We start from the raw sequence: 57,671 nt of genomic DNA, 5'->3' as shown, positions 1-57,671 counted from the left end.
TTAGCGGCCGAACGGGGTGTGCTGGTGCATGTAGATGCTGTACAAGCTCTGGGAACATTGCCCCTGGTGCTCCGCGACCTGCCGGTCGACTATATGAGCTTCTCGGCCCACAAGATCGGAGGTCCGCAGGGAATTGGAGGCTTGTACGTCCGGCGGGGGGCGCCGCTTACGCCAATGCAGCATGGCGGACTTCAGGAGCGCGGCCGGCGGGCGGGCACGGAGAGTCTGGCTCATACCGCCGGGTTCGCCAAGGCCGTTGAGCTGGTTGTGCAAGGGCTGCCGGGTCATCATGAGCAGGCTTTGGAGCTCCGCAGCACGCTGCTGGAGGAGCTGGACAAGCAGGTCGGAGCAGAGAGCTATGTCGTCAACGGAAATGAACAACACAGAGTGCCTGGAATCCTGAATATCAGTTTTCCCGGAGCCGGGACAGATGTGCTACTGATGAACCTGGACATGGAACGGATTGCGGCGGCCAGCGGCTCAGCGTGCACCTCGGGTTCTCTGGAAATCTCGCATGTTCTCCGGGCGATGAAGCTTCCGGAAGAACTTTTGAACTCTGCGATTCGCTTTAGTACAGGTTTGGGTAATACTAATGAAGAAATGCAGGTTGTTGCCCAAAAAGTTGGAACCGTTTTGAGCCGGCTGCGTACTAGAGACTAGGCGTCCGTGCATTCTGGCAGCCGTGTAAGAGGTACTCCGGCCCATGGGAACCCGTAAGCAATACTAAGGTGAGGGGACTTGGAATACCATGAAGCTTCAAGATATGATTGGCCTCACTGTGTATGAAGTTGAAGAGGGTACTGAAGTCGGTGAAATAATCGATATCGGACTGGATTCAAACTGGAATATTACGGGTATTGAACTGGAGAGCAAATCTTTTTTCTCTAGTCATGTGAAAGTTGTGGCATGGGATAATATTGCCGCTTATGGCGAAGATGCTGTCATGATCCGCAATAAAGAGTCGATTATTAAGGTCGACGCTGACCATATATCCTACACTTTCCTCTTGGGAAAGAACAAATTGAAGGACAGGCAGGTGCTTACAACATCGGGAACGGTGCTTGGGCGGATATCGGATGTTTATTTTGACCAAAAGTTGGGAAACACAATAGTAGCGCTGGAAATCAGTGACGGGCTTGTAACTGATTTGATCGAAGGCCGCAAATGGCTGCCTTGTTCTGGAGAGATGACTATCGGAGAGGATTCTGTACTGGTTCCCGCGATGAGTGAAGAACGGCTCCAAAACGCCATTAATATTGTTAACGGATAGGTGGAATGTATTATATGAAGTGTCCAAACTGCAACTCCAAGGATATCGGCAAGATCGGCTCCCACCAGTTCTATTGCTGGGGCTGTTTCATCGAACTAACGGTCAACGGCGAGAAAATGTCGGTGTATCAGGTTGAAGAGGATGGCACGCTCAGCTCGCTTGACGATCTGTTCTCGGGTGAAGAGGTTGCACAGGATTTCCCGCAAATCCACGCCTCCTCTTGAGCATTGCCTGATTCATAACCGGCCAACAGTTACATAGATTCGCCGTGCCCAAATACCGGGCGGCTCTTGAAGCCGCCCGGTATTTGGGCTTTTTTTGAATTGAGGCTTCCCGCTGGTGTGGATAAGGAGGGGAAGTTGAATGTATGTGAAAAAAAGAACATATTGAGTAGGCGAATGGATGTGTGGGCCGGATGTAATCGAAAAACCGATTACATTGGACTCGCGCGAGCGGCGTTTACAGGGAGCTCCGGACAAAGTTGTATCTTTGTTATACGGGCTAAGGAATTGGTATGTTGTCTCCGGGATACGGACCCTATACTGAAATCGACTGGCACGAGTCCAGAATTCAACAAGGTTCTACACGAGGGGGAATGTTCAGATGTACCGCAAAGGAATATCCAAGCTTCTGATTGCCGGATTGCTGCTGTCAGGAATTCAGCTTCCGGGAACTACAGGAATAGCGCAGGCAGATAGCGGGGAGGACGCAGCAGGGCTGTCTGCAAGTACAGGACAGGTAGATGCAGCCCGGGCGGCAGGGTTCACCGATATGAAGCAGCACTGGGCTGCGGCCGCAGTGAACAGGCTGTCAGCCGCAGGAATTCTGCAGGGGGACGAGGCAGGACAATTCAGACCGGGACAAGCGGTCTCACGGGCAGAGATGGCCGCCATGATCAACCGGGTGTTCCGTTACGCGGATTCAGGCAGCACTGTATTCAGTGATGTAAGCGCTTCTTCCTGGTATGGCAAGGATGTAAGCCGGGTGAATGCCGCAGGTGTTATTCAAGGCTACGCGGACGGCCGGTTCCAGCCGGGAGCGGCTGTCACCCGCCAGGAAGCTGTAACCATGCTGAGCCGGGCGTTCATGCTGGAGGCCGGCTCCCCGGGTGCGCTGGCTGCGCAGTCTGATGCGGCAGCGGTCAGCGGCTATGCCCGGGAAGCCGTGAGTGCGATGCTGGACGCCGGTTACCTGCGCGGCGATGCGGGCGGCAAGCTGAATCCGCAGGCACAGATGACCCGGGCCGAGCTGGCCGAGCTGCTGAGCCGGATGGTCGGGTGGATCAGCTCCGGCGAGGGAAGCCAGAAGCTTGGAACGGTGTCCGGCAATGTCATTGTCAACCGGGCGAATGTGCAGCTTGATGGCGGAACCGTCAGCGGCAATCTCTACGTCACAGCCGGGGCAGGAGAAGGGGAAGTTGCCTTCTCAGACATCAAGGTGCAGGGAACGGCACATATCTCAGGAGGAGGCGACCATTCCGTGGTATTCCGCCAATCCATTCTGGGACAGATCAAGCTGAACAAGCTTACCACTCTGGTACGAATGGTACTGGAGGAGGGCAGCACCGCAGCCCGGATCGATTTGCTTAAGCCGGCGAAGGTGGAGATCGGAGCGGGCTCCCGCGCAGAGGCTGTGGTCATCGGCGCAGGCGCTGCCGGATCAGAGATCGTGAGCCGGGGGCAGATCGGCCGGCTTGAGAACCAGGCGGACCGTGTGCTGCTGAACGGTCAGGCACTCAAGACCGGCGAGACGCTTAGGGACTTGTCCGGCACGGGAGCTACAGCGCAGGCAAGTGCTAAGGCTACCTCTGCCCCGGCCCAAGTGGGCGGCGGAAATGCAGGCGGTGACACACCAGCGCCAATCTCAACACCTTCACCTGTGGCGCCGGTGCCGACAGCAATGCCTGCTGCCACACCAATCCCCACGCCGGCCCCGACTCCTCCAACCCAGAACAATCCATGGGAGCTGGTCTGGAATGACGAATTCGACGGCCAGACCATTGATGAGGGCAAATGGAATGTACAGGATACCGGCACGGTGTACAATAACGAGCTGGAATATTACCACCCGGATAATGCTTCGCTGACGACAGAGAGCGGGCAGAGCGTACTGGAGCTGGAGGCCCGGAACCAGGCTTACGGCGGGAAGAATTATACTTCAGCCAAGCTGACCTCCAAGATGAAGGGCGACTGGACCTACGGCAAATTCACCGTGCGGGCCAAGCTGCCGGTTCAGCAGGGCATGTGGCCAGCCATCTGGATGATGCCAACCGATGATGAGACGCAGTATGGACCTTGGCCGGGAAGCGGCGAGATGGACATTATGGAATTGACAGGACCGGTTGCCGGCAAGGCAGAGGCGGATCTCTATCCAAGAACGGTCCATGGCTCGATTCACTACGACATTCCGCATGCGTCCCAGACCAAAACCTATGTACTGCCGGAAGGCCAGACCTTTGCAGATGATTATCACGACTTCACGCTGGAATGGCTTCCGGGCCTGATCCGGTATTATGTGGACGATAAAATGTATTTTGAGACGAGTGACTGGGGAACGATGGCCAAAGGCCAGCCGGATTACTATACGTACCCTGCTCCGTTTGACCGGCCGTTCTATATGATTCTGAATCTGGCTGTGGGCGGCGACTGGCCGGGCAATCCGAAGGCCGACTTCAAGTCGGATAAAATGTATGTAGACTACGTACGGGTCTACAAATACAAGAACCTGGATCAATGGCCGGATGTAACAGGAAAGCGGCCGGTAGATCCAGGACTGTCGACCCCGCAGCGTCCTGCCCTGGCAGACGGGAATCAGATCTACAACGGGGACTTCAAGGGTACTGTAGCAGCCCAGGGTCAGCCGGAATATTGGGAATTGATTGAGAATGAGGGCGGAAGCGGAACCGTCTCCGTCATTGCGGATCAGGATAAGGGCAAGGCGGTGAAGGTTGCTGTCCATGAGGCCGGAACCCAGAACTACTCCATTCAGCTTGCGCAGAAGCCGCTGCTGCTGGAGCGGGGCAAAGCCTACAAGGTAACCTTCGATGCCAAAGCGGACGCAGCCCGGCCGCTGATGAGCAAGCTGACCGAATTCGGCGGCGGATGGACGGCGTATTCCGGGGAGCGCAATTTCCAGCTTACACCGGACTGGCAGCCGTATGAGTACAGCTTTACGATGACGAAGGCTTCAGACAATAATGCCCGCTTTGAGTTCAACCTGGGTCTGAACAACATCTCCGCCTACTTCGCGAATGTAAGAGTGGTAGAGACCGAAGCGCCGCCGGTAGTACGCACTCCGCTTGCTGACGGCAACCTGATCTATAACGGAGGCTTCGATCTGGGAGAAGCACGGCTTGGATATTGGAGCTTTGCCGTTAAGCAGGGCTCGGAGGCAGCGGCGAAGGCCAGTGTAACCAATACACTTGCTCTGCCGATGATGAAGCGGGAGTTCCGGGCGGACGTGCAGAAGGCCGGAGGATCGCCGGAGGATGTGACGCTGACCCAGGCAGGAATTCCAGTGTCCGCAGCAGCCGTCTACCAGCTTGCCTTCGATGCGAGATCGGCCGAGGCGCAGCCGCTTGGCATTAAGCTGGCGGGCAGCGGTGGTCAGACGGTCTATCCTGACGGAACCACCTTCACTCTGACACCGGAGTGGAAGAGCTATACAGCAGAAATTGAGCTGTCCGGCGGGTCCGGCACGGAAGCTGCGTTATCGTTCCTTCTGGGCGCGGCTGCGGGACAGACCGAGATTGACAATGTGCGTCTGGTACGGATGACCGATCCGCCAGTGCTCATGAACTACCTGCATCTGCGGGGGGACCAGTTCTGGAGAGCCTCGGGAACCGGCCTGATTCCAAGCGGTGAAGGCGGCAAGGATATCACGGATATGGATAAGGGCGACTATGTGGAATACAAGGTGGTACTGCCTCAGGCAGGCAGTATTGTTCCGGTTACCCGCGTATCCAGTGTGCTCGCGGATTCCGAGCTTACGCTGTCAGTACTGGATGCCGGCAAGCAGAATGTGGTGACGGAATCTGTCTACAGCGCGGCAGTTGGCGATACCGGAGGCCTTCAGTCTTACCGGGCGATCGTTGGAGCACCGCTAGCACTGCCTGCGGGAAGCTATTACATCCGTCTTGGCGGCAGCGGCTACAATCTGGCCTGGCTGGATCTGTCCCGCGAGCTGGTGGTGAACGGCAGCTTCAAGGACGCTTCCACTGACAACTGGACGCTGTTCAAGAAGGACTGGGAACCGGATGATCCCGGGAAGAGCACTGTAATGAAGGCTGTGTATGGAGAACTGCAGGTTAGCCTCGGTGGAACTGGAACGGAGGCTTGGCATGCACAGGTGAAGCAAGCGGGCATCCCGGTAGAGCAGGGCAAGAAATATCTGCTGCGCTTCGATGCGGATGCTTCGTTGGCCCGGGATATTAAAGCGCTGGTTCAGCGTGACGGGACTGAGGATGGCAACTGGACTCCTTATCTGGAACAGGAGCTTAGACTCAGCCAAGACGGCGGACACTATGAATATCTGTTCACTGCCCCGGCAACCGATCACGCTGCGGTGCTTCAGTTCAGTCTCGGCAAGATCACCGAAGAGCTCGGAGCGCACACGGTCAATCTGAGCAATATCTCCTTGCTTCAGGTAAGCCCGGTGCTGGACGGTGAGGCTTACGGGGAGAATCTGATTCCAAACGGCGATTTCTCAGAGCCGCTTAAGGGCTGGAGTACCTACTCCTCCGACAACGGGGAGTTAGCCATTGACAATGTGGATGGCGCACTGCAGATCAAGGTGGGTTCCACGGGAACGAACACCTGGGACCGGCAGGTCTTTTATGAGGGAGTCGCTTACAACGAAGGCAATCATTACACACTTACCTTCAAGGCCAAGGCATCGGCTGAACGCAAAATGAATATCAGCATCGGCTGGCTGGATGTTGCGGACAATTACAAATGGCACGGATATACGAGCGAAATTGTTGATCTGGGCAGTGAATATCAGGAATATACCGTAGAATTCGATGTTGTCGGAGGCAGCACCTCCATCGGCCGCATTTCTTTCGAGCTGGGGGATATCAAGGATGGCGGCACCGGGCATCTGACGGTGGACGTGGATGATATTGTGCTAACGAATAACGGAACAGCAGCACCTTGAACATGCTTTGGATTTTGTTATTCAGGCTTACGATTTGGTATTTAGACTGGACTCAGACACTTCTATAATTATTACATGGAGGACGGGCAACCGTTCTCCATGCTTGCTTCAGAACTTCCCCCAATTCTTCAGCCCAATGCGTATACATAACAGGGAATGAGTATCGTCCAACAGAAAACAGGAAAAGAGGAGAACCATTCATGATGCTGAAATTCAATACCGCAAGAGCAGCGGCTGCTTCGCCTGAGGATATTCTAAGACAGGCATTCGCAGACCGGATAGACGAGGGCGGCCGGCTAAGCGCCGTCTTCACGGATTCCCAGTGCATCGGGGCTGCTGGCGTAGCGGGCCTTCCGCTCCGGCTGCCTGCCATTCAGGAGCTGCTGAAGCTCCCGGAAGTGGCAGCGCTGCTGCCGAAGGAGGCTGGCACTTCCGCGCTGTTCACCGTGAATGATACAGGTACGGCACTATCCCTGCATATCCGCCATGCGGGAAGACAGGAACAGACAATAGCTATACCGGAGGCGGCTGCAAGCGCGGCGCTGGTGCAGCTTCAGGCTGCGCCGGGTTGGGCGGGTGCCCTTAACGCTGAAGGCGAGCATGTCATTGACCTGCGCTCCCCTGTTCCGGGTCCGCACTTCGCGGTCAATCTGCTGCTGGGCAACCGTCTGGAGTTCCCTCATCCGCTTCAGACTACACCGAAGAGCGTGGTAGACCGTCTTGGCGGCGGCAGCTTCCGTTCCCATGCGGCTACCCAGGTGCTGGCGACCCGCTGGGATATGCGCCAGGAGGAGAATGGCTTCCCGGCCAACCGTCAATTCTATCTGTTCGAGGACGGGAAGCAGATCTTCTATTCCGCTGATCCGGGCGGAGAAGGCATTGAATCGGCGGTCTGCCGCCATTCACAGAATGTAACCATCATCACGTACCGCCTGTCCGGCGGACTTGAGATTACACGTACTATCTTCATTCTGCCGCATGCTGAAGGTCTGCCGCTGGCGACCGAGATGCAGCGGGTTACGATTACGAACCATGGAGAGAGCAGCCGCCAGCTTCGTCTGGTGTACACGGGCATGTTCGGCTCGGCAGCACCGGGCGCTCTGTTCGAGGATGTGCTGTACAGCAATGTTATTATGCAAGGCGGCGTATTGCAGGACGCTGATGGAGCCGTAGCTGCAATCAGCCCTGACTATTACCCGGAAGGCGGGCGTCATGATCTGCGCTTCCACACGATGATTATCCACGGGGAAGACGGACCAGTGCTGCCGCGCGAATATTGCGTCAGCTACAATGAGTTCGTCGGCACCGGCTCGCTCCACCGGCCATCCGGCGCACTGAAGCTGAGCAGCATTCTGCACCGCAAGGGGCCGGGCTTCTTCGCGGTAGCGGGGGAGATTCAGGTTGCTGCCGGAGCCTCGGCAGCAGTTGACCAGCTGACGGGCCTTGTCTCCGACAAGAGCGGTGCTTCCTGGAGCGATACAGTGCTGGAGGAAGAGGTGGGTGCGCTGATCGCCCGCTTCTCAAGCCGCAGCTCGGCCGAAGAAGCCTTGGCACAATCCCTGAAGTTCGTGCGGAATTACTCCAGGTTCCTGCAGGTATCCTCCGGGGACGCGGATTTCGACCAGTTTGTGAACCGTAACCTGCCTTTTCAGGTGCTCTACCAGAGCTTTGTCTCCCGCTCCTTCTGTCAGACCCAGAAAGGCTACCGGGAGATCGGCTTCCGTGAAATTCAGGATATGTATGCCTCGATGTATTATTTCGTCGGGATGGGCCGCAGCGGCCTCGTCAAGAGCCTGCTGAAAGAATGGACCAGCATGGTATTTGAGCTGGGGTATGCGTACCACAATTTCTTCTGGGCCGGCAAAGAGCCGGGCAAATGGTCCGATGATGCGCTATGGCTGATCCAGGCTGTCTACCGTTATGTCATGCTGACCGGGGATGCGGAGTTCCTGGATGAGTCTTGTCCGGTAGCAGGCACGGAGACCGAACGGCCTGTATTCGAGACCCTGAAGGCGATTATTGTCTATTCCGGACAGATCTCGATCGGACGCCACGGCCTGCCGCTGCTCGACTTCGCAGACTGGAACGACTGTCTGAAGCTCGATGACACCTACCTGAACGGCCCGGCCAAGGAAGCACTCTACCGGAAGCAGCTGGAGGCCGGCGGTGTCTTCGGGGATTCGCTGGAGAGTGATTATTCCGAGAGCGTCATGAACGCCTTCCTGCTGAAGGTGGCGGTTGATGAATTGTCCGCCCTGGCCGCCCGCAAAGGCGAGCAGGCGTATGCAGATGAGCTGACCGGCTTCGGAGCCAAGCTGCGCGAACGCATCCAGGAGCATGCCTGGAAGGGAGATTTCTTCGCCCGTGTGCTGTTCAACCGCTATCCTAACGGAGAATATACGTATCTCGGCGCTGCCGGGGACGGGATGTCTTCCGATCCGGCGAAGGACGGCTCGTACTTCCTGAATTCGTTCAGCTGGAGCATTCTGGCGGGTTGTGCGGATGAGGATCAGATTGCAGTGATGCTGGATACCATGAAGGCGCATCTGATGACGCCTTACGGCATGAAGCTGGTCTCGCCGGTAGCGCTGGGCCGGGTATCCACGCACACGGCATCGGATGAATACTTTCCGGGTGACCGCGAGAACGGCGGCGTATTCAAGCATGCCTGCATGATGGCTGCTGCGGCTATGTTCAAGGGGGCCAAGGAAGTATCCAGCCCGGATCTGGCGGCAGAGCTCTGCCGCTTGGGCTACTGGCTGCTGGACCGTATTATGCCGTTCAAGACGATGGCTGATCCGTTTGCCGTCTGCGGGAATCCGCGGTTCTGCACCCAATACAACAACAGCGAGACTGGTGAGAACATCGGTCCGATGCTTAGCGGCACCTCGACCTGGCTCACCCTCTCGCTGATGGAAGCGCTGGGTATTGAATATACGGAGCAGGGCATAGCACTGAGTCCGGTGCTGCGGGAAGAGCAGACGGAGCTTACCTATACCTTGAAGCTGGGCAGTTCCTCCTACAGGATTCAGGTCCGCAAGCCGGAGGGCTTCCACCGCATGCAGGACGGGGCAGCCCGCCTGACGCTGGACGGCCGGGTACTGGAGGACGGATTGGTACCGGCCATAGATGACGGCTTCGCCCATGAGGTAGAGCTTATCTTCGCGTAACTGACGGAATTACAGCGCCCGGTCACGGTATTCATGCGGGGTCATCCCCGCATATTCCTTAAAGAGCTTAATGAAATAATGGGCGTTGGAGTACCCGAGCTCCGAGGAAACTTCATAAATTTTGAGCGGCGTATGGATAAGCAGATACGCCGCTTTTTCCATCTTTACCTGACTGATATAGTCGCTGATCCGCTTGCCGGTCTCCAGCTTGTACATTTTGGAGAGATAGACCGGATGCATCTGGACATGGTCGGCGATGGCCTGTAGGGAGACATAGTGCAGATTACGGTTGATATACTCATGAACCTTGCGGATCAGCACGGTCCGGCTGTTCCGCCGTTCGGAATCCGTATGCGCTCTCAGCAGAAGGATAACCTCCATGGCCCATTCCCGCAGCTTGTCCGGCGTCTGAAAGGGAGCTTGCTCCAGCAGCGGATTGCCGGCAATCTCGCTCAGCAGCTTGTTATTCTTGTGGGCGAAGTAATAGAAGGCCGTCTCCAAGTGCAGACGGGCTTCCTGGATATGCTCCAGTGAACGCTCCGGACTGTGAACCAGCTCCGAGACGATAGCGTTCAGCTTGTCTTCAATGCCCTGCCAGTTGTTCGCTTCGAACATGTGGAACAGCAGCGGGGGCTCATACAGCGGCTGGAGAATCTCCACGGGCTGGGAGCTGCTGTTATCCGTGGTATCGAGATAGATGCCGGTCTCGCTGCCGATATGCTGGCGGATGGCTGAGATGGCGGATTGATAGAGAGTATAGACCTGATCCGGGAAGTCTCCCCAGCCGGTGGTCACCACGGACAGGCCGCCTCCCATCAGGGTACTGACATGATTCTGCAGCTGATAGGCAGCCTGGGCCACCTCATTTCCAGGATTGCCGCCGTGTTCCGAATCCTCCCTGGGCTGCAGCAGGAATACGAGATAATCATGCACATCCTTGCAGGACCAGATTAGAAACCGGTCTTGGAACAGCTCCTGGGCGATATTAATGATCGCATATTCAAACAGCAGCATGCTGTGCATATCCTGGCGCCGGAAGAATTCCTCGGGACGGACCACGGCCAGACAGACCGGCAGACCGGCCCTGAACGGCAGGTCGAACTGGTCCAGCCGCTCCTGGAGCTGCGGCCCGGGCAGCTTCCGTCCCTGCAGCAGCTCCCCGAGCAGGCGATCCCGCAGGATCGGCAGATGCTCGCGGAAGGTCTGCATCGTCCGCTGGTGAGAGGACCAGGCCTCCCAGTCACTGCGCAGCTTCTCCTGCAGCTTACCAATAACCGCGATCAGCTGGTCGTTCGCTATTGGCTTAAGCAGGTAGGCGCTGGCCTGCTCTTCAATAGCCTTGCGGGCATATTCAAACTCCGCATAGCCGGTCAGCATCACCACCCGGATATGCTTCCAGCGCTTACGGATGGCGGCAATCAGCTCGGTGCCGGACAACTCCGGCATATTGATATCTGTGACTACAATATCGATGGGATAACGCTGGAGCAGCTCCAGCGCCTCATACCCGGAATAAGCTTTGTGGACTTGTCCGAAGCCCATCTCCGCCCAGGGAATCGAAATGGACAGATCATCGACCACATAGGGTTCATCGTCAACCAATAGAATTTGGTGCATCAGGTTCCTCTTTCTTCTCCATACGGAGAGTTGTTATTAGACCGCCTTCCGGTGAAGGCGCAATCATCAGGCCGGAAGCCTCGCCGTAATGTAATTTGAGGCGTTGCTGGACATTCCATAGCCCGCAGCCTCCATCCTCACGCGTGGTTTCGTTGATACGTACCTGAAGTGCTGCAATAGCTTCCTCCGTCATACCGGCACCATTGTCCTCTACGGTAATGAGAATGGCTTCCCGGGTATGGCGGCCGGTGATCCGGATGGAGCCTGGGCCGATTTTTCGCTCAATGCCATGAATGATACTATTCTCTACTAGAGGCTGAATCAGCAGCCGCGGAATGTGCAGGTCCAGCAGTTCGCTCTCCATATCCACCTCGTAGCATATACGCTGCTTCCGCAGGTTCTGGATCTTCAGGTAAGTCTCCAGCAGCTTCAGCTCATCCTGAAGGGTGGTGAGGGAATGATCGACTCTGGTAATATAGCGGTAATATTCACCCAGACTGAGTGCCATGGCCTCGACAGACTCTGTATCTCCTATGGCGGCCTTGCTCTTGATGAAGAACAGGCAGTTGTACAGGAAATGCGGATTGATCTGTGATTGAAGCTGCTTCAGGTGGGCATCCTTGGCCCGGAGCTGCTCCAGATAGACCTGCTCGATCAGCGACTGAATCTTCTCGGCCATGTCATTGAATTCCTCATTAAGCAGCGTGAACTCGGGATTGGTCCGGGTATGGATACGGGTAGACCAGCGCCCTTCCTTCATCCGGTTCAGCGAACGCAGCAGCAGGCTCACCGGACGCTGCACTTGGCGGTAGAGCTGCAAGGAGAATAGCAGGCTCATCACCAGCAGGATGGCCGATCCTGTCAGGAAGGAAGAGCGGCTGCTGCGGATCGGCTGAAGAATCTCCTTCAGCGGTGAATAATGCACGACTTGCCAGTCGATGGCCGAGGAGGGCACCGAGCTGACCAGGAAGCTGCCCTGCTTAAGGTCGAAGATGTCGGAGGTACTCTTCCCGGCTGAGATAATTAGTGCCGTGGTGACCTGCTCCGCCATCTGCCGGTCCGAACTCCGCGAGAGGATGAAGCCGAATGACGGATGGTACAAGAAGGTGTCCCCCGTGTTCTGCGACTGGTAGGCATCGAACATTCGTTCAATATTGGAGACCGGCAAATACATGGACATCAGCAGCTGTGCCTCGCGCGGCCGGCTTGTTGCCTGAGCAGGGTCTGACAAGAGCAGCCGGAAGCCTGCCTCCGCGCCGGCCCTGTCCGACGAGATATACTCCCAGCCTGCCGGAAGCGGCTTGTGCAGGACAGAGACATCGAAGGACAGCGAAGAATCCGAGCCCAAGGTCTCCCCGCTGAAGGGCTTATACAAGACAATCCGGTTCTCCCACGTACTGGAGCTGGTCTGGAGGGACAGCTTCTCGAGCACCGTCATAATCGTCTGGGCGGGATCAATAAGATGGCCCAGCTGCGTAATCTGCTCATAATCGCGGATGGTGGGATCTCTCTGCAGGGCATACATGCTGCCCGCCAGCTGGTTGATGTTGTTATCCATCTGCTGGGTCAGGAATTCCAGATGATTGAGGTCGGTGGTTTTGATCTGACTGGTAATGACTCCGACATCCTTACGGTAGGACATTCCGTAGAACAAGAGTGTGGCAGCAATCAGCGAGAGCAGGATTGCCACCATTTTAACGAACAGGTTGGGACGCCATGCCACCATAAAGATCATCCTTTTCAAGACATTTGCTGTAATATGGAGAAGTGTATCATAAGATTATGAACTCTACGAAAAGAAGGTGGTTTCATGAAAGTCCGTTCCCCGCTATTGCTGCTGCTCCTGATCCTGTCAGGCTGCTCCTGGCACAGCACCGAATATAGTCAGCCGCCGGCTTCACCGCAGAGTACAGCCCCTCACTTCGATATTAAGGAAGGCAAATATGATCCTCCGGTAGACCTGTATACGGTCGGTTCCGTGAATCCCAATCTGAATTTCATCAAAGGGGAGAGCCTGGAGCACAACGTACATACGGCCTGGGCAGAGAAGCGGCTTGGCATCCGCATCCGTTATCTCTGGACGATCTCCGGCACCTCAGAGACCTACGCCAACAAGCTGAGGCTGGAGCTGGCCAAAGGCAATATGCCCGACATCGTAACGACCAGAGATGCCGATATTATCCAGGAGCTGATTGATTCAGGGCAATTCATGGAAGTCGGCGACCTGTTCGAGCAGCATGCGTCCGAGGTGTGGAAGAAGGCTGTTGCCGAGGATGCTTCGGCATGGAACCCCTTCGTGCGCGGCGCACACAGGTATGCCATTCCCATTATGGATTATGAATATAACTCCGATCCGCTGCTCTGGATCCGCCAGGATTGGCTGGACAAGCTGCATCTGAAAGTCCCGCAGACCCTGGATGAGCTGGAGCAGGTCATGGATGCCTTCGTCAACCGGGACCCGGACGGCAACGGGATCAAGGATACCTACGGCCTGTCGGCCGGATTCCGCAACGGCCCCAGCACCTGGATGGGAGACAGCAGCTGGGTGTTTGGCTCCTATGGTACGGTTCCTGAGCAGTGGAACCGCCGGAGTGACGGGACCCTGGAATACGGCTCCATCCAGCCCGGGGCAAGGAAGGCTGTCCAGCTCATGAAGCAATGGGTACAGCGCGGTTATCTGAGCGCTGACAGTGCCTGGCTGGATGAAGAGGGCGCAGCGAACCAGTTCATCTCTGGTAAGGCGGGTATCATTGCCGGACCCTATTGGATGCGCGGCTGGCCCCTGTCCTCTTTGACCAAGAGTGACACTCAGGCGCGTGTCCGGGCAATTGCTATCCCTTCGGGGCCGGGCGGCCTCACCATGAGAAGAGGAACCCTGCCTGTCAACGGTGCCATTCTGATCAATAAGAAGATGAAGCACCCTGAAATCTTTTTTACGTATCAGAATTATTTGTTCGATTCATACGCTACCTCGACCGGCGAGTTCGCCCATGGTCTTGCAGAGGGCTATGACTTTACCATGGCGGGCGGCCAGCCGAGCGCCCAATCTTCGGCGCTGCCGCTGGGCGGCATCCGCGTAGCCTCGTACACGCTAACCTTCGACGGGGCCAGGATTCCCTCCGGGGTCATCCGGGAGATCCCGAAGGACATTGCCCCTCTGCTGCTGGGCCAGAAGGAGGCTTCCCGCAAGGAGCAGTTCACGGGTCCTCCGACAGCGACGATGCAGCGCGACGGCGAGCTGCTGAAGAAGCTGGAGCAGAAAAGCTTCATCAAAATCATCTTCGCGGACAGCCCGCTTGAAGAATTCGACGAATTCGTGCACAAGTGGAACACCTACGGCGGACTTACCGAAACCATGGAGGTCAATGCCTGGGACCGCAGCAGCCGCTAGATGCCGCAGGGACAAGAAACCGCCTCTATAATAAGGCGGTTTCTTGTCGTAGATAAGCCTCATGGCCTCTGCCTGTTTGCCTGGCGGCGGCTCCATCAAATCTGTTCCTCTTGAGCGGTATTCTTTCTATATATCGTACAGAAGGACGGCAGTAGCCGCCATACCAATGTGGCGATTGGAATAACAAATATTGAAGATGAGCCGCCATGATCCGCATAGACAAAAGGACCCCGGCGGATGCCGCTTGCGCATCGCCGGGGTCCATCACCTGCCTGCAAGTTAATTGCTTGTGTATTTCAGCCAATCGTAATAGGCGTATAGCGGGTTCGCCCCGTTATAGGAACCGAGCCAGGAATCCACACCCGTTCCGTTCCAGAGGTTCATCATGATTTTACCGGCCCGGGAGGGGATGTTGCTGGTTGCCGTATGCTTCAAGACCCCGTCTACATACCATTTAATATAACCCGGCTGCCAGTCGAAGGCGTACGTATGATAGCTCTGGGAAGCATCAAAGCCAAGATTGACAATCTGCTCATGGCCGCCAACGCCATTGGTGTAATAGTTGAACTGGACCTTGGTGGTGTCCTTGCCGAGGAACTCAATATCGATCTCATCCCAAGGTGTGCCGTCTGAAGGCCCGGTGTAGGTGAAGAAGGAGGAGACGATCCCGCTGTTCTTGGCCGGCTTCATACTGACCTCGTATTTGCCGTAGCTGTACTTGTTCACAGAGCGGTACTCCGCGCCGTCAAATTTATTATTGCTGGGACTGGTCAGGGCCAGACGAAGCTGTCCGTCACTGGTGAAAGAGACGTTATTTGCACGCCAGGTACAGTTGAACATGGAGCCATTCGAGTAGCCGTCTGCTTTTTGCCAGGTTGCGGGGTTGAAGTAAGTCAGAGGCTCATTAAAGACGGTGGCCGCCGAAACGGACGGAGCTCCTGTCAGCAGACCGGCAAGCAGCAGGGTCATTCCTGCACCGAATAACTTGTGTAGCTTTCTCCTCATATACAATACCCTCCTCATAATGTAAGCGCTTTACAATATGATTGTAGCGAACCTTGAACCCGGCCACTATACCAACCTGCGAATTAAAATAACAAAAAACCAATTTTTTGCAGAGCGGAGTATTTCATTCGCCTCCCACACATACTAATATGGCATGATGGTTAAGGGTTGTACACGTTCAGGAGGGAGATTATGGAGGAGTGGTTCCGCAGTAAATGGCTCCGCTGGATGATCGGCGTGCTGCTCTCACTGATTATTCTATATTTCGTCTGGCTGCTCCGTCCGATGCTGAATGGGGTATTCCTGTTTCTAAAAGCGATTCTGGCCCCGTTCCTGGCCGCCATGATTATCTCCTATGTGCTGAATCCGGTGGTCACCATGCTCTCCCGGAGAAAAATGCCGCGCAGCGTAGCCGTCCTGCTGATCTATGCGGTGTTCCTGACCTCGCTTGCGGTGATTCTGATCAATCTGATCCCTATGTTCATGGAACAGCTGGAGGAGCTGAACGAGCATCTGCCGGAAATGACGCTGCATGCGCAGGGGCTGATGAAGGGCATGAATTCCAGACTGATTCCGCCCGGGGTGGAGACGGGAATGAATAACTGGTTCTATCAGCTGGAGAACCGCCTGGCCGAAGGCATCTCCCACTTCCTTAATAATATCGCTTCGACCATTGGCCTGCTGTTCAACGCATTCATTGTGCCTTTTCTCGTGTTCTATATTCTGAAGGATTTCGAGGTGTTCGAACGGATGGTGGTATCCTGTCTGCCCCGTTCGCGCCGCAAGTCGATTGTGATGCTGTTAAAAGACATTGATGAAGCGCTCGGCAACTATATCCGCGGGCAGTTTCTCGTCTGCATCATCATCGGCGTGCTCGCTTATATCGGCTACGCGATTATCGGCATGCCTTATGCGCTGCTGTTCGCCTGTGTTGTCGCGGTATTCAACATTATTCCGTATATGGGTCCGTTTCTGGGGGCGGCCCCGGCCATTGTGATGGCCTCAACCTTGTCGTGGCGCCTTGTCCTGCTGGTGGCGGTGGTGAATACCCTGTGCCAAATGCTGGAGAGCAACGTGATCTCTCCGCAGGTTGTAGGACGGAAGCTGCATTTGCATCCGCTGCTGATCATCTTCGCGCTGCTGGTCGGCGGCGAGATCGCCGGAATGATTGGATTGATTCTGGCCGTCCCTTTCTTCGCTGCCGCCAAGGTGGTTATTCAGCATATCATCGGCTATTATATCCGCAGAAGGCCGGCGTAAAGCAGCCGTAACTCATCCCGTCACTTGCAGGAACCGGGGGAATGCGGCTACTTCGTGTGAAAGGATTGACGGTACATGTATCTTTTGGTTATAATGTGGTGAATATTACGATAAGAAGAGTTATCATAGCAGTGCGATGAAGAGGAGTATTAATTCGTGAGACCGTTATTGCAGAGAGCCGGCACCCCAGGTGCGAGCCGGTTAACGGGCCGCAGTGAACTCACCTCCGAGTAATGGCGCGAGCCGCAGGTTCCTTAGGGAGACATGCGAGTGAACCGCCGTCGCCTCACCCCCGATACAGGGTGTCAAAGTGAGTGCCGGACAAAGAATGTCCGCCGCTAACTAGGGTGGTACCACGGGAATTCAAACCTCTCGTCCCTAGCGATTATACGCTAGGGATGGGAGGTTTTTTGCTGTAATAGGAAACTATAGTTTCCTGTTGCTGTGAAAAAGGTGTGTGAATTTGTGAATAAGAGTTCTTGGAAGGTTTCGTAGAATGGCTATTTTGCTGAATGTGACTGAAGTTCTGGTTAAAACCGAATACAATCGGCTGGTATAGCGGCACACGGCCTGAATGTATGTGAAAAACAGCATACATTGTGCTCGAAAGCAGGAACACCGCCTGAATGCATGTGAAAAACAGCATACATTGTCTTCGCACAAAGGTATACTTATTCATCTGTTAGGATGATTTTGTCCCGGTTAGCCCAGCGAATCATGGGCGGCTCTTGAGCTTTGCTGTTCCGCCGGGGGAACAGATGGTGTTTACCTAAGTTACAGAGTAATGGAACGGAAAGAAATTTTGGAGCCGGAGCAACGTTAGTGGCCGCCTTTAGATTCGGATTTCGACCGCGGAGAGCGGCTCTAATCATGAAATCTGAATCTAACAGCGGGTGGAGGCCCAAAACTTTTTTGTAGTGGGGACTAATCTCTTAACTTTTTAAGACAGCAGCAGTACTACCTAATACAGCAACACTCCAAGGAGGAGCACAAGATGAGCGATAATATTGGATACCGCGCCCAGACCATCGAGCCGAAATGGCAGGAATTCTGGGATGAGAACAAGACCTTTAAGACAAGTGAAGAATCTGGCAAGCCGAAGTTCTACGCCCTGGATATGTTCCCGTATCCTTCCGGCGCAGGACTGCACGTAGGCCACCCGGAAGGCTATACCGCCACCGACATCGTGTCCCGCTTCAAACGGATGCGCGGCTACAACGTGCTGCACCCGATGGGCTGGGATGCCTTCGGACTTCCGGCCGAGCAGTATGCAATGGATACCGGCCAGCATCCGCGTGATATCACCTTCAAGAACATTGACAATTTCCGCCGCCAGATCAAGTCGCTGGGCTTCTCCTACGACTGGGACCGCGAGATCAGCACGACAGATCCGGGGTACTACAAGTGGACGCAGTGGATTTTCATCCAGCTGTACAACCGCGGACTGGCTTATGTGGCCGAAGTATCGGTGAACTGGTGCGAGGCGCTGGGAACTGTTCTGGCGAACGAAGAAGTCATCGACGGCAAAAGCGAGCGCGGCGGCCATCCCGTCGTCCGCAGACCGATGCGCCAGTGGATTCTGAAGATTACCGAATACGCCGACCGCCTGCTGGAGGATCTGGAGGAGCTGGACTGGGAAGAGAGCATCAAGGATATGCAGCGCAACTGGATCGGCAAATCGACCGGTGCTGAGGTGACCTTTGCGATTGAGGGGCATGAGGCGGTGCTTGAAGTGTTCACTACCCGTCCCGATACCCTGTTCGGAGCAAGCTATTGCGTACTCGCACCCGAGCATAAGCTGGTGGATGCCATTACCACAGACGAGCAGAAGGCCGCCGTTGCTGAATACCGCGACAAGGCTTCCCGCAAGAGCGATCTGGAACGCACCGATCTGGCTAAGGAGAAAAGTGGTGTGTTCACCGGCGCGTATGCGATTAATCCGGTGAACGGCGCGCAGGTGCCGATCTGGATTGCCGACTACGTGCTGGCCGGCTACGGTACCGGAGCGATTATGGCCGTTCCGGGCCATGACGCCCGCGACTGGGAATTCGCCAAGCAGTTCGGCCTGAACATCATCGAAGTGGTGCAGGGCGGCAATATCGAAGAAGAAGCCTACTCCGGTGACGGTCCGCATGTCAATTCAGGATTCCTCGACGGTCTGTCCAATACTGAAGCGATGGCTCAGATGATCGCCTGGCTGGAAGAGAAGGGCAGCGGCAAGGGCAAAGTGACCTACCGCCTGCGCGACTGGCTGTTCAGCCGCCAGCGTTACTGGGGCGAGCCGATTCCGATTCTACACCTGGAAGACGGCACGATGAAGACTGTGCCTGTGGATCAGCTTCCGCTGCTCCTGCCTGATGTGGATGCTATCAAGCCATCGGGCACCGGTGAGTCCCCGCTGGCGAATGTGACGGAGTGGGTGGAGACGGTTGATCCTGAGACCGGCATGAAGGCCCGCCGCGAGACTAATACTATGCCTCAATGGGCCGGTAGCTGCTGGTACTACTTGCGCTATATCGATCCGCACAATGATCAGGAGCTGTGTTCACCGGAGAAGCAGAAGGAATGGCTGCCGGTTGACCTGTACATCGGCGGAGCCGAGCATGCGGTGCTTCACCTGCTGTATGCCCGCTTCTGGCATAAGGTACTCTATGATATCGGCGTAGTCGATACCAAGGAGCCGTTCCACAAGCTGGTCAATCAGGGAATGATCCTGGGGAACAACAACGAGAAGATGAGTAAATCGCGCGGCAATGTCATTAATCCGGATGAGATCGTGGAAGCCTACGGGGCAGATACCCTGCGCGTCTATGAGATGTTCATGGGGCCGCTGGAGGCCACCAAGCCTTGGAACGAAAAGGGCGTCGAAGGCATTCACCGCTTCCTCTCCCGCGTATGGCGCCTGTTCGTGAATGAAGACGGCAGCCTCAGCGCGAAGATTTCAGAGGGCGGGGGCACAGATGAATTCAAACGCACCTGGCACAAGACGCTGAAGAAGGTCACTGAGGATTTCGAGCTGCTGCGCTTCAATACGGCGATCAGCCAGCTGATGATTTTCATCAATGACGCTTACAAGCAGGAGAGCCTGTCCAAGGAAGCGGCGGAGCAGTTCGTGCAGATGCTGTCCCCGCTGGCACCGCATATTGCCGAAGAGCTGTGGCAGCTGTTGGGTCACGAAGGAAGCATCAGCTATGTTGCCTGGCCGGCCTATGATGAAGCCTTAACCGTAGATGCTGAGGTTGAGATCGTGGTACAGGTGAACGGTAAAATCGTCCAGCGCGCGCTGATTTCGGCGGAGATGGGCCAACAGGAGATGCAGGACCACGCTCTGGCCCTGCCGAATGTGAAGGCAGGCGTCGAAGGCAAAACCGTACGCAAAATCATTGCCGTTCCCGGCAAGCTGGTAAATATCGTAGTGGGTTAAGCGAAGAACGCAATTCTGCCCGCAGCAACGGAGGTATCCGTGCTGCGGGCTTTCTTGGTTTCGGGGCGGCGGACCCGGACGGAGGTGCGGGTACCGCTGGCTGCTGCGCAGGAAGTGGCGAGACAATGAATGGGCATTTCTAGCGGTCGGTGCGGCTCTGTGCAATGCTGCCAAGTCCGAACAGCTCGTCGAGCTTTTCCACATCCTCATCGTACTTGTCATGTGTTGTGGTAATCAGACGTTCAAATACCCCCTCCAGACTGGTCTGTAAATGATTCAGGGCTTGCGCGGTAATGCCCCCGCGGACGGCAACCCGTTCCTGCAACTCCTGCGGGGTGAACGAGCCTTCGGTCAGCAGCTTACCCGTACCCAGTAGCATCTCACCCGCCAACCGGGTAACCAGGGCTTCGTCGATGCCGGTTGCTTCTACAGCCGCTTCAATCCACCGCTCCAGGAAATAGCTCAGAAAGGCCGGACCGCAGCTGGAGAAATCCGAGGCGATCCGCGTATGACCCTCCGGAATTTCCTCAGGAACTCCAATGCAGGAGAATAACTGGAGCAGCAGCAGCCTGTCTTTTTTATTTAACCGGCTTCCAAAAATGCACAGCGAACTCCCGCCTCTGACGGAATGGGTGATGCTGGGAATGATTTTGGCGACCTTGGAGGGCAGGACCGATTCCAGATGGTAGAGCTGCACAGGGCTTGTAATAGATACAACAATCTGATCGCTGCGCAGATAAGGGGAGATCTCATCGGTTACCCTCTTGAACTGCAAAGGCTTGACGCACAGGAGCACAAGGTCGCTCTCTGAGGCGGCTTCGATGTTGCCGGAGCATATCGTAATTCCGGGATGAAGCTTCTTCAGCTCCATCAGCCTGCCCGGGCTGCGGTTGCTGGCCATCACATCACATGGATCAAGGGCTCCCGACCGAAGGAAGGTGTCGATCAGCAGACTTCCCATGCTGCCTGTTCCGATAAATCCCACTTTCATCCTGTGGTACCTCCTTTCTTATGCTGCTGGCTTGCTTACAGGAATACTCTTCGTTAAGTGTATGCAGGCCAGACTTGGACCAATGACAGGTTTTAATCGGATTTTTGAATAAAATTCCAGTTTGATGAGGGAGGACAACCTGATGGATAAAAGAATGATCATTTGCGCCATCACCGCTGCGCTGCTGGGCGGCAGTCTGGTGTGGGCCGCAGACCACAGAGCACAGGACGCCGGCATTGCCGGATGGTCAACGCTGAATGCCGGAATGGCGCAGGCGCTGGGAGTGGCGGACGAAGGTGAGGCAGGCAGTGCAGCCGCCGGGGGTGATGGCGGGAGTGTGGTAGCGGGTGGAAGTATGGCAAGTGGAGCGGCAGGCGGTGAGGAAGTTGGTCGCGGTACGGCGGGGAGTGTCGAGGTAACTGGTGGCGGTACGGCGGCGGGGGATGGGGCGGTTGGCGGGAATGTTGCAGGTGAGGCGGGTAGTGGAGTTGTTGGCGGTGTGGCCACCGGTGGTGGAACAGCAGGCGCTGGAGCGGCAAGTGCCGGGATAGCGGGTGCGGCGGACTCAGGAGCGGCGGGAAGCGGCGGTGCAAATGGAACGTCGGCTGCAACAGCTGGAGCCGCTCACATTGCAGCTCCGGCAGCGGCTGACGGCCGGATTAATGTGAACACTGCCGACATCAAGCTCCTCATGGATCTGCCGGGCATCGGAGAGAAGAAGGCGCAGGCGATTGTCGATTATCGCACCAGTAAGGGAGCGTTCCGCAGCGCGAACGAGCTAGGGAAGGTTAAGGGCATCGGCCCCAAGCTGCTGGAGAAGCTGAAACCGCTGGTAGCCTTTTAAGACCGCCGTCCTGATTGTCTACGAACAGCCTGTCTGCCGGGGCATAATAAGTTTCAACTGCACTCTGTACATTAGATTAGCCCTCAATCCGCCTGAAAACTAAATCTGCTGCACTTCGAACATTAGAATTTTGAAAATGTGGGTCTTTGGAGACTAAATGAGAGAATCCATTGTATGAAGTGCAGCAGAACGTTACTTAGGCGCTGAGAATGCATCTTCTACTGTATGAAGTGCAATCACCCCCCGCTCTACGGATGAGCAAATGCAGTGTAGAAGTGGCAGGACGGGAGATCTAAGCGAGAGATAGGCGAAATGTAGGCTGTTGCGGGCTATCAATATCCTAGTGAAAACGCAGCCAGGTATGCTACAATAATGAACAACTATTTAGAGAAAGTGGAGATTGCTGATGACTGTGGCTTACCGCAAGAACTGGGATACATACTTCATGGATATTGCCTGCATGGTCTCCACCCGTTCGCGCTGTCCCCGCCGCCATGTCGGCGCGGTGCTGGTGCAGGGGAAGAAGCTGCTGGGTACGGCCTATAACGGTGCGCCGATGGGGGTGCCGGATTGCTCGGAAGCAGGCTGTATGGTATCTGAGCAATACGAGCGTGAGATGATAGACGGTGTAGAGACAATGGTCAAAAAGCAGCGCTGTATCCGTACAATCCATGCCGAGCAGAATCTGCTGCTGTTCACAGACCGGAGCGACCGGGAAGGCAGTACGGTCTACGTTACGGATGAGCCGTGCTGGACCTGTGCCAATATGCTGGCTAACAGCGGAATCGTGGAGATTGTCTACCTTCGTCCTTACAAGAAAGACATGGAGAAGGTACAGGCGATGCTCACCTCCAAAGGAATCGTGTTCCGTCAATTGGAGAACTACGAGCCGCCTAAGGAAACGATGATTTCGATATCTGAATAACGGCGTACACCGGCGGAATTTCAATTATAGCTCCAGAGGAAGAACCTCTGTACACGCATTCGTATGCGTATGCAGGGGTTCTTTGGCGTCTAGAGCTAATTAGGAAGGAGAGATGATCATGAACAGGAGGCCTCTCTTAAGCTTCACGGTTTGCTGGGTGGCGGGAAGTGCCGCAGGTTGTATGTTCTCTGGCCGCAGTCTGCTATTCTGCCTCGCAGGGCTATTGTTGCTGCCTGTAGTCTGGGCGGTGAGCGGCGGAATACGCTGGAGGAAGGCTGCGGTGTTGGTGACAGCACTGATCCTGGCAGCCCTATACTGGGAGTATAGTGAGGTACGCAATGTGAGTCTGCTGCCTGAGGTGCTGGGGCACCCGGTGAGCGAACTGAATGAAGCATATATAACAGCCGCAGGCGTTATCGCTTCTCCGGTGGAGCGGGACGGGGACCGGGTTGATTTTGTCGTGAAGCTGTCCGGGATCAGTCTGCATCAGCAAGGGGAACAGTCTGCCGCAGCGGGAGCAGTGGGGAGTGACCCTGAAGGTGAACGTGTAACTGTACAGATCAAGCTCCAGGAGGAAAGTGAGATAGCAGAGGCAGCCTTGTGGCAGCGGGGAGACCGGGTGGTCATTGAGGGGGAATTGATCCAGCCCCAGATAGCGCGCAACTTCGGCGGATTCGACTACCGTGCCTATCTGCTCACCCAAAAGATACACTGGCTGCTCAAAGGAACAGGTACCGCCAGTGTAAAGGTTAACCCTCAAGTCTCGTGGGAGCCATCCACTATTCTGCGCTGGAATGATAAGGCAAGATCAGTGCTCGGTGCAGAAATGAGCCGCTTATTTCAGGAGCCTCATGCGGGTTATATGAAGGGCCTTGTCATCGGCATCCAAAAGGAACTGGACCCGGAGACCTTCAGACAGTTCTCGCAGCTCGGGCTCACTCACATCCTGGCCATTTCGGGGATGCATGTAGCGGTGTACGTCGGAGTAATCCTGGTTCTGCTGCGCCGCTGCCGCTTAACCAGAGAAACCGCACTGACGGTGACTCTGCTGCTGGTTCCGGTCTATGTGCTGCTGTCCGGGGCCGGGCCGTCCGTGATCCGCGCCGGGATCATGAGCATGATTGCCCTGCTGGCGGCAAGACTGGGCATGCTCAAGGATGGGCTGAATATTCTGGCTGCATCCGCTCTGATGATGCTGGTCTGGAATCCTTATTTGCTGCTTAGTGTCAGCTTTCAGCTGTCTTTTCTGGTGACGGCAGGACTCATGGTGTATACACCGCTCGCTGCGCCCCTATTCAGGCGGTTACCGGGCTGGCTGGGCAGCAGCCTCTCGGTAACGATTATTGCTCAACTGGTCTCGTTTCCACTGACGATTTATTACTTCAACCAATTCTCGCTGTTGTCCGTTGCGGCCAATCTGCTGCTGGTTCCCTTCATCACCTTCTTGGTGCTGCCTTTGGGAACACTGGCGCTGCTCCTTGGGAGGGTTTGGAATGCAGCCGCACTCCTGACCGCGCAGCTTGCGGAGATACTGAATAATATCACTTTTGCGGCAGTGGAGTGGGTGAACGGGTTCACCGCCGGGATACTGATCTGGGCTTCGCCGTCAATCCTGTGGATCTGCCTCTACTACGGTCTGCTATACGGTTTGCTATACGCCTTGAAGCGGCAGACAGAGGCGAAGCTGGTTCCCCAGTTCATGGACGATGAGACCCGTCCGCTGGCGGAGCTGGAGAGGCCGGAACCGCGAGGTAACATCCGTGGCAGAGCTGGCCGCAATAACGTTCTGAATTCGGCAGGGGCTGCAAACACCGGAAGAGCCGAGCTCACCTTTCAAGCCTATCCTCAATCAGGCCTATCACGCTGGAGCAATTCCGCAGCCATACTGTGCGCTATAGGCCTGAGCATTCTGCTCTACAAAGGCTATAACGCCGAGGTTATAAGCGATGGCTCCGGTTCCATCAGCTACCTGGATATAGGTCAGGGGGACAGCAGCCTGATCACCACGCCGGGCGGAGCACATATCCTCGTGGACGGCGGCGGGACCGTGAGCTTCAGCAACCGGGAGGAATGGCGCATCCGCCGCAGCCCGTTCGAGGTTGGGGCGAAGACGCTGCTGCCGCTCCTGAAGCAACGGGGCATCCACCGGCTGGACGCGGTTATTCTGACGCATGGCGATCAGGACCATGCCGGAGGGCTCCAGGCGGTGCTGGAAGGGATGCCGGTATCGGCGCTGCTGTTCAACGGAACATTGGCTGACACGGAGCCGTATACCAAGCTGATGGCGACAGCGCTGGACGCGGGTGTCCGGCTGTATCCGGTGCAGCAGGGCAAGATGCTGGCCCTGGACGAGGCCACGCGGCTGGACTTCCTCTGGCCGGAGCCGCGAGCGGATGGACATACCCTGCCGGAGGAAGTGGAGGACCAGAACCACGAATCGGTGGTATTCCGGCTGGAGATGAACGGGCGGAGCTTTCTTTTCACAGGAGATATGGACCAGGCGGCAGAGGAAACAATCTTACATTCCGCAAATCAATCCGGTATTAAGCAAGGCAGTCTCATCGACGTCCTCAAAGTCTCCCACCACGGCAGCAAAACAGCCACCAGTGCAGACTGGCTGGCCTTCTGGAACCCCACAGCAGCTGTCATCTCAGCCGGTGTGAATAACCTTTACGGACATCCGCATGGGACCGTGCTGGAGCGACTGGCCGATATGGGAACAAGCATCTACCGGACGGATCAGCAGGGGGAGATTCAGCTCAGAGTGGACAAGGAGGGCATCACCATACGCCACAAGCTCCCCCCCGTCCCGCACTAAGACTCTGTATGTGTAATCGTATATAATAAAATCATATGAGAGGAGTTGATCCTATCCTTTTTGTTCTGGCAGGACTCCTGCTGCTGCTGATCGGCCAGACGATCTACCTGCTGAATTACCGGAGACAGGTCAGTCAGATCAGCAGCCAGCTGTCTTTTATCATGGAGCATGAATCCCGTAAGCTGGTAGCTACCCAGTTGAAGCCGAGGGAGATCGGCAGGCTGGTGCGGGAGTGCAATAACCTGTTAAGCCGCCAGCGGGCGATGGGAGAACAGTTCAGCCGCAAGAATCAGGAGATGAATCTGGCGATTACCAGTCTGTCGCATGATATCCGGACGCCGCTTACATCGCTGGATGGTTACCTTCAATTGGCGCTGCGGACAGAGGCGGAGCAGGAGAAGGGGCGGTACGTAGCGCTTGCCCAGTCGAGAATACAGCAGATTATCAAGCTGGTGGATGAGCTGTTCCTTTATACCAAGCTGCAGAATCCCGAATACAGCCTGGAGCTGCAGCCCGTGGACGTTATGGAGGTGCTGAAGCGGAATCTGTTCACGTTCATTGATGATTTCACCCGGTCCGGGAATGAGCCTGAGCTTCAGCTGCCGGAGCATTCTCCCCGGGTGATGGGGGAACTCCATGCGCTGGAACGAATCTTTACCAATATCGTCGGCAACTATTTCATCCACGGCAAAGGTCCGTTGACCCTAGAGGTTGAAGACAGGCAAGATATGCTGTGTATGCGCTTCACTAATCATCTTAAGGCAGGTAGAAGAGTGGATACGGAGCAGATATTTACCCGCTTTTACAAAGAAGATCCGGCGCGTACCCGGCATTCCTCAGGTCTTGGACTCTCGATTGTGAAAGCGCTGATGGAGAAAATGAACGGGCATGCAGAGGCCGGGTGTACAGCGGATACCTTCAGTATATTGATCGGATTCTCAAAAAGGGGGGAGGAGCATAGCCGTGAGTACCCATCTCAAGGATAACGGGCACCGCCGGAGCATTCTCATCGTTGAGGATGACGAGCATATTAACGCAATTCTGCATGACGGGCTTACCGCCGCAGGGTACCAGTGCACCCAGTCCTATTCAGGCAGTGAAGGGATGCTAAATCTGGCGGAGCAGGACTATCATCTGATTGTCCTGGACCTGATGCTGCCCGGACTGTCCGGCGAGGCGTTCATGCACCGTTTGCGTGAGGAGCTGAAGTGCCGGATTCCGGTAATTGTTCTCTCGGCCAAGGATCAGCTGGATCATAAGCTGGATCTGTTCTCGCTGGGCGCTGATGATTATGTGACCAAGCCTTTTGAGCTGGAGGAGGTGATTGCCCGCATCCATGTCCATATCCAGCGGACGGCTGCCGGTGAGCCGCTGAAGGAGTTCAGGCATAAAAATCTGGTGCTGGACTGCACGGCCTACAGTGTCAGGATTCATGGAACTGAGCTTTCACTGACCCGCCAGGAATTCAGAATTGTCGAGCTGCTGGTCAGGAATCCCTCCCGCGTGTTCACGAAGCAGGATCTCTATGAGCTGGCCTGGGAGGAGATCTATCTGGGCGAGGACAAGACGATAACGGTACATGTCAGCAATATCCGCAATAAAATCAAGGCGCACGACAGCGAAGCCTATATTGATACGGTCTGGGGCATCGGCTTCCGGCTGAGTCCATGATGAACTTTGAACTTTCTTAACCTTTTGTTGGCGAACTATTAGTCTTCATCCTGTTAACTTAGGGTAAGGAGGTGGCAGATATGACAGATTGCATCATTGAACTATGCGGACTGACCAAGATGTACCACTCGAAAGCAGCAGTGCGGAATGCCAATCTCAAAATTTACAGAGGAGAGATTGTCGGCATCATCGGGAAGAACGGTGCGGGCAAATCTACCCTGCTCAAAATGATCAGCGGACAGGTGTATCCAACCTCGGGAGAGCTGCATTTCTTCAACCGTGCGGCGGCGGGGGGGCAGTCTTTTTTTGAGCGGATGGGGGTGCTGATTGAGCAGCCCGGGTTATATCCGAACGTCTCGGCCTATGAGAACCTGAAGCTGCTCGCCATCGCATATGGTCTAAGTGACAGGGATACCACGATAGAGAAATTACTGCGGCTCGTAGGACTGGACCCTAAGAATACCGCCAAAGTTAAAAGCTACTCCATGGGTATGAAGCAGCGGCTGGGAATCGCGGTGGCTCTGCTCGGAAGTCCCGATGTGCTGATTCTGGATGAGCCGATTAACGGGCTTGATCCGCAGGGGATTGTAGAGATTAGGGAGCTCATCCTGGAGCTGAACGCAGCGGGTCTGACGATTCTGATCTCCAGCCATATACTGGAGGAGCTCTCCAAAATCGCCACCAAGTATGCCATCATCCATCAGGGAGAATTCGCCGAGGTGATCTCCAAGGAACAATTACAGCAGCGCTGTGAGGAACGGATCGAGATTAGCGTGGAGGAAGCGCGGGAGACTCTCCCGGTGCTGGAACGCGAGCTGAAGATTACACAATATAAAGTGGTGGACAGCCGCACGGTGTATGTATACGACGAGCATATCAGCATCCGGCAGATCGTCCAGGAACTGGCGCAGCATGGGATAATGGTAGATTCCATCTCAAGACATAAGCAGAGCCTGGAGCAATATTTCCTGGAACGCACGGAAAGTGCAGGTGAACGCCATGATTAACCTGTTGCGGATGGACCTGTACCGCTTCACGCGGAACAAGATTATGTACCTGCTGCTGCTCTTGTTCTGTGCCTTTCAGATCTTCGGCATCTATATGATGAAGCAATACGAGCAGCCGGTGGAGGGCCGTCCGATGCTCAGCAGCTTAACGGAGAGCGAATTCATCCAGCACACCATCTCCCAGCCGCCTTCATGGATGCTGATCTATATTGCGGTGTTCACGATCTACTTCTATATGAGCGAATGGAATTCCGGATTCCATAAGAATTATGTTTCCATGCGGCAGGCAAGAATCCACTCTGTCTTCTCCAAAATGGCGATTCTCGCCCTATTCATTACGATACTGTTCCTGACCCTGCTAATTGCAGACGGGATCGGCAGGAGGTTGTTTATGGGTCCGACGGATCTGGGAGAACTGGGCATGCTCATTACTCTGTTGGCCAGCCAATTCCTGCTGCACTGGGCGTTCTCCCTGCTTGTTCTATGCATTGTTATGATGACTAAGAACCTGCTCATCAGCTTGAGCGCCGGCTTCATTCTGGCCCTGAATGTGATCGGGATGGTACTTGGGGCGCTTGAGAATCAGTTCACGGGCACTCATCTGACGCAATATCTGCTGATCAACACGCTCGTACGTGTCAAGGATTTAGGCAGCACGGCTGACCTGATTCACACGTTCGGAGTGGCTATTGCGGCGATTCTATTCCTAAGTTATTTTGCTGTCCGCTACAAAATCAGGGAGGATCTGAACTAGGGAGTGGAGTAATCATCACTCGGCGGCACCTGGATCAAATTTTTCTGCATTCCCCGGGCAGCTCCCCGCCCTGAATCCAGGCCTCGACCAGCTTATTGAACAGCTCAGGCTTAGCCAGAGGGACTCCATGTCCCATCCGGGGAATCACCACGCCCATAGAGCGGGGGTTGGCGGCCACCAGATCCCGGGCGGATTGCTTCATGACAGATTTCTCACGTTCACCTACAGTAACCAGTATCTTGCCTGAGGCCTCGCTGAACCCGGCTGGAATGCGGAACGACATATTCTCTTCCAGCACCCGGATCAGCGTCATTAGCTCCATCTGCCGGCTCTCTTCAACATACCGTTCCAGGTACTCCTCGCCCAGATAGAGCGTCTTAGCCTGCAGCTTCGCGAACCATCTGTACTTAATCAGCGGAAAAGACAGTCTGACCGCCGGCCCGATCAGCCTGCTGGTGGAGGGAATCGGCCGCACTAACGCGCTGTTGATGATGGCATAATCGATCATCTCCGGTCTTATCCCCAGCATCTGAACCAACACCTGTGCACCCAGTGAGAATCCGGTAACAACAATCTTTCGTCCCTTAGCCCGCTCCTCTATGAGTAATACAAGTTCCTCCGCACTGCTGCAGATCGTGAATTCCTTATCCTCCCGGCTGAACCCGTGCCCCGGCAGATCCGGGACCAGACAATGATAACGGTCGAACGCCGCGACCTGCTTCTCCCACATCCAGCCGCTCACGCCGCCGCCATGCAGGAAGACCACCAGATAATCCCCATTCGGGTCTCCGTACTCCTGAATATGTATAGCCACTCCGCACACCTCTTTCCTGTAAAAAGATCATCCCTACTCCTACGTCCTAATACTCATATGGTCTCATAAGTAGAGTCGGTTACACCCTAACCGGGCACGCAACCCTCAGCAAGTGAACCAATTTTAGAGGCTGATATTGCACCCTTTGCCGACTTCTAATCCTACATTCAAGTAAGTAATTGTATTTCCTGCATTAGAAAACGCATAGCTGACCGTAAAAAGCGATTCTATTGTATTTCATACAGTAGAATGTTGTGTTTTGGGTGAAAATTGGCCCTTTTTCAAAATTCAATTGTACCGAATACAATAGATTCTATTTTGAAGGCTTTTTTACAATATTCCATTGTACAAAATGCAACTGCTATCGTTCCAGCGCCTACAGCATCCAATGACTGCTATGAGAATGAGACGCTGGTTCGTTAAGAGCCGGTAATGGTCATATTCACAATAATAATTCTGACACTGTACTAGCTTGGATGCATCTAACAGAAAAAGCCCCGGCAGCTTGTCCAAGCTGCCGGGGCTTTACTCTACTATACAACAACCTAACATAAGTTGAATCAAAGAAAATAACGAAAAGCAAAAAGGATCAGAGGGGAATTTTGGAACTGTAAGAGCGGTAGCGTCCGCCTGAAAGCTTTCCGTACGTAGGAAAGCTCGCTATCTACAGCATATGCTAGGTTTGGATTTCTACCGCGAACGGCGGTCTAATCAAGGAAATTTGTATACAACAGCGGCCGGAAGTCCAAATATTCTCCGTAGTGACGACTGAGATGTGAGCCGGATTTTTAAATTCAGCTTATCTTAAAACTGGAAGTCCTCATCCCGCAAAGGCTCCACATTCATAGCCCGCACATAACCGTTCCCCTTCTTCGAGAAGAAGTCATGCTGCTTCGTGTGGGTGCTGATCCCGTTCTGCACGATCGGGTTAATCTCTTCCTCATCGAACAGCGGGTCATGGCCAAGGTTCATCATGGCCTTGTTAGCGTTGTAGCGCAGGAAGGTCTTCACTTCCTCTACCAGACCTATCGGCGCGTAGATCTGCTCGGTGTATTGCTCCTCGTTCGCGTGGAGCAGACGCAGCAGGCCGACCAGGGTCTGGTAGACATCGCTCTGGTCTTCTTCGGATAGCTCCTCGAAAATCTCCTGGGCCAGCACGCCGACATAGACGCCGTGGATGCTCTCATCGCGCAGGATCAGGTCGATGATCTCGCCGCTGCAGGTCATTTTGCCCTGTCCGGCCAGATAGAGCGGGTAGAAGAAGCCGCTATAGAACAGGTAGCTCTCCAGTAGGACCGAGGCGGACATCGCCAGATAGAGGTCTTTCTTGGTCTCAATCTTTTGATAATACTCCGAGATCGTCTGGGCCTTGAACTGCAGGAACGTATTGTCCTCCACCCAGCGGAAAATCCCGTCAATCTCCTCAGTCGAAGCCAGTGTGGTGAAAATGCTGCTGTACGACTTCGCATGAATCTGCTCCATCATCCCCATGAAGCCAAGGACCGCCTTGCGCTGCAAGCCGTCCACATGCTCCATAATTTGCGGCATGCCTACGCCGCCCTGAATCGTATCGAGCAGGGTCAATCCGCCCAGCACCTTCATATAAGAGTCCTTCTCGATCTCGCTTAGCGTGAGCCAGGACATTTTGTCATCGGATAGTGGTATTTCATCATCGGTCCAGAACTGCATGATGTTCTGGTTCCAGAACATCAGCGAGAAATCGTCGTCGGGACGGTTCCAGTTCACGGCTTGAATTGCGCTCATAATCGTATATTCTCCCTTTCTGTACCTGTGCCCCTCTTAAATGGAGCAGGCCAGGCATTCCTCGACAGACAATTTGTTGGTCCGGGTGTAGTACAGGGATTTCAGCCCTTTGTGCGCCGCATACAAGTAAGAACGGGCCAGCTCACGGGTGGTGACATCACTGTTCACATGCAGGACTGTTGAAATACCCTGGTCGATATGAGGCTGAATCTCCGCAATCAGATCAATTACCTTGAACTGATCCATCTGATAGGCGGATTTATAATAGAACACATTGTCCGGTCGCAGGTAAGGCATTGGATAGTAGGTGGTCGAGTTGGCATACGTGCGGGTCTCGATCTGCTCTACAATCGGCATTACGCTCGAGGTAGCATTCTGGATGTACGAGATGCTCGCAGTCGGCGCAATTGCCAGACGGTAAGCATGGTACAGGCCGTGCTTCATCACCTTGTCACGCAGCTCTTTCCAATCCTCTGTAGTAGGAATGTAGATCCCCTCGAACAGCTCCTGCGCTTTTGCCGTAACCGGACGGTAGTCTGTAGTCATATAACGGTCGAAATACACGCCGCTTGCGTAGTCGGACTGCTCGAAGCCATAGAACGTCTCACCGGTCTCGGCGGCAATCTCCATGCTTTTCTCAATGGAGTGGTAGTTCATCGTCATGAAGAAGGTACGTGCGAAATCACGGGCCTGCTCACTCTCATAAGCCACCTTGTTCTTGGCAAAATACCCGTGCAGGTTCATTACGCCCAGGCCCACGGAGTGCATTTCCTTGTTCGCTTTAGCCACGCCCGGAGCATTGGAGACAGTTGTCATATCGCTGACAGCCGTCAGTGCGAGCATACCTTCATGTACGGATTCACGGATCTTGCCGTGCTCCATCACGTTCACGATGTTGAGGGAAGCCAGGTTGCAGCTGATATCGCGGCGGATCTCGTCCTGCTGTCCGTAGTCGTTAATCTCTGAAGTCTCCTGCAATTGGAAAATCTCGGTGCACAGGTTGGACATCTTGATCTGACCCACATTTCGCAAAGCGTGAGCAGCGTTAGCATTGCTCTTGTTCATAATATATGGATAGCCGGATTCAAGCTGGATCATGGCGATCTTGGTCAGCATATCGCGTGCGCTCATGGCGATTCTCTTCTTCACACGCGGGTCAGCGAGCAGGGTGTCATACATTACGTCCAGATCCATGTCATCCAGGTGCGTACCATACGCCTGATAGACTGTGTAAGGAGCGAACACATGCAGCGGCTGATTATCCTGTGCGAGCTTGTAGAAGCGGTTAGGCACGATCAGACCGATAGACAACGTCTTCAGGCGTGTCCGTTCGTCGGCGTTAATCTTCTTGCTGTCCAGGAACTCCAGTACATCCCAGCCAAAAATATTATAGTAAGCCGCGCCCGAACCCTTACGCTGGCCCATTTGGTCCGCATAAGAGAAGCCGTCTTCCATGAGCTTCAGGACAGGCATGATGCCTTTAGCCGCATCCTCAACACCCTTAATCGTCTCGCCGCGTGAGCGCAGCTTGGACAGATTGACGGCAACGCCGCCCCCGATTTTAGACAACTGCATACAGGTATTCAGCACATAATTGATCGAATTGAGCGAGTCGTCCATCTCCAGCAGGAAGCAGGAGACCATCTCGCCGCGGCGGCTTTTACCGGCATTGAGGAAGGTTGGTGTCGCCGGCTGCAGGCGCTGTTCCATCATCGAGCGGGCCAGTGTGCGGGCGGTCTCCACGTTGCCCCGTCCCAGATGTAGAGCCACTACCGCTACGCGGTCCGGATAATGCTCCAGGTACTGCTTACGGTCATTGCTTTTGACGGCATAATCGGTATAGAACTTGGAAGCCGCCATATAGGAAGGGAAGCGGAAATTATATTCATGGGCGATCCGGTAGACATCCTCCATCTCAGCAGCGGAGTAGCGGTCGTACAGGTCCTCGTAGTAGTCATTGGCAATCATATAATCAATCTTGGCTTTCGTATCCGTGAATGTCAGGCTGCGCTGATCCACATCCCGCATGAACTCGGCTACCGCCTCCTGGTCCTTATCCAATTGGAAAAAGCCGCTTTCGTCTCTCTTCATCAACATGTTATTTAATTCAATATGCCGCAACCCGGTCCACCTCCTGTTTTATGCGCTGTACATCCCCGAAGGTTCCCGACAATTCAAACTTGCCGACCACCGGTACATTGTAACGCTTTGCAATCAGATCTGCGCTGTGCGCGTATAACTCACCCCAGTTTTTGTTGCCGCTCGCGGCAATACCCTTGAGTCTGGAATGGTTCTGCTCAAGGAACGTAGCCACCTTCTCTGGAATCTGTCCAAATCCGGTGGTGTATGTAACAAGCACGTAAGGCTCGTCGATCGTCATATGCTCTTCGATTTGAACCGCCGGCAGCTTCAGTTTATTAATGAATCTTCTAACGTTGCCGGTCTTGGAATCGTAAGCAATCAACATGGCTCCTAACCTCCTATAACATGTAGCCCATTCTACTTGACAAATGAACAATAGCGGTTTTACTAGATTTATGGGCTTAGCACTTATATACACTATATTTAGTAACGTTTAATCATTTTACTACCATATATTGAAAAGTCAAGAGATGAACAGCCCTCTCCAGCCTCCCGAACTGCAGGTGAAAACCGCCAATCCCACGCCCCGCCTGCATTCTATTCTCTTATAATTAATTAGTATTTTTTTTAAGCATTTTGCTGCGCTGTGGAATGGTCCGAATGGGGCATTTGGAGAGGGGGAATGGTCTGCGAATTTTGGTAGCGTTTAAATTAAACTTATACATAAATAGGGAACCGTTTCGGGCCGCATGAGTCTTATTAGGGGAGAGGGGAGAGAACATGCAGAGTAAAGAACTAACGTATAGCATGACCTGTGCCTCATCGCTATCGCTGCGCGAGATGATGGAGACTTACGGAACGGATGTATGGAATTATGCTTTTTTCTTAACCCGCAGCCGGGAGCAGGCGAACGATATCAGCCAGGAGGTATTCCTTAAGGCCTACAAGAGCATGAGTAAGTACCGGGGGCAGTCCACTCTGAAAACCTGGCTGCTCACCATCACCCGCAACACCGCGTTCAGCTTACGGAAGAGCAGCTTCTGGCGGAGGTTCACTCCGCTGGGCAACCATCAGGATAAGGGAAGCACTCTGTCCGCAGAGCAAGAGGCTATCGGCAATCAGTACGCGAACCGCATCTGGGAGATCATCATGGAGCTGCCGGACAAATACCGGGAGGTGCTGGTGCTGGACATCCAGCAGGATCTGTCGGTCGCTGAATTGTCCTCGCTGCTTGGGATCGCGCAGGGGACGGTCAAATCCAGGCTCGGACGGGCCAGAATGAAAGTGAGAGCAGCGATGAAGGAGGAAGACCTGTGAAGACAAGACAAGAGCATGAGCAAGTGAAGGTGATGAGCGGGGAGAAGGACTGGTATAAGCAAGCCGGACGGAGTCCGCTTGCAGAACCGGGATTCACGCCACAGCTTATGGCGCGGATTGAAGAGGCTGCCCATGAATCCTCTAATCGTACAAGCGGCCGCCGCCGCTTCAGCCGTATGGCCGCCTTCGGCGGACTGGCAGCCATCCTGCTGCTTGGAGCGCTGGTCTGGCCGTTTGGCCCAGGGGCCGGGCTTGATCCGGCAGGGAGTCTGGCAGCGGTCTTTAAGCCTGGCTCGGGAGCGGCTGTGGTTACGCCGTCGGTGTCTCCTTCGGCGTCTCCGCAAGGACTGGGCCTGTACGAGATATCGGCAGAGTTTGAATTAGGCGGTCTTAAGTACTATATGCCTCTTCCACTAGACCGCAATAAGGCTGCTGCGATGGCTGTTGAGACCTCTGCTGGAATTGTCTGGTCACCCCCTCCACCGATGGTTGACTATCTCAAGCCTAAATACACACATAATACAGAGCCGTATACTCTTTATCTGACTCCAAAAGGGCATCCGGAGCTATCTAAGGATTCAGCACAGCGGTTGTATGTCTTTCCTTTATACGCCGGAGGTGCGCAGTCTTATTTGTCGCTAGGAGGCTTAATTGGAGCGGGAGATTATCTTTTGTTTTTCAGCGGCAGCTATACTATTGGAGAGAATCAGAAAAGGTCAGGGGCCAAGCTGTATGTAATGGATGTCAGACAGGCAGGAAAGGGTAAGATTCCTGTTCCCCGAGAGCTACTAGTCTCAGATGAAGCGTATCAAGTCTATAAATCATTTATGGCTGTTAATCCCGAAAAAGCAGAGCTTTTGGTTGTTTATTATACGGATGATGGAAGAGGCGGTTATACACAGCATAATAAGCTGTATGATATTGCAACTGGCAGTGCTCAGGTACTTTCGGCCGAAATCACTACAGAGAATGTAGAAAGACCCTCCAGGCTTCATTATGGAGAGCTTACCCTTGATTCTAAAGATCTTGTGACCATTGTCCATTACGAAGTTAACGGAGAGCAGCGGAGTACAAAGGTTGATATGAAGACGGGCGAACAGTGGTTCTACGACTGGTGGTATGAGGAATACGGTGTGAAAATTGATGCCTCCTCAATAGAAAAATGATCATTTGCCTGTTATCTATGTCCCTTGCGGACTGCAAGGCCCTTATTGTAGTGCGAATGCGTCTTAACCGGGTGAGTTATTTCGTATTTTCAATCTAATCATATAGATAATTTACTAAAAAAAAGCTATACTTTTTGATAATCTCTCTAAGTAAACTTGGTTTGTGTTTACTTCTGGAGTTCGATATCGAAGAGTGGAGCGGGATCAATGAAGAAGCTGACTATTGAGGATGTGGCCCAGAAAGCGGGTGTATCGAAAAGCACAGTCTCGCAATTTTTGAATAAACGGTTCAAGTATATGAGTGAGGCGACCAAAAACCGCATTGCCGAGGTCATCGATGAGCTGAACTACCAGCCCAACGGGCTTGCCCGCAGCCTCAAGCAGAACCGCACGCATATGGTCGGCATTATTGTAGCCAATATAGATTATTCGCTGTCCATTCAGTGTATCCGGGCCATTGAGAATGAGCTGCAGCGCCACGGCATCCAGGTGATTATCTGCAACTCTGATGAGAATGCAGATAAGGAGAATACCTATGTGGAGACGCTGGTCGCCCGTCAGGTGGATGGCCTGATTATTTTCCCGGCGGGAGATCAGCCTGCGCCTTACACCCGACTAATTGAAGCGGAATATCCGCTGGTCTTCATGGACCGGCTGGTTGACGGCATTACGACCCAGAGCCTGCTGCTGGATAATGAAATGGCGGTGAAGACCGCCATCCGGGAGCTGACCGGCCACGGCCATGAAGCGATTGCTATTCTATCCCTGCCGCTTGGCGTACATGCGATCACCCCGCGCAAAGAGCGAATGAGCGGTTACAAAAAAGCGATGGAGGAAGCAGGTCTGCCGCTGCAGGGTTCGTATATGCGCAGTGTATCGCGCGAAGATATCGCTTCCGCACTGGACGAACTGCTGCAGCTGCCCCAGCCGCCTACAGCGCTGCTTGCCGCCAATGATCTGGTGCTGGGCGAGATTCTTAAATATGCGAACCGCAACGCCATCTCCATCCCCGGCCAATTGTCAGTGATCGGCATTGACGATGCGGAATTCGCCCGGATCTATAATCCTGATATTACTACGATCCGCCAGCCCGCCTACGAGATGGGAATGCAGGCAGCGAAGATTATGCTCTCATTGATCAACGATAAGGATAGCGCGATACCTATCACCTACAGATTCCCGCCTTCCTTGCAGCAGGGCGATTCGGTGCAGCCTCCGGCTAAGCCGGAATAGCAACTGCATTTAGTACAATGGAATGCTATAAAAAAGGCCGTTTTTCACCCACAACACAACATTCCACTGTATGAAATACAATAGAATCTCATTTTACGGTCAGCTATGCATGTTCTATTGCAGGAAATACAATCAGCTACTCGAATGTAAGAGCAGAAGTTGGTAACAGGTGCAAGATGGAGGCTTAATTGCAATCCGTACAACTAAATCGCCGCATGTGCCGCCGAATCTCTGTTTAGCTGTATTTCGTGCAATTAAAATGCCTCTGAACCTGGATTTTCGCCTATCCGGGCAGATGTAGTTGTACAGACTACAGTTAAAAGAGGGAAGTCGTCCATTTCCCTGTTTTTAGTTGCACAAACTACACTTATCTCTGATGGTGCGCAAAAAGGTGTCCCAAGCCGACCGGCTTCTGGGACACCTTTTTGCAGTTGCAGTTTCTGTTACAGTCACACCCTTGCGGGGAGCCTGTTTATTTCTTAACGCCCGTGCTCATGAAGGCTTCCAGCGCGTCGCGGGTCGGCAGTCCGTCCATATCGCCAGGCGACATCACGGCGAGTGCGCCGATCGCATTGCCGCGCTTCACGGCTTCCGCTACGCTGAGCTTCTCCAGCATGGCGCTGATCACCCCAACCGCGAAGCCGTCTCCGGCACCGACCGTATCCACAACCTGCTCGACCTTGAAGCCGTCCACATAACCCTCTTCACCAGCGGAGGTCTTGTAGTAAGCGCCCTCAGGACCGAGCTTGATTACTACAAGGGATACGCCGCGCTCCAGATAGTAGCCGGCAATCTCCTCCGGAGTCTCAAGACCGGTGAGGATTTTGCCTTCTCCGTGTCCGGGCAGGAACCAGTCGCAGCGGGTAGCCAGGTCGTTGATCGTATCAACCATAGTTTCAGTGTCCGGCCACAGGGTCGGGCGCAGATTCGGATCGAGCGATACAGTCTTGCCGCGCTGCTTCATGAACTCCATGGCATGCAGCGAGAACTCATGACACGAAGCTGAGAGTGCGGAAGAGATGCTGGTCACATGCAGATGGCCTGCGGAAGCGAAGTAATCTTCTTTGAAGTCGGCGAGGCTCAGCTTGGAGGCGGCGGAATTCTTGCGGAAATATTCGACCTTGGGATCTCCGGTCAGTACCTTGGATTTGATCAGCATACCTGTGGAGAATTCCTTGGTCGTTGTGATGCTCGCGGTATCGATCTTCTCCTTATTCAGTGCCGAGGTGATGAACTGGCCGAAGTTGTCTTCGCCAAGCTTAGTCACATAACCGGTCAAATGCTCCAGGCGTGATAATCCTGTGGCTACATTGCTCTCCGCACCTGCCAGCGCCTTGGAGAAGGAAGTGACCTCATGCAGGGGGCCGGCTTCATTAGCGTAGAACATGGCCATCGGCTCCCCGAAGGTGACTGCATCCAGCTGTTTATTCATGAATAGTTCCTCCTAAAATGAACACGTTATTATGGTTTGGGATAGAATATAAGTTGAAATTATCACATAAAACGGTTTTGTACAATATAGCAATGCTCAATATGCGGGCATATTTTGTACAGAAAGCAGGCGGATAGATTCGTTTACCCTTGATATATAAGCGTTTTAGTCGATTTAAGAAGGGATGTTACCGCTTCCTAAATAAATATATATTGACTGTTGGCGGCAATGTTATTACTATTTTCTTAGAAGGATAAAGCCTGAAGTTAGTAAAATAGATAAATTAGTTTATCTAAATAAATATTCTTAAGTGGAATATAACCAGAGAGGAAGTAACAACCATGAAGAAAATCAAAGTATTGCAGAATATCACCTCTGTTGGCGTAGTAGCTGTTATCCGTGCGGATAATGCCGATGATGCTTATGCCATGTCGGTGGCTTGTATCGAGGGCGGACTGAATAATATTGAAGTTACCTTCACGACTCCGGGAGCCGAAGTAGCGATCAAGCGCTTGGTGGAAGAATACGGGGGCCGCGCCGTGATTGGTGCCGGTACCGTGCTTGACCCGCTGACGGCAAGAATTGCTATTCTGGCGGGTTCGGAATTTGTGGTCAGTCCTTCTTTTGAAGAGGATACTGCGAAGATGTGTAATCTGTACGGCATTCCTTATATGCCGGGCTGCATGACGCTGAATGAGATGAAGGAAGCCCTGAAGCTGGGCGTGGATGTGCTGAAGCTGTTCCCTGGCAGTGCGTTCGGACCGGACTATGTCAAGGCGGTTAAGGGGCCGATGCCGCATGTGAACATTATGCCTACCGGTGGCGTGGATCTGAACAATATGGAGAAGTGGATCAAGAACGGCTGCATCGCTGTCGGCATCGGCGGCAACCTGACCGCACCGGCCAAGGAAGGCCGTTATGACCAGATCACAGAGCTGGCTGCACAGTATGTTGCGAAGTTCAAGGAGATTCAAGGGCAGTAAAATATATGTACAACAGGAATGTCTTGCCTCTATGGGGCAGGGCATTTTTTTGTTGAACGTTAGATCAGCCTTAATGATGGAATTGCTGCCGCTTCGGGCAATACTTATAATAGAGGCAGAGTGCCCTAAGCGCCTGCGGACATTGAGAAGTATACCTGAAAGGTGATGCCATGACTGGCGACGATCTTCGCAGCAAGCTGTACCCGACACTGGTAGTGGAAGAAGCCGATTATGTGGAGATCCGGACTGCAGTCCCCGGCTGCAGGGTGACAGCGGGAGCTATTTATAAGCTGTATCGTAACTATAATCATCCGCAACTTTTTGAGCAGGGAGAAGTATATGTGCTTGATGATGCTTCCAGGGAGAATTATGCGGTGCTCCTGGTGTGCGCGACTACATTATATACATTAAAAAGAGTATTTGAATGATTGCTGCATCCCTTGTATGCTTAGTAGGGATTGTGGACTACAAGTAGAAACGGCTTTGCCGTCCTTTTTTAGGACGGTACCGTTTCAGCGGGAAAGATAAGGAACATTTATGCGCGAAGCATCTAGTTTTTATCTTTTAAAATAATCATTACAGGCTTGCAACAAATTCGCAGTCTTGCGCGTCAGTAAGATTGCATAGAGAGGGGGAACCTTCGTGGTGGAGCAGGGACTCATCAGAGCCGCTCAAGCGGGCGATCGCGACGCTCTAATCACCCTATTGCGAGAAATTGAAGGGCATGTATATAAGACGGCCTTCTACATTCTGCATAATGAACAGGATGCTCTGGATGCCTCCCAGGAAGCGTTGATCCGGGTGTACACCAAGATCGGCTCCTATGAGGAGAAGGCGCAGTTCAAAACATGGGTTCAGCGAATAGTAACCAACATATGTATAGACAAATTCCGGAGAACGAAGCCTACCGTTTCTATCGATGAACACGAAATGGTGTTCCAGGATAAAAAACATAACGTAGAGCGCGAAGTGATGTCGGGTTATCTGGCGGAGGATATCCGTGAGGCCATCGACCAGCTTCCGGAGCATCACCGGACGGTAATCGTGCTCCGCTATTTACAGGATTTTTCTTACAACGAGATTGCAGACTGTCTGGATCTGCCTCTGAACACGGTCAAATCGTACCTGTTCCGGGCGCGGCAGCAGCTGCAGAATAGACTTCAGGAGTATCAGAAAGGTGGTGTGTCAGGATGAAATGCGCGGAGGTGATGGAATGGATGCACCGCTATTTAGATCATGATCTCAGTCAGGAAGAAATGCTTGAAATGTTCCGTCATATCGACGATTGTCCTTCCTGCGCGGAAGTCTTGGACCGGCTGACACTGCTCTCCGAGCAGCTGGAGCAGCTTCCGGATGTGAAGCCCCCCTTCAGTCTGGTTGACTCTATCCTGCCTCAGCTTGAACAACTGGACCGAGGTGTCCCGGAAGCGCCTGCGGTTATGGAGCCGGAAGATCCGAAGGTTGTTCCCTTCTCCCGTTCTAATACCCGGGGCAAGAAGTCCAAGGGCCCTTCACTGGCTGCGCGGACAGGCATTGGTGCGGCAGCTGCAGCTGTAATTCTGCTCATCGCCGTATTCAATATGCCGAAGAGTCTGCCGGGAGCGGACATGGATATGGCCTCCAATTTAATGAGCGGCGGGGCGGCGAACTCCAGCATGAGCACAGAGAACAGTGCGGACGCCCCACTGGCAGACGGACAGAATAACAGCGACAGCGGCAGTGAGCTCCGGTCAATGGAGCAGACCGCGCCGAGTGAAACGGCAGACAATAATTTGAAATCTGCATCTCCTGCTCCCAGTGAGCGTGCGGATCAACCGGCCGCAGGTGGCGGCGGTTCGGATACAGGCACGGAGCCTGAGGTAAGCGAAGCTCCGCCCAGCAAGCGCACCGCTACTGCGCCTCCGGCGGACCGCCCCAAGAGCACCAAGAAAGCGGATAGCCGGTCAGCAGATACCCAGAGCATGAAATCGAGTACACCGACACAACAGAGTGTGGTGGACGATAATCCGGCTGCGGCGGATGCACGGACGGCACCGACTCCAGCTCCGGCAGAGTCAGGAGCCATGACGCTGATGGCTGCGGATTCCTCGTGGACTTCGCCGGACGGGCAGCATATGGCTGAGCTGACTGGCCAGCATGTGTTAATCTACAGCGTAACCGCAGAGGGAGAAGAGCAACAGCGGGCAGCGCTGGCTTCGCTTCCATTGGAGGGGAACTGGGTCTCCGGTGTGTGGTCGGAAGATGGCACCCAGTTCACTTATGTGCTACAGCTTGAGGACGGTACGCAGACGACGAAGGTATATACGGTTCCGGCAGAGAGCGCAACACCTGCTCCTTCCGCTTCTCCGGCACCTGCCATCTCTCCAGCGCCTACCGCTTCTCCTGCGGCTTCTGCCTCATCGGTTCCCAGCCCGGCTATCACCCCGGACGCGGCAACGTCCGATAAATAACCGGAACGTTCTTCTAGCCTGCGGAATATGCTAAGGCAAGAGGACATGAATTACAAGCTTTGCGAGTATCATCGGTATGACCGGCGGCCGGGAGAGTTTCTAGAGCTGCTCCCTCCGTCGTTTATATAGATGCGCCGCTGAAACGGAGTAACTTTGGCCCTGGCTGCCAAGGCTGCTCCGTTTTTGCTTGCGTTCCTGGGCAGAATACTTTGATATAGATGCCTATGTTTTGAGCTGTTTTTTTGATAAAATGTACGAATGCATCACTCGAGAAAATAAAAAAGGAAGTGGCAGGATGGATGCCAAAACGGCGGCCAAGGACATCAAGCAAGGAAAGGTCTCCCCGCTGTACCTGCTGTACGGCAGTGAGAAGTTCCGGATGAATGAATTCGCGGCCATGCTGGAGGAACACCTGATAGCCAAAGAAGACCGCGATTTCGCGGTGATCCCGTTCGATCTGTCCGAAACTCCGGTTCAGGCTGTCGTCGAAGAGGCAGAGACGGTTCCGTTCATGGTAGAACGCAAGCTTCTGCTGGTGCGGGATGCGGCTCTGTTCACGGCAGGCAAGGAGAAGACGAAGCTGGAACATAACGTGGAGATGCTAAGTGAATATATGCAGCACCCTGCCGAATTCAGCGTGATTGTATTTATGGTGAACGGCGATAAGCTGGATGAACGTAAAAAAATCGTCAAAAGCATCAAAGCTTCCGGCACCGTACTGGCCTTCAATCCCTTGGGTGCGGAGGAGCTGCTGCGTTGGGTGGAGAAAGGCTTTCGCGAACGCGGCTGCTCTCTTGCGCCGGGGACGGCAGAGGTTCTGATTGCAAGCAGCGGAACCGGACTCCAGGGTCTGTCTGCGGAGATGGACAAGCTGTGCTTGTTCGCCGGTACTGGCGGCCGGGTAGATGCAGCAGCGGTGGAGAGTCTGGTCCACCGGGGAACGGAGCAGAATATCTTCACGCTGGTGGAGGATATTGCGAATCTGCGCCTGGACAAGGCGCTGAATACGCTCTATGAACTGCTTAAGCAGCGGGAGGAGCCGATCAAGATCGCTTCGCTGATTGCCCGGCAGTTCAGAATCATCCTGCAGGTCAAGGATTTGTCAGCCCTGAGCTATTCGCAGGGACAGATTGCCTCCCAGCTCGGACTGCATCCGTATGCAGTGAAGCTGGCCGGAGAGCAGGCTCATAAGTTCGGAAGCCAGCGGCTGCGGCAGATCCTGAGTATTCTGGCGGATCTGGACTATCAGATGAAGACGGGGGCTGTCGATAAGGTGCTGGGGCTGGAGATGTTCATGCTGCGCCTCGGAGCCTGAATAGGGCTGCATCTCACGGAACGAATCAAAGAGCCTGTCCATCCCGTGATACACGCGGGCGGGCAGGCTCTTTGATTGTACAGCGGAATTCAATGAGTGAAGCTAACAAGCATAAAAAAACCTAACCGTATGCAGCATAGCGGTCAGGTTCTTCAATGCTCGTTATGATTGTCGCCCTTGGCTTAGGCTTGAGCCTTGAGAGCGTTCAATTTCTTCGCCAAGCGGGATTTTTTGCGGGCAGCCGCATTTTTATGAACCAGGCCTTTAGTTACAGCCTTGTCCAGCTTTTTGGAAGCCGCTTGGAAAGCAGCCTGAGCTACTTCAACTTCCGTACCTGTCACTGCTACATCAGCAGTTTTCACAGCTGTACGAAGCGCGGACTTCTGGGAAGCGTTCAGTGCACGGCGTTTCTCGATCGTCTTGACGCGTTTTACCGCGGATTTGATATTTGGCATTGCATTCACCTCCTGAAAGACATTCGAAATCAACAAATGATTCACAACTTAAAATAGTTTAGCATGAAGGGTAGTAAAAAGCAAGATAAAAAGCTTTAGAATTCCTCAGTGTGGTTTGTATAAACGGCGGCTTTCTCTCGCACACTATCAGCAATATGCAAAAGGAGGCTGAACTAAGAATGGAACTGGATCTTCAGCTGTATTCGGTACGTACGGACTTGGCGGTGGAAGCGAAGGAAATGGCAGAGCGGCACGCCAATACGCCGATCCCGGGTGTCAATGAGGAAGTGGAAGAAGCGGACGGCATCAAAGTCACGAGACTTGCTGTAGCAGACCTTGCCGGCTCTCAGGCGATTGGACGGGCAATCGGCAATTACGTGACTCTGGAGGTGCCTGGGCTGCGCGGCGGGGACACAGGGCTGCAGCAGAAGGTCTCTACAGTGTTTGCCCGGGAATTCGAGCACTTCCTGGATAAAATCGGGATTGACCGCGATTCCAAGGTCCTTATCGTGGGACTGGGCAACTGGAATGTGACGCCCGACTCGCTCGGCCCGCTGGTCGTTGAGAATGCGCTGATTACCCGCCAGTTCTATGAGCTGGTGCCCGACCAGATCTCGCCCGGTTACCGGAATGTCAGTGCTATTGCTCCCGGAGTGCTCGGCCTGACAGGGATTGAATCCAGCGAAGTTGTGCAGGGGATAGTGGACCGCACCAGCCCGGATGTCATTATAGCTATTGATGCGCTGGCCTCCCGTTCATTGGAGAGAATCAATACCACCATCCAGATTGCTGACATCGGGATTCATCCCGGTTCAGGGATCGGGAACAAACGCAGAGGGCTGACCAAGGAGGTGCTCGGTGTACCTTGCATCGCCATCGGCGTCCCTACAGTCTGCTATGCCTCCACTATCGTCAATAATGTGCTGGAGATGATGCGGACCCATTTCGGGCAAATGGCTGACGGGGGCGCTCATACCAAGGAGATTATGGGTCTCCTTGACGATATCTCTGAGCAGGAGCGTCTAGCCCTGGTGAAAGAAGTGCTTGAGCCGCTGGGCCATGACCTGATTGTGACCCCCAAAGAGATCGATGAATTCATTGAAGAGATCGCGAACATTGTGGCAAGCGGACTGAATGCCGCCCTGCATGAAGCGGTAGATCCGGGTAATGTCGGAGCTTACACTCACTGATCTGTCACTTATCAACTAGCCCGCACCGCCCTGCTATAACGCAGAACTGGTTGCGGGCTCTTTGTACAAATTACAAGAACTTATGTGTCACATCTCTATCTATGCTCCCTGCTATCTCTCATTTTGTGGTTCTAGCATAACCCTTAAGCTCATAGATTTGGAGTATGAGAGATTACAGAGGGCTTAGAGGAGGACATAACAATCATGAACAGAAAATGGTTTCAGCTATGGAATATAGGGCGGCTGCGCGGACGGCTGATGGATATTCTGTCGCTGGGAAGGACGATGCTGCTGCTGGCCGGAGGTTCGCTTGTGTTGTTCATGCTGCTTGGAGCCGGCGGATTGGCCGGGCAGAAGCTGAATTCTTCGCCCATTCCTTCTATGAAAGGTCTGGCGGCTTCGCTCTCCAGCGGATTCTTCATGGAGCTGCTGGGCATGGAGGTTCCTCATCTGCCGAAGGGCGAGGAGCCTTCAGCCTTCTCCGGGGACAAGGTGACCTCGTTCGTATTCCGGCTGCTGACCAGTGTTGATCCTGGTGATCCGAAGAGTCTGGTCTCGCGTGAGATGCCAGGACTTGCTGCCGATGATCCTTTCCTGCTGCGGCAAGGTTCAGGGGGAAGTACAGGGGCGCCGGCCGATTATCATCCGGGGGGCGATGAACTGGCCACTGGGGAAAACCCCGGAGCAGGGGGCGATCCTGGAGCCCTCCCAGATTCAGGGGACGGTACAGAGGCTGATAATGGCCATGACAATCCGGGGGGAGGCGTGGTACAGCCCGAGGCTTCGCCTATTCCGGACCCGTCCGGTACAGAACCTGACGAGGGTTACTCCGGAAGCGGAGATGCCGAGAACGGCACGGGAGATACTTCGGTCAAGCGTATTCTCGTCTATCATTCCCATCCGCGGGAAGCATATAATCCGCTGCTGGGCGCACAGAGCGACAACCCCAGCTCGGCCGTCCCTTCCAAGAATGTCATGCTGGTAGGCTCCTATATTGCCAAGAGGCTGGAAGAACGCGGAATCGGAACGGTCCATGCCCAGGAGGACTATGCTACAGAGGTGCCAGGCTACAACTGGAACTTCTCTTATAAATATTCACGTATGACTGTGAAATCGGCTATGGCCTCCAATCAGAGCATGAGTGAGTTGATTGATATTCACCGCGATTCGCAGCGGCACGGCAAAACAACGGCTGTGATTAACGGAAAAAATTATGCCCAGGTATATTTTATATTGGGGCATGCGAATAAAAACTGGAAACAAAACGAAGCCTTCGCCAATAAAATCCATCAGCTGCTGGAGAAAAATTATCCTGGAATTTCACGCGGGATATGGGGGAAATCGTCCGGAAACGGGAATAATGGGGAATATAACCAGACGTTGTCCCCGAACAGTGTGCTGATTGAGGTAGGCGGAATTGACAACAGCGCCGAGGAGCTGAAGCGGACGGCGGATCTTCTGGCAGATGCGATTGCTGATGTGTATTGGAGCAGCCGTGATGCTGAGAAGGCGGCTGCGCCAGATCAAGGCAGTACGCAGTCTGGAGTCACCGGGGCAGACACTTCAACCGGTTCCTAAATGGATTATAGCTGAAAAGGAGCGGAGACTATGACACGGTTCGGTAAAAAGCTGGTGATGGTCGGAATATGGGCGGGTGTAGGGCTGCTGATCGGCCTGCAGTTCGGCGGCGGCGGTCCGGGAGTCTCCGGTATACTGCCGGACTGGAGCAAGCCAGCCGGGAGCAGCACGGCTGGGAGTCAGCTTCCGGCTGGACAGAACGGCACGGCCGGGACCGCACATGTTCCGGCTGCCGGCTCGGCCCCGGGCGGCCAGGCTTATGTATATGTGCCCGTGACTATTGATCCGGTAACGGGCGCTTACACCATGCTGCCCATGCAGCAGCAGGTTGCAGGTACACAGGCGCAGACGGCTGGCGGCACAGGCAGCCTTCCGCAGCAGGAGGTGAAGGACTACTCTGCGCGCAGTCCCGAACAGATTCTGATCCCGGAGGAGCAGAAGCCCACGGTGGATGTGCTGGCCGATAAGACTGCTGGCCTGCTCCAGCAGGCTTCGCAGAAGGGCATCCGCTGGGTGGTCTCTCTCTTCGACTCCTCGGAGGAGTGAGCAGGAACAGCCCGGAATTTCCCGGGCTGTAAGGAGGTTTAAGGTACAAACGGCTGCGGATGATGGAAGTCCGCAGCCGTTTGTGTGTTTTTTTGCAGGATTCCGCCTGCGGTTGTAGAGGGTCCAGGCGGTTTCTTTCTTTTCCGGGGGCTGGCGGGATTGATGGGCGAAGCCCGTACTGTTATAATAAGTGGATTAACATTAGGCTGTCTGTGGGGGTAAGGAATGACTGACGTTCAGAAACGACAACAACAAATTCGCAATTTCTCGATTATTGCACATATAGACCATGGCAAATCGACACTGGCTGACCGCATTCTGGAGTATACGGGTGCGCTCACTTCGCGTGAAATGCAGGAGCAGGTTCTGGATCAGATGGACCTGGAGCGCGAGCGCGGCATCACCATCAAGCTGCAGGCCGTACGTCTGACGTACCGTGCCGATGACGGACAGGAGTATTATCTGAATCTGATTGACACACCGGGGCATGTCGATTTCACCTATGAGGTATCCCGCAGTCTGGCGGCCTGCGAAGGCGCACTGCTGGTAGTGGATGCAGCTCAGGGGATTGAGGCCCAGACGCTGGCTAACGTGTATCTGGCGCTTGACAACAATCTGGAGATTCTTCCGGTGCTCAACAAAATCGATCTTCCCAATGCTGACGCCGAACGCGTGAAGCAGGAGATTGAAGATGTCATCGGGCTGGATGCCAGTGAAGCTGTTCTGGCTTCTGCCAAGGCAGGCATCGGCATCAAGGAGATTCTGGAGCAGGTCGTGAAGCAGGTTCCGGCGCCGACTGGCAGCTCGGAAGAACCGCTCAAGGCGCTGATCTTCGACTCCCATTATGACCCGTACAAGGGCGTTATCGTCTATGTCCGTGTAATGGACGGCAGTATCCGTGCCGGTTCCAAGATTAAAATGATGGCCACCGACAAAACCTTTGAGGTTATTGAGGTCGGAGCCTTTATGCCGCGCATGACCATTGTACCGGAGCTGAACATCGGCGATGTCGGCTTCATTGTGGCCGGAATTAAGCATGTAGGCGACACCCGTGTCGGGGATACAGTGACGGATGCCAAGAATCCGACGCCTGAACCGCTGCCGGGCTACCGCCGGATTAATCCGATGGTCTATTGCGGGCTCTATCCTATTGAGACTTCCGATTATAATGATCTCCGTGAAGCGCTGGAGAAGCTGCAGCTGAATGACGCTTCCCTGAGCTTCGAGCCGGAGAGCTCCAGCGCCCTCGGCTTTGGCTTCCGCTGCGGCTTCCTGGGACTGCTGCATATGGAGATTATTCAGGAGCGGATCGAACGCGAGTTCAATCTGCCACTGATTACTACCGCGCCGAGCGTTATTTACCGTATTAAGCTGACTAACGGGGAGACCATCCAGATCGACAATCCGTCGCACTATCCGGAGATCGGGACGATTGACTTCATCGAAGAGCCGTATGTCAAAGCGGGAATTATTGTGCCTAACGACTTCGTGGGTACCGTGATGGAGCTGTGCCAGAACAAACGCGGTGAATTCGTCAACATGGAGTATCTGGACAGCAACCGTGTAACCATTACGTACGAGATTCCGTTATCCGAGATCGTCTACGACTTCTTCGACCAACTGAAATCCGGCACGAAGGGTTATGCATCCTACGATTACGAGATCTCCGGTTACCGCCAGTCCAATCTCGTGAAGATGGATATCCTGCTGAACAATGAGCAGGTCGATGCACTGTCCTTCATCGTTCACCGCGACCGCGCCTACAACCGCGGCCGGGTCATCTGTGAGAAGCTGCGCGGCATTATCCCGCGCCAGATGTTCGAGGTGCCGATTCAGGCATCCGTCGGCACGAAGGTGGTTGCGCGTGAGACCGTTAAGGCCATGCGTAAGAACGTATTAGCCAAATGCTACGGCGGCGATATCTCGCGTAAGCGGAAGCTGCTGGAGAAGCAGAAGGAAGGCAAGAAGCGCATGAAGCAGGTCGGCAGCGTCGAGGTGCCGCAGGAAGCGTTCATGGCCGTGCTTCAGATTGAGTAGCAGCATATAAGCTCCTCCGGAGCTTTCGGTTTATCGCAGAAACGGGTGCCGTCCTACGCAGGGCGGTGCAGCCGTTTCTTCTTGCTTTTCAGCAGCAGGTGCTGTGGCAGGCCTGTACATTAATAGAACAAAGGAGACAGCTAATGAACACAGCTAAGAACACTGCACACCATGGCCGTCCCCCTGAGGCCGTATATATTCACATCCCGTTCTGCACCAATAAATGCTTCTATTGTGATTTCAATTCTTACGTGCTGAAGGACCAGCCGGTGATGGACTACCTCCATGCGCTTGACCGTGAGATGGAGCTGACCGTGCAACACACGCCTCCGGGTGTGATCAAGACGATTTTTGTCGGCGGGGGTACGCCTACTGTACTGGGGCCTGATGAGATGGCTTATTTCCTGGAATCGGTCCGCAGACATTTCCCGCAGTGGGATGAGCAGATTGAATTCTCGATGGAGGCTAACCCCGGCACAACCGATATCGACAAGCTCAGAGTCATGAAGGAAGGCGGCGTCAACCGTGTCAGCTTCGGGGTGCAGGCGTTCCAGAATGAACTGCTGAGCGGAATCGGCCGGATTCATGATGTGAACGACGTATACCGCAGTCTGGAGAATGCCCGTGCGGTGGGCCTTAATAACCTGTCGCTGGATCTGATGTTCGGCCTGCCGAACCAGACAGTGGACATGCTCAGAGAGAGCATCGACAAGGCGCTGGCGCTGGATCTTCCGCATTATTCCATCTACAGCCTGAAGGTGGAGGAGAACACACTGTTCCACACGCTGTTCAACAAGAACAAGCTTCCGCTGCCGAATGAAGAGGATGAGCTGGCGATGTATCTGTTGCTGATGTCTACTATGGAGGCCGCAGGGTATATACAGTATGAGATTAGTAATTTTGCGAAGCCGGGGCTGGAGAGCCGCCACAATATCACGTACTGGCGCAACGAGGATTATTACGGACTGGGCGCAGGGGCGCATGGATATGTGGGCCGGCAGCGGCACATGAATATCAAGGGCGTGAACCCGTATAACGAGGCTTCGCGCAGCGGGCTGCCGCGTCTGGACAGCTTTGAGATCTCCGAGCAGGAGGCGATGGAGGATTTCATGATGGTCGGCCTGCGGATGCGCGAAGGAGTATCGGATAAGGCGTTCCGTTCGCAATTCGGTAAGCCGCTGGAGGCTGTTTTTGCAAGGCCGCTGCATAAAATGCTCAAGGCCGGGCTGCTGGAGCAGTCCGGGGACAACTATCGCCTGAGCAAGCAGGGAATCCTGTTTGGCAACGATGTTTTCGGGGAATTTGTCGGTGCTTTGACAGAGGTTTAATTTTGAAATACCCCTTGAATTGTAATTCACTGTGTTGTATATTTATTCATATTAACAACAAGGGGTGAGTCAAGGTGCTTGTCAAAACGGATCATTTCCAAAAGGCTTCTCCAGCGGGAGAGCAGCAAGTGATATGCAGAAATGCTACGGTGGAGGATGTAGAGCCGCTGTATCTGATGATAGAGGAGTATGCCAGGCAGGGGATTATGCTGCCCCGTTCAAGGCAAGCACTGACCCGCCAGATCGACCAGTTCGTAATTGCCGAGATTGGCGGCAAGTTTGTCGGCTGCGGTTCCTTGTTCAGGCTCGGCAGTGATCTTGTGGAGGTCCGTTCCATTGGACTGCGTGATGAAGGTAAGGGCAAAGGTGTAGGCACGATGATCCTGGAGAAGCTGGTGGAAGAAGCCAGACGCCAGCGAATCCCGAAGATTATGGCCCTGACTTATGCCGTGGACTTCTTCCTCCGCAATGGCTTTGATGTGGTGCAGAAGGAGATTTTCCCCGAGAAGGTCTGGACCGATTGTGTGAACTGCAAGAAGCAGCATGCCTGCGATGAGATCGCCGTGCTGAAGAGACTGGACTAATCCGGCGGGACATAGCCCCACGGTAAACTATATAATAAGAAACCACTGTTCTCCCGGGAAGCTGATGCTTCAGAGTGACAGTGGTTTTTTGAAATTATAGAATGTATATGTTTCACACGATAACTTATCCGCTGAAACGGCTTCCGTATTATTGTGCATAGATAAGCTTGCGCTGCTGCTCTACAAGTTCCGCAAGCTCCGGCGTGGCATACGCAGAAGGGTGAAACGAAGGGGACATCGTATTATAAGTAACTCTAACGCTGGACCCGTCCGTCATCTCAATCTCCATCCAGTATTTGTCCCCCACCCAGCTCTTGGTCTGCTTGGACAGCTCCTCGAACGGGAGGTATGCCAGCTTGGGGAATTCACGGATGAATACGGCGTTGGCCTCCGGGGTGAAGTCCATCAGGTCAGAACCGTCATTGCCGCTCACAAAACGGACAGTTTGTATTTTGCCCTCTATATCCAGCAGATCGTTAAGGGTTCTGGCTGCCGGATTGTTGGACGCCAGATATAGCCGGTCCCCCGCCCAGAGTCGCGCCGATGTCTTATAGCCCTCTACCTCGTAGAGCAGTGTGCCTGTCTTAAGATTTGTCGCATCTCCATCCTGCAGCTCAGCGCGCGGACACTTCTGTTCGGATTTGCTGTAGGTGATTTTGCCGATCTCCTTGCCTTTGCCCAGTGCGATGGGGTTAGGATTGGTATTATCGTAGTACATGACGCCGTCCCATTGCAGGAGGGATACATAATTCGCATCCACATCGATGCACTCTACCGGTAAGATTTTACCGTTACAGCCCGTAAGTGCCAGTGTAGTTAATAGGCCTGCGATGATAGCCCATAATGTTGTTTTTTATAACGCATTTTTATCACTCCCTGAGTATTGGACGGCATCGTCCGGGAAATGGTTGCGGTGAAATATCCAAAATCTTGCTTTGTTTAAAATAGGCGCAATCAAGTTGCTGAACTCACTTGACAATGCTGAGGTCAGTTTGGTATTTTTGTATTAGTGGTTAGCACTCATCTCGTTAGAGTGCTAACGAATCGGAGCCACAGTCGGATAGGAGGGAATAACATGTTAACTGAACGCCAGAGAATGATACTGAATGCCATTGTCGATGACTATATTTCTTCCGCTGAGCCGGTGGGCTCACGCAGTATCTCGAAACGCGGGGATGTGGGCTACAGTCCAGCCACGATCCGCAACGAAATGGCCGATCTGGAGGATCTGGGTTATCTGGAGCAACCTCATACGTCGGCAGGGAGAATCCCGTCCCATAAGGGCTACCGCTATTATGTGGATCATCTGGTACCGTGGAATTCCGCCGAAACGGCCGAGCTGGGCACGATCCGCGCTTTTTTCGCCGAGAAGCTGAATGCTACAGAGCAGGTTATCCAACACGCGGCAATGATCCTGTCCAATATGACGAATTATACTTCCATCCTGCTGGGACCGGAAGTTTTTCATACTTCATTGCGCCATTTCCAGCTGCTTCCGCTCGATGACAAGACCGCTGTGGCAATTATCGTTACCAGCACCGGGCAGGTAGAGAATCGAACCGTGAGTCTTCCTCCGGAGATATCTGTGTCCGAGATGGAGAAGGTCGTGAATCTGCTGAACAGCAAGCTGGTCAATGTACCGCTCTACAAGCTGAAGAGTCAGCTCTATTCCGAGCTGGGTGAAGAAATGCAGCGCCACATCTCCCATTATGAAGAATTAATGCAGGTGCTGGATAAGGCGCTTGAGAGCGACCAAGATCAGCGGATTTACTTAAGCGGAGCCACGAATATGCTGACCCAGCCGGAGTTCAAGGACGTCGACAAGGTGAAGACGATTCTCGATCTGCTGGAGGAGACGCCTACGCTGCTCAAAATGCTCACCCCGGCCAGCAGCGGAGCAGGAATGCAGGTGCGCATCGGTACAGAGAATAAGCATGAGGCTTTTGCCAACTGCAGTCTGATTACCGCCACCTATTCACTGGACGGCAAGCCGCTGGGGAGCATCGGTATCCTGGGTCCGACCCGTATGGAGTACGCACGTGTAATGGGTATTCTGGGGATTTTGTCCCGGGATTTGACAGCGATGCTGGCACACTGGTATAAGTGAACAGAGTGTACTAGTCCATGTGAATGATATTAAGGAGGTGAAGACAACTTGAAAGAGGAAGAGGTTCAAGAAATGAATGAGAAGAATGATCCCTCGGTGAATGAGAATCACGCGGCTGAAGAGGCTGATACCACAGCAGATAGCGGTTCATTCACGGCTGAAGAGGCCGGCGAGGCGGCTTCAGGCAATGAGGAATACAGAAAGCTGCAGGAGCTGGCAGATGAGCATCAGGCGCGCACCTTGCGTGTGCAGGCTGATTTCGATAACTTCCGCCGCCGGACCCAGAAAGAAAAGGAAGAGCTGGCACAGTACGCAACGTCTAAGCTTGTAACCGAACTGCTTCCGGTAATGGATAACTTCGAACGCGCACTGGCGACACCTGCAGCAGGTGCAGACGCTGAAGCGTTCATCAAAGGCGTGAATATGATTTTCCGTCAGCTGGAGGGAGTCCTTAAGTCTGAAGGGCTTACAGCTATGGAAGTGGTAGGACAGCCTTTTAACCCTGAATATCATCAGGCGATCATGCAGGTGGAGAGCGAGGAGCACGAGGAAGGCATCGTGACGGAGGAGGTCCAGAAGGGCTATCTCCTGAAGGATAAGGTTCTTCGTCCGGCCATGGTCAAAGTCAGCATGTAGTTCTGTTCTATATAAGATAAGCGGGTAGAGCTTGTGAAATTAATTTCCACAATAATATAAATGGATGAAGCCCCGGGCTTCACATTATTTCTGAGGAGGCACATTACAGTGAGTAAAGTTATCGGTATTGACTTAGGAACCACGAACTCTTGCGTTGCGGTTATGGAAGGCGGCGAAGCCGTCGTTATCCCGAATCCGGAAGGCGCGCGTACAACCCCATCGGTTGTAGGCTTCAAGAAAGACGGCGAGCGCATCGTCGGTGAAACGGCAAAACGCCAGGCCATTACGAACCCGGACCGTACGATCGCTTCGATCAAACGCCACATGGGTACAGGCCACAAAGAAAGCATTGACGGCAAGGACTATTCTGCACAGGAAATCTCGGCAATGATTCTTCAGAAGCTGAAATCCGATGCTGAAGCTTATCTGGGCCAGACGGTAACCCAAGCGGTTATTACAGTTCCTGCTTATTTCAATGACAGCCAGCGTCAGGCTACCAAGGATGCAGGTAAAATTGCCGGCCTTGAAGTGCTGCGTATCGTCAATGAGCCAACAGCAGCTGCTCTTGCTTACGGTCTGGAGAAATCCGAAGATCACACCATCCTGGTCTATGACCTTGGCGGCGGTACTTTCGACGTATCCATCCTTGAGCTGGGCGACGGCTTCTTTGAAGTAAAGGCCACCAGCGGTGACAACCGTCTGGGCGGAGATGATTTTGACCAACTGGTTATGGATTATCTCGTAGCTGAATTCAAGAAAGAGCAAGGCATTGATCTGAGCAAGGACAAAGCGGCGGTTCAACGTCTGAAAGATGCTGCGGAAAAAGCGAAGAAAGAGCTGTCCGGCGTACTCACAACTACAGTATCGCTTCCGTTCATCACGGTAGTTGACGGAGTGCCTCAGCACTTGGAGATCAACCTGACCCGTGCCAAGTTCGACGAATTGACTGCAAGTCTGGTTGAGCGCACACTGGGACCTACCCGTCAAGCGCTGAAGGATGCTGGTATGACGCCTGCGGACCTGAACAGAATCGTACTGGTCGGCGGATCGACTCGTATTCCTGCCGTACAGGATGCGATTAAGAAGCTTACAGGCAAAGATCCGCACAAAGGTGTTAACCCGGATGAAGTAGTAGCCCTGGGTGCTGCTGTTCAAGCGGGCGTACTGACTGGTGATGTAAAAGACGTAGTCTTGCTCGACGTAACTCCGCTGTCCCTCGGTATTGAAACTGCAGGCGGCGTGTTCACGAAGATGATTGAGCGCAACACTACGATCCCTACAAGCAAATCGCAGGTGTTCTCGACCTTCGCAGACAGCCAGCCTAGCGTGGAAATCCACGTATTGCAGGGTGAACGCGAGATGGCGAACGGCAACAAGACGCTGGGACGCTTCATGCTGAACGAGATTCCACCGGCACCGCGCGGCGTACCGCAGATCGAAGTTACCTTCGACATCGATGCCAACGGTATCGTTAATGTCTCTGCTACAGATAAAGGTACCAACAAGAGCCAGAAGATCACCATTACTTCTTCCAGCGGTCTGAGTGACGCAGAAGTGGAACAGATGATGAAGGATGCTGAGCTGCACGCTGAGGAAGACCGCAAGCGTAAAGAACTGGTTGAAGCCAAGAACGGTGCTGACCAGCTCGTATACTCCACAGATAAAGTAATCAAGGATCTGGGCGACAAGGTCGATGCTTCCGAGATCGACAAAGCCAATGAAGCCAAGGATAAGGTGAAGGCTGCACTTGAAACCGACAACCTGGAAGAAATTACTGCCGCTACAGAGGCGCTGAATGAGATTGTACAGCAGTTGTCCGTGAAGCTGTATGAGCAGGCTGCACAGGAACAGCAGGGTGCTGAAGCGGGTCAGGATGCTTCTGAAGGCAATGCCAAGAAGGATAATGTGGTAGATGCGGATTACGAAGTGGTTGACGATGAGAAGAATCAAGGGTAACCTTAGACGATAAGTTCTAATGTGGTGAGAGGGAAGGTCAAGACCGGGGCATCCCGTGTTTTGGCTTTCCTTTTACCATGTATATAGGGGAAATTAACGATGTACGGAGGTGAAAGCAGTGGCAGATAAACGTGATTATTATGAGGTTCTGGGCCTCGGAAGAGATGCTTCAGAAGACGAAGTGAAGAAGGCTTACCGCAAGCTTGCGCGCCAATACCATCCCGATGTGAATAAGGCCAGTGATGCTGAGGCTAAGTTCAAAGAGGTTAAAGAAGCCTACGATGTCCTGAGTGACGGGCAACAACGGGCGCGGTATGACCAATATGGGCATATTGACCCTAATCAGGGAATGGGCGGCGGCTTTGGCGGCGGTGGCGGAGATTTCGGCGGTCTTGGTGATATCTTCGATATGTTCTTCGGCGGCGGCGGTGGACGGCGTGATCCGAATGCACCACAGCGCGGCGGCGACTTGCAGTATACGATGACCATTGAGTTCAAGGAAGCGGTGTTCGGCAAAGAGACCGATATTACCATTCCGCGCACGGAGACCTGCGATACCTGCTTTGGCTCCGGAGCCAAGCCCGGTACGAAGCCTGAGACCTGTTCCGTCTGCCATGGCAGCGGGCAGCAGGAATTCGTACAGAATACACCGCTTGGACAGATGCGTAACCGCCGTCCCTGCTCCCATTGCAGCGGCACAGGCAAAATCATTAAAGAAAAATGCACCACCTGCGCAGGCCAGGGTAAGGTGAAGAGACAGCGCAAGATCCATGTGCGTATCCCTGCCGGTGTCGATGACGGCGCACAGCTGCGCATGACCGGTGAAGGCGAAGGCGGCACACGCGGCGGCCCGGCCGGAGATCTGTACATTGTAATCCGTGTGAAGAATCATGATTTCTTCGAGCGCGAGAACAACGATATTATGTGCGAGGTTCCCTTGACGTTCGCTCAGGCTGCGCTTGGTGACGAGATTGAGATCCCAACGCTGACCGAGAAGGTGAAGCTCAAGATCCCGGCAGGCACCCAGACCGGCACCTTCTTCCGCCTCAAAGGCAAAGGGGTTCCGCACCTTCGCGGCAACGGCGTCGGTGATCAGCATGTCCGCGTTATCGTCGTTACGCCTAGCAAGCTCAGCGATGAGCAGAAGGACCTGCTCCGCCAGTTCGCCTCCCACAACGGAGAGAACACGCATGAGCAGGAGCAGTCTTTCTTCGACCGCGTGAAGCGGGCGTTCCGGGGAGACTGAACTTTTAGGTAATGTGAAATATGAATGGAAGAGCTTGTAAAATAACGCCCCATCTCCATTAGTTGAACTGTGACCCACAAGAAAGACACTTTGAAAAAAGTGACCATCTTGTGGGTCTTTTGTGTTTTAATCAGAATATTGGAAAAGGAGC

Annotated in this window: 44 protein-coding genes (1 of these 44 running past the window's edge); 33 read left to right on the top strand and 11 right to left on the bottom strand. The window is 53.9% G+C overall.

Annotated features, from left to right (window positions below):
* From C162_RS01450 to C162_RS01430, 5 genes are all read left to right on the top strand, one after another.
* Window positions 1–660, top strand: the 3' portion of a protein-coding gene (locus tag C162_RS01450) for a cysteine desulfurase family protein (protein ID WP_036690505.1). Its footprint begins 492 nt before the window's first position; the window shows 660 of its 1,152 coding nt (coding positions 493–1,152); the start codon falls outside the window, past its left edge; it ends in the stop codon at window positions 658–660.
* Window positions 661–748: 88 nt separating this feature from the next.
* Window positions 749–1,270 carry a PRC-barrel domain-containing protein gene (locus C162_RS01445; RefSeq protein WP_036690503.1) on the top strand — a complete coding sequence of 174 codons (522 nt, stop codon included), beginning with the start codon at window positions 749–751 and terminating at the stop codon, window positions 1,268–1,270.
* A 14-nt stretch (window positions 1,271–1,284) separates the two neighbouring features.
* Entirely contained in the window at window positions 1,285–1,494 is a 210-nt protein-coding gene (locus tag C162_RS01440) for a hypothetical protein (protein ID WP_036690502.1), read from the top strand.
* 379 nt (window positions 1,495–1,873) lie between these two features.
* Entirely contained in the window at window positions 1,874–6,424 is a 4,551-nt protein-coding gene (locus tag C162_RS01435) for a carbohydrate binding domain-containing protein (RefSeq protein WP_036690500.1), read from the top strand.
* 200 nt (window positions 6,425–6,624) lie between these two features.
* Window positions 6,625–9,594: a GH36-type glycosyl hydrolase domain-containing protein gene (locus C162_RS01430; RefSeq protein WP_200869159.1), complete on the top strand. Its 2,970-nt coding sequence runs from the start codon at window positions 6,625–6,627 to the stop codon at window positions 9,592–9,594.
* A 9-nt stretch (window positions 9,595–9,603) separates the two neighbouring features.
* Here C162_RS01430 and C162_RS01425 read toward each other — a convergent pair whose 3' ends face one another.
* Window positions 9,604–11,211 carry a response regulator gene (locus C162_RS01425; protein WP_036690498.1) on the bottom strand — a complete coding sequence of 536 codons (1,608 nt, stop codon included), beginning with the start codon at window positions 11,209–11,211 and terminating at the stop codon, window positions 9,604–9,606.
* Window positions 11,189–12,937 (bottom strand): sensor histidine kinase, encoded by a 1,749-nt coding sequence (locus C162_RS01420; protein ID WP_051493131.1) that lies wholly within the window; start codon window positions 12,935–12,937, stop codon window positions 11,189–11,191. Before C162_RS01420 ends, C162_RS01425 begins: the two co-directional genes overlap by 23 nt.
* Window positions 12,938–13,021: 84 nt before the next feature.
* Between C162_RS01420 and C162_RS01415 the strand changes: the two genes are divergently transcribed.
* Complete coding sequence (locus C162_RS01415) at window positions 13,022–14,602, top strand: extracellular solute-binding protein (RefSeq protein ID WP_036690497.1); 1,581 nt, start codon at window positions 13,022–13,024, stop codon at window positions 14,600–14,602.
* A 279-nt stretch (window positions 14,603–14,881) separates the two neighbouring features.
* Here the strand turns inward: C162_RS01415 and bglS are convergent, their stop codons facing one another.
* Complete coding sequence (gene bglS, locus C162_RS01410) at window positions 14,882–15,571, bottom strand: beta-glucanase (protein ID WP_442792416.1); 690 nt, start codon at window positions 15,569–15,571, stop codon at window positions 14,882–14,884.
* Window positions 15,572–15,799: 228 nt separating this feature from the next.
* Here bglS and C162_RS01405 point away from each other — a divergent pair, with 228 nt between their 5' ends.
* A complete protein-coding gene (locus tag C162_RS01405; RefSeq protein WP_036690494.1) occupies window positions 15,800–16,867 on the top strand; it encodes an AI-2E family transporter in 1,068 nt (355 codons plus the stop codon).
* Between the two features lie 994 nt (window positions 16,868–17,861).
* On the top strand, window positions 17,862–20,291 hold the full coding sequence (leuS, locus tag C162_RS01400) for a leucine--tRNA ligase (RefSeq protein ID WP_036690493.1): 2,430 nt from the start codon (window positions 17,862–17,864) through the stop codon (window positions 20,289–20,291).
* Between the two features lie 139 nt (window positions 20,292–20,430).
* Here leuS and comER read toward each other — a convergent pair whose 3' ends face one another.
* Window positions 20,431–21,282 (bottom strand): late competence protein ComER, encoded by an 852-nt coding sequence (gene comER / locus C162_RS01395; RefSeq protein ID WP_036690491.1) that lies wholly within the window; start codon window positions 21,280–21,282, stop codon window positions 20,431–20,433.
* A 142-nt stretch (window positions 21,283–21,424) separates the two neighbouring features.
* On the opposite strand from comER, the gene C162_RS37300 reads away from it, so the two are divergent.
* The 7 genes from C162_RS37300 to C162_RS01360 all read left to right on the top strand — a co-directional run bounded on the left by C162_RS37300 (window position 21,425) and on the right by C162_RS01360 (window position 29,301).
* On the top strand, window positions 21,425–22,126 hold the full coding sequence (locus C162_RS37300) for a ComEA family DNA-binding protein (protein WP_051493130.1): 702 nt from the start codon (window positions 21,425–21,427) through the stop codon (window positions 22,124–22,126).
* Window positions 22,127–22,532: 406 nt separating this feature from the next.
* Window positions 22,533–23,051: a deoxycytidylate deaminase gene (locus C162_RS01385; RefSeq protein WP_036690490.1), complete on the top strand. Its 519-nt coding sequence runs from the start codon at window positions 22,533–22,535 to the stop codon at window positions 23,049–23,051.
* A 118-nt stretch (window positions 23,052–23,169) separates the two neighbouring features.
* On the top strand, window positions 23,170–25,869 hold the full coding sequence (locus C162_RS01380) for a ComEC/Rec2 family competence protein (RefSeq protein ID WP_036690488.1): 2,700 nt from the start codon (window positions 23,170–23,172) through the stop codon (window positions 25,867–25,869).
* A gap of 35 nt (window positions 25,870–25,904) precedes the next feature.
* Window positions 25,905–26,855: a sensor histidine kinase gene (locus C162_RS01375; protein WP_036690486.1), complete on the top strand. Its 951-nt coding sequence runs from the start codon at window positions 25,905–25,907 to the stop codon at window positions 26,853–26,855.
* Window positions 26,833–27,540 carry a response regulator transcription factor gene (locus C162_RS01370; RefSeq protein WP_036690484.1) on the top strand — a complete coding sequence of 236 codons (708 nt, stop codon included), beginning with the start codon at window positions 26,833–26,835 and terminating at the stop codon, window positions 27,538–27,540. The genes C162_RS01375 and C162_RS01370 overlap by 23 nt, the downstream gene beginning before the upstream one ends.
* 80 nt (window positions 27,541–27,620) lie before the next feature.
* Entirely contained in the window at window positions 27,621–28,547 is a 927-nt protein-coding gene (locus C162_RS01365; RefSeq protein ID WP_036690482.1) for an ABC transporter ATP-binding protein, read from the top strand.
* Entirely contained in the window at window positions 28,540–29,301 is a 762-nt protein-coding gene (locus C162_RS01360) for an ABC transporter permease (protein ID WP_036690481.1), read from the top strand. The genes C162_RS01365 and C162_RS01360 overlap by 8 nt, the downstream gene beginning before the upstream one ends.
* A gap of 34 nt (window positions 29,302–29,335) precedes the next feature.
* Here C162_RS01360 and C162_RS01355 read toward each other — a convergent pair whose 3' ends face one another.
* The 4 genes from C162_RS01355 to nrdI all read right to left on the bottom strand — a co-directional run bounded on the left by C162_RS01355 (window position 29,336) and on the right by nrdI (window position 34,346).
* Window positions 29,336–30,115, bottom strand: coding sequence for an alpha/beta fold hydrolase (locus tag C162_RS01355; protein ID WP_036690479.1), 780 nt, complete (start codon window positions 30,113–30,115; stop codon window positions 29,336–29,338).
* 804 nt (window positions 30,116–30,919) lie between these two features.
* On the bottom strand, window positions 30,920–31,879 hold the full coding sequence (nrdF, locus tag C162_RS01350) for a class 1b ribonucleoside-diphosphate reductase subunit beta (RefSeq protein ID WP_036690477.1): 960 nt from the start codon (window positions 31,877–31,879) through the stop codon (window positions 30,920–30,922).
* A 36-nt stretch (window positions 31,880–31,915) separates the two neighbouring features.
* Entirely contained in the window at window positions 31,916–34,000 is a 2,085-nt protein-coding gene (gene nrdE / locus C162_RS01345; protein WP_036690475.1) for a class 1b ribonucleoside-diphosphate reductase subunit alpha, read from the bottom strand.
* Window positions 33,987–34,346, bottom strand: coding sequence for a class Ib ribonucleoside-diphosphate reductase assembly flavoprotein NrdI (gene nrdI / locus C162_RS01340; protein ID WP_036690473.1), 360 nt, complete (start codon window positions 34,344–34,346; stop codon window positions 33,987–33,989). Before nrdI ends, nrdE begins: the two co-directional genes overlap by 14 nt.
* A gap of 395 nt (window positions 34,347–34,741) precedes the next feature.
* Here nrdI and C162_RS01335 point away from each other — a divergent pair, with 395 nt between their 5' ends.
* The 3 genes from C162_RS01335 (at window position 34,742) to C162_RS01325 (ending at window position 37,677) form a co-directional block, all read left to right on the top strand.
* Complete coding sequence (locus tag C162_RS01335; protein WP_036690472.1) at window positions 34,742–35,278, top strand: RNA polymerase sigma factor; 537 nt, start codon at window positions 34,742–34,744, stop codon at window positions 35,276–35,278.
* Complete coding sequence (locus tag C162_RS01330) at window positions 35,275–36,444, top strand: hypothetical protein (protein ID WP_036690470.1); 1,170 nt, start codon at window positions 35,275–35,277, stop codon at window positions 36,442–36,444. The genes C162_RS01335 and C162_RS01330 overlap by 4 nt, the downstream gene beginning before the upstream one ends.
* Window positions 36,445–36,651: 207 nt before the next feature.
* Entirely contained in the window at window positions 36,652–37,677 is a 1,026-nt protein-coding gene (locus tag C162_RS01325) for a LacI family DNA-binding transcriptional regulator (protein ID WP_036690468.1), read from the top strand.
* Window positions 37,678–38,149: 472 nt separating this feature from the next.
* Here the strand turns inward: C162_RS01325 and C162_RS01320 are convergent, their stop codons facing one another.
* Window positions 38,150–39,109, bottom strand: a complete 960-nt coding sequence (locus tag C162_RS01320; RefSeq protein ID WP_036690467.1) for a sugar kinase — start codon at window positions 39,107–39,109, stop codon at window positions 38,150–38,152.
* A gap of 341 nt (window positions 39,110–39,450) precedes the next feature.
* Between C162_RS01320 and C162_RS01315 the strand changes: the two genes are divergently transcribed.
* The 5 genes from C162_RS01315 to holA all read left to right on the top strand — a co-directional run bounded on the left by C162_RS01315 (window position 39,451) and on the right by holA (window position 43,857).
* Window positions 39,451–40,092: a bifunctional 2-keto-4-hydroxyglutarate aldolase/2-keto-3-deoxy-6-phosphogluconate aldolase gene (locus C162_RS01315; protein WP_036690465.1), complete on the top strand. Its 642-nt coding sequence runs from the start codon at window positions 39,451–39,453 to the stop codon at window positions 40,090–40,092.
* Between the two features lie 170 nt (window positions 40,093–40,262).
* Window positions 40,263–40,520, top strand: coding sequence for a hypothetical protein (locus C162_RS01310; RefSeq protein WP_036690464.1), 258 nt, complete (start codon window positions 40,263–40,265; stop codon window positions 40,518–40,520).
* A gap of 214 nt (window positions 40,521–40,734) precedes the next feature.
* Complete coding sequence (locus tag C162_RS01305) at window positions 40,735–41,286, top strand: RNA polymerase sigma factor (RefSeq protein WP_036690462.1); 552 nt, start codon at window positions 40,735–40,737, stop codon at window positions 41,284–41,286.
* Window positions 41,283–42,542 (top strand): anti-sigma factor family protein, encoded by a 1,260-nt coding sequence (locus tag C162_RS01300; RefSeq protein ID WP_036690460.1) that lies wholly within the window; start codon window positions 41,283–41,285, stop codon window positions 42,540–42,542. The genes C162_RS01305 and C162_RS01300 overlap by 4 nt, the downstream gene beginning before the upstream one ends.
* Window positions 42,543–42,837: 295 nt before the next feature.
* Window positions 42,838–43,857, top strand: a complete 1,020-nt coding sequence (gene holA / locus C162_RS01295; RefSeq protein ID WP_036690459.1) for a DNA polymerase III subunit delta — start codon at window positions 42,838–42,840, stop codon at window positions 43,855–43,857.
* A gap of 182 nt (window positions 43,858–44,039) precedes the next feature.
* Here holA and rpsT read toward each other — a convergent pair whose 3' ends face one another.
* Window positions 44,040–44,312 carry a 30S ribosomal protein S20 gene (gene rpsT / locus C162_RS01290; RefSeq protein ID WP_036690458.1) on the bottom strand — a complete coding sequence of 91 codons (273 nt, stop codon included), beginning with the start codon at window positions 44,310–44,312 and terminating at the stop codon, window positions 44,040–44,042.
* Window positions 44,313–44,491: 179 nt separating this feature from the next.
* Between rpsT and gpr the strand changes: the two genes are divergently transcribed.
* From gpr to C162_RS01260, 6 genes are all read left to right on the top strand, one after another.
* Window positions 44,492–45,502, top strand: coding sequence for a GPR endopeptidase (gene gpr, locus C162_RS01285; RefSeq protein ID WP_036690456.1), 1,011 nt, complete (start codon window positions 44,492–44,494; stop codon window positions 45,500–45,502).
* A gap of 204 nt (window positions 45,503–45,706) precedes the next feature.
* Window positions 45,707–47,080 carry a stage II sporulation protein P gene (locus C162_RS01280; protein ID WP_036690453.1) on the top strand — a complete coding sequence of 458 codons (1,374 nt, stop codon included), beginning with the start codon at window positions 45,707–45,709 and terminating at the stop codon, window positions 47,078–47,080.
* A gap of 30 nt (window positions 47,081–47,110) precedes the next feature.
* A complete protein-coding gene (locus C162_RS01275) occupies window positions 47,111–47,626 on the top strand; it encodes a hypothetical protein (protein ID WP_036690451.1) in 516 nt (171 codons plus the stop codon).
* 225 nt (window positions 47,627–47,851) lie between these two features.
* Window positions 47,852–49,663 carry a translation elongation factor 4 gene (lepA, locus tag C162_RS01270; RefSeq protein ID WP_036690450.1) on the top strand — a complete coding sequence of 604 codons (1,812 nt, stop codon included), beginning with the start codon at window positions 47,852–47,854 and terminating at the stop codon, window positions 49,661–49,663.
* A gap of 143 nt (window positions 49,664–49,806) precedes the next feature.
* Window positions 49,807–50,991 carry a radical SAM family heme chaperone HemW gene (hemW, locus tag C162_RS01265; RefSeq protein WP_036690448.1) on the top strand — a complete coding sequence of 395 codons (1,185 nt, stop codon included), beginning with the start codon at window positions 49,807–49,809 and terminating at the stop codon, window positions 50,989–50,991.
* A gap of 74 nt (window positions 50,992–51,065) precedes the next feature.
* Window positions 51,066–51,575 carry an N-acetyltransferase gene (locus C162_RS01260; protein ID WP_143804192.1) on the top strand — a complete coding sequence of 170 codons (510 nt, stop codon included), beginning with the start codon at window positions 51,066–51,068 and terminating at the stop codon, window positions 51,573–51,575.
* 148 nt (window positions 51,576–51,723) lie between these two features.
* Here the strand turns inward: C162_RS01260 and C162_RS01255 are convergent, their stop codons facing one another.
* The gene (locus C162_RS01255; RefSeq protein ID WP_036690447.1) at window positions 51,724–52,335 is read right to left on the bottom strand and encodes a hypothetical protein; all 612 of its coding nucleotides are present in this window, start codon (window positions 52,333–52,335) and stop codon (window positions 51,724–51,726) included.
* A gap of 315 nt (window positions 52,336–52,650) precedes the next feature.
* Between C162_RS01255 and hrcA the strand changes: the two genes are divergently transcribed.
* The 4 genes from hrcA to dnaJ all read left to right on the top strand — a co-directional run bounded on the left by hrcA (window position 52,651) and on the right by dnaJ (window position 57,520).
* Window positions 52,651–53,682, top strand: a complete 1,032-nt coding sequence (gene hrcA / locus C162_RS01250; protein ID WP_036690445.1) for a heat-inducible transcriptional repressor HrcA — start codon at window positions 52,651–52,653, stop codon at window positions 53,680–53,682.
* Window positions 53,683–53,730: 48 nt separating this feature from the next.
* The gene (gene grpE, locus C162_RS01245) at window positions 53,731–54,318 is read left to right on the top strand and encodes a nucleotide exchange factor GrpE (RefSeq protein WP_036690443.1); all 588 of its coding nucleotides are present in this window, start codon (window positions 53,731–53,733) and stop codon (window positions 54,316–54,318) included.
* Window positions 54,319–54,426: 108 nt separating this feature from the next.
* Complete coding sequence (gene dnaK, locus C162_RS01240) at window positions 54,427–56,274, top strand: molecular chaperone DnaK (RefSeq protein ID WP_036690442.1); 1,848 nt, start codon at window positions 54,427–54,429, stop codon at window positions 56,272–56,274.
* A gap of 118 nt (window positions 56,275–56,392) precedes the next feature.
* Window positions 56,393–57,520 carry a molecular chaperone DnaJ gene (gene dnaJ, locus C162_RS01235; RefSeq protein WP_036690440.1) on the top strand — a complete coding sequence of 376 codons (1,128 nt, stop codon included), beginning with the start codon at window positions 56,393–56,395 and terminating at the stop codon, window positions 57,518–57,520.
* Window positions 57,521–57,671 lie beyond the last annotated feature (151 nt).

Origin of the sequence: Paenibacillus sp. FSL R7-269 (genome assembly GCF_000517865.1) — a bacterium.
Lineage (GTDB): Bacteria > Bacillota > Bacilli > Paenibacillales > Paenibacillaceae > Paenibacillus_AQ.
The sequence above is the reverse complement of the archived record's forward strand: the minus strand, read 5'-3'. Positions and strand labels throughout refer to the sequence as shown.

Coding starts and splice junctions, on each gene's coding strand:
- C162_RS01280 (WP_036690453.1), top strand. CDS start 45,707: ATGAACAGAAAATGGTTTCAGCTATGGAATATAGGGCGGCTGCGCGGA.
- C162_RS01315 (WP_036690465.1), top strand. CDS start 39,451: ATGAAGAAAATCAAAGTATTGCAGAATATCACCTCTGTTGGCGTAGTA.
- C162_RS01420 (WP_051493131.1), bottom strand. CDS start 12,937: ATGGTGGCATGGCGTCCCAACCTGTTCGTTAAAATGGTGGCAATCCTG.
- leuS (WP_036690493.1), top strand. CDS start 17,862: ATGAGCGATAATATTGGATACCGCGCCCAGACCATCGAGCCGAAATGG.
- C162_RS01405 (WP_036690494.1), top strand. CDS start 15,800: ATGGAGGAGTGGTTCCGCAGTAAATGGCTCCGCTGGATGATCGGCGTG.
- nrdI (WP_036690473.1), bottom strand. CDS start 34,346: ATGTTGATTGCTTACGATTCCAAGACCGGCAACGTTAGAAGATTCATT.
- comER (WP_036690491.1), bottom strand. CDS start 21,282: ATGAAAGTGGGATTTATCGGAACAGGCAGCATGGGAAGTCTGCTGATC.
- C162_RS01325 (WP_036690468.1), top strand. CDS start 36,652: ATGAAGAAGCTGACTATTGAGGATGTGGCCCAGAAAGCGGGTGTATCG.
- C162_RS01275 (WP_036690451.1), top strand. CDS start 47,111: ATGACACGGTTCGGTAAAAAGCTGGTGATGGTCGGAATATGGGCGGGT.
- C162_RS01440 (WP_036690502.1), top strand. CDS start 1,285: ATGAAGTGTCCAAACTGCAACTCCAAGGATATCGGCAAGATCGGCTCC.
- C162_RS01365 (WP_036690482.1), top strand. CDS start 27,621: ATGACAGATTGCATCATTGAACTATGCGGACTGACCAAGATGTACCAC.
- C162_RS37300 (WP_051493130.1), top strand. CDS start 21,425: ATGGATAAAAGAATGATCATTTGCGCCATCACCGCTGCGCTGCTGGGC.
- C162_RS01425 (WP_036690498.1), bottom strand. CDS start 11,211: ATGCACCAAATTCTATTGGTTGACGATGAACCCTATGTGGTCGATGAT.
- C162_RS01430 (WP_200869159.1), top strand. CDS start 6,625: ATGATGCTGAAATTCAATACCGCAAGAGCAGCGGCTGCTTCGCCTGAG.
- holA (WP_036690459.1), top strand. CDS start 42,838: ATGGATGCCAAAACGGCGGCCAAGGACATCAAGCAAGGAAAGGTCTCC.
- C162_RS01445 (WP_036690503.1), top strand. CDS start 749: ATGAAGCTTCAAGATATGATTGGCCTCACTGTGTATGAAGTTGAAGAG.
- C162_RS01310 (WP_036690464.1), top strand. CDS start 40,263: ATGACTGGCGACGATCTTCGCAGCAAGCTGTACCCGACACTGGTAGTG.
- gpr (WP_036690456.1), top strand. CDS start 44,492: ATGGAACTGGATCTTCAGCTGTATTCGGTACGTACGGACTTGGCGGTG.
- hemW (WP_036690448.1), top strand. CDS start 49,807: ATGAACACAGCTAAGAACACTGCACACCATGGCCGTCCCCCTGAGGCC.
- bglS (WP_442792416.1), bottom strand. CDS start 15,571: ATGACCCTGCTGCTTGCCGGTCTGCTGACAGGAGCTCCGTCCGTTTCG.
- hrcA (WP_036690445.1), top strand. CDS start 52,651: ATGTTAACTGAACGCCAGAGAATGATACTGAATGCCATTGTCGATGAC.
- rpsT (WP_036690458.1), bottom strand. CDS start 44,312: ATGCCAAATATCAAATCCGCGGTAAAACGCGTCAAGACGATCGAGAAA.
- C162_RS01360 (WP_036690481.1), top strand. CDS start 28,540: ATGATTAACCTGTTGCGGATGGACCTGTACCGCTTCACGCGGAACAAG.
- C162_RS01415 (WP_036690497.1), top strand. CDS start 13,022: ATGAAAGTCCGTTCCCCGCTATTGCTGCTGCTCCTGATCCTGTCAGGC.
- C162_RS01375 (WP_036690486.1), top strand. CDS start 25,905: ATGAGAGGAGTTGATCCTATCCTTTTTGTTCTGGCAGGACTCCTGCTG.
- C162_RS01380 (WP_036690488.1), top strand. CDS start 23,170: ATGAACAGGAGGCCTCTCTTAAGCTTCACGGTTTGCTGGGTGGCGGGA.
- nrdF (WP_036690477.1), bottom strand. CDS start 31,879: ATGAGCGCAATTCAAGCCGTGAACTGGAACCGTCCCGACGACGATTTC.
- C162_RS01300 (WP_036690460.1), top strand. CDS start 41,283: ATGAAATGCGCGGAGGTGATGGAATGGATGCACCGCTATTTAGATCAT.
- C162_RS01335 (WP_036690472.1), top strand. CDS start 34,742: ATGCAGAGTAAAGAACTAACGTATAGCATGACCTGTGCCTCATCGCTA.
- C162_RS01435 (WP_036690500.1), top strand. CDS start 1,874: ATGTACCGCAAAGGAATATCCAAGCTTCTGATTGCCGGATTGCTGCTG.
- C162_RS01385 (WP_036690490.1), top strand. CDS start 22,533: ATGACTGTGGCTTACCGCAAGAACTGGGATACATACTTCATGGATATT.
- C162_RS01320 (WP_036690467.1), bottom strand. CDS start 39,109: ATGAATAAACAGCTGGATGCAGTCACCTTCGGGGAGCCGATGGCCATG.
- lepA (WP_036690450.1), top strand. CDS start 47,852: ATGACTGACGTTCAGAAACGACAACAACAAATTCGCAATTTCTCGATT.